Source organism: Streptomyces triticagri (assembly GCF_003429565.1).
GTDB classification, from domain to species: Bacteria; Actinomycetota; Actinomycetes; order Streptomycetales; family Streptomycetaceae; genus Streptomyces; species Streptomyces triticagri.
In genome coordinates this window covers 1-55,458 of sequence record NZ_QUAK01000079.1, presented here as the reverse complement: position 1 = coordinate 55,458, position 55,458 = coordinate 1, and the positions used below count along the sequence as shown (strand labels likewise).

Sequence of the window (55,458 nt, the reverse complement as noted above, 5' to 3'; positions counted from 1 at the left end):
CCCCGTAGATGCCTCTGCGGTCCTCGCCGTACGGGCCGTTGAAGTAGCCGCCCGGCAGCCGGAAGCCGAGGTCGGCAGTGGTCTGCCAGTGCAGGGCCTCCGCGGCGCCCGGATCCGGCAGCGGCACCGGCACCAGGGACTCGCCGGCCGCGGTGTCGACGTACCTGCGCCAGGTCCCGTCCGCGATGAAGCCCGGCACCTTCGCGCGGTCCACGGTGTGCAGCGGCCCCGGCACGATCGGGAGCAGCGCCGCCGCGACCGCGAGCAGACCCGCGACGGGGCCCGCCACCCCGCGACGTACGGGCCACTCCCCGCGCCCGTCCTCCCCACGCCCGTCCTCCTCGCGCCGCCGCCCCAGCTCCCGTACGAGCTCATGGACGCCGAGCGCCACCAGCATGCCGAGCACCGGGGCGCACACCATCGCCACCCGCGACTCGATCACCGACTCGAAGAGCGGCTGGTGCGCGAGCGCCCGCCACGGCCCGGTCAGCACCGTGTCCGTGCCCGGCACCCGGAACTTCGGGCCGAGCGACAGGAGCGCCGCCGCGAGCGCCGTCCACGCGAGCGCCTTGACCAGCGGCCGCCCCCACATCCGTACGACGATCGCGAAGGCGAGAAGCAGCAGCGGCCAGCCGAAGAACGCGTTCTGCTCGGTGATGTTCAGGGCGAGGCCGTCCGCGGTCGCCCGGTCGCCGGCGAGCGAGCGCTCCGCGAAGGAGAGCAGGGCGAGCGGGCTGTTGCCCGCGCCGTCGCCGTGCAGCACCGAGTGGTAGCTCCCCGGGCCGAAGAACTGCCACCACAGCGGGAACGCCACGATCGGCAGGAACACCGCAAGCGCGATCCCGGTCCCGCGGGCGAGGGGCGTCAGCGCCGCCCGCGCGACGTCCGGGCGCACCGCCGCGTAGCCGAGCGCGAAGAGCAGCAGTCCCATCGCCGCGAGCAGCAGCGGCTCCTCGCCGAGGAAGATCTGGTACGCCGTGAACAGGCCGAGCAGCACCCCGTCCCGCACCACCCGGGTGCCCTCGCAGAGCCGCAGCGCCCGGTCGACGATCAGCGGGAGCATGAACAGGACGACGAAGTTGGGATGCGCGTTGGCGTGGCTCACCATCGGGGGCGCGAAGGCGGCGAGCGCGGCGCCGGTGACCGCCGCGGCCCGGCCCACACCGAGCCGGCGCCGGATCAGCCAGTACCAGGCGTAGCCGGTGGCGGCCAGGCCGAGCGTCATCACCAGGGACAGGCTGACCGCGGGGCCGAGGAGTTCGGTGATCGGGGCGAACGGCACGGAGAGGCCGAGCATCACCGTGTTCGCCATCAGGTTCACGCCGTCGGGGAAGCCCTGCAGATCGGTGAAGAGCGGATTCCGCAGGTGCAGCACATTGTCCGCGGTGACCGCGAAGAACCACTCCCACTGGTTCTGGTCCTGCAGCGAGTCCGGCAGATAGCGGCCGCCCGGGTCGGCCCAGCGGCCCATCTGGAGGAGGAAGGCGGCGAGGAGGAAGAGCCCGGCCACGGCCAGGTCCCGGCGCCGCGCCTGCCTGCGGGGAGTCCGGTCGGCCCAGCGCGGCGTGCGGGCCGGCGTCCGGTCCGGCGTGCGGCCCGGTGTGCGGTCCCTGCCGCCCCGGCGGTCCCTGCCGCCCCGGCTCCGGACCCGCAGCGCGGCCAGCTCCGCGAGTACGCCCGCATAGTCCCGCGGCCGCACCTTCGACCCCTCCTGATGCGCCCACCGCACCGGGACCTCCGCGAGCGGCCAGCCCTGCCGGCGGAAGTACTGCAGCACCTCGACGTCGATCGCCCAGCCGTCCACCCGGGTCGCCGCGAACGCCTCCCGCGCACGGTCGCCGTCGAACAGCTTGAAACCGCACTGGGTGTCCTTGATCCCCGGCACCGCGACCGCGCGTATCAGGAAGTTCCCGCCCCGGCCGAGCAGTTCACGGGCCCGGTGCTGATGCGTCTCGATCGATGCCCCGGGCAGCGCCCGCGAGCCGATCGCGGCCGTCGCGCCCGTCCGGGTCAGCTCCTCGTCGAGCCGGTCCAGCTCCTCGATCGGCGTCGCCAGATCCGCGTCCGTGACGAGCACCCGGCGGCCGTACGAGGCGCACACCCCGAGCCGCAGCGCATGCCCCTTGCCGCGGTTGGTGTCGCCGGCGACGACATGCACGGACGGCTCCTCGGCGGCCGCGGCCTCGGCGACCGCGCGGGTGCCGTCCGTGGAGCCGTCGTCGACGACGATCAGCTCCCAGTTCTCGAACCGGCTCTTCTGCAGATGGTCGGCGATCGCCCGGAGCGTCGGGCCGAGCCGTTGCTCCTCGTTGTATGCCGGCACCACGACGGTCAGCTCCACCTCGGCCGTGGCCGCCCCCGTCCCCGCGTCCACGGCCGCGCCGGTCACTTGGCGAGGCGCTCGGCCTGGGCGAGCGCGTCCGCGTAGTACTCCCTGACCAGCGTCCGAGCCCGCGCCACATCGCGCTGCTCGACCGCCGCCACCAGCTCCAGATGCCCGCACCACAGCTGCTCGCGCCGGCCGTCGCGGCGCAGCAGCGGCACCAGGAACACCCAGGCCTGTACGCGCATCCGGTGCAGGAACTCCGACAGATACGGATTGCCGAAGAGGGTGCTCAGCTCGCGCCAGTAGCGCAGGTCGTAGCCGATCAGCACGTCCAGGTCGCCGGCGCCGGCCGCGCGCTGCGCCTCCTCCGCGCGGCGCCGCACCGACAGCACGGCGTCCGCGAGGTCGCCCGGGGGGCGTTCCGCGATGCCCTGGAAGAGCGCCTCGGCGACCAGACCGCGTGCCTCGACCATGCCCCGATAGTCCTCGATGGAGAACTCGTGCACCCGGAACCCCCGGTGCTGGACGGAGTCCAGGAGACCCTGCGCGGACAGATCGACGAGCGCTTCCCGCACGGGGGTGGCGGAGACCCCGTACTGCTCGGCGATCTCCTTCACGGTGAACTCGTGCCCCGGGTGCAGCCGCCCGGCCAGCACCTCGTCGCGCAGCGCATCGGCGATCTGCTGGCGCAGGGTGCTGCGGGTCACGCGCATGAGGGTGCGACTCCCCCCGGGGGTTGTGGTGGTGTGGGTGGCCCTGGCGGGCCTGGTCGGCAGCCACCCTATGTCCTCCCGGACAGGGGGTGGGGTTTTGGTCAGGGGGGGGTGGGCGGTCTGGGGCTCTGGCTCCGGTGGCGTCGGGGTGCGGTTTCCAGCCCCGGCGCTGGGGCGCCTTGTCCTCAATCGCCGGACAGGCTCTTCTTTCGCCCTGGCGGGCTCGTCCTCAAACGCCGGACGGGCTGAAAAATGTCCTCCAGCGCCGGACGGGCTGAAGATGCCCTCCAGCGCCGGACCGGATGGGTATTCGCCCTGGCTGGCCGCCGTCGTGGGTGTTACAGGTGGGCGTCCGCGACTGTGAGGGCCTCGTCGAGGAGGGTCAGGCCGTCCTTGGCTTCGGTCTCGGAGATGTTGCAGGCCGGGACGACGTGAGTGCGGTTCATGTTGATGAAAGGCCAGAGGCCGGACTTCTTGCAGGCGGTGGCGAAGGCGGTCATCGGGGCGTTCGCCTCGCCGGAGGCGTTGTACGGGACCAGGGGTTCGCGGGTGTCCGGGTCGCGGACCAGTTCCAGGGCCCAGAACGCGCCGAGCCCGCGCACCTCGCCCACCGACGGGTGGCGGTCCGCCAGGTCACGCAGGCCGGGGCCGAGGACGTCCCGGCCGATCCGGGCCGCGTGCTCGACGACGCCTTCCTCGGCCATCACGTCGATCGTCGCCACCGCCGCGGCGCAGGCCAGCGGGTGTCCCGAGTACGTGAGCCCGCCGGGGTACGGCCTGCGGGCGAAGGTGTCCGCGATCTCGCCGGAGATGGCGACACCGCCGAGCGGCACGTACCCCGAGTTGACGCCCTTGGCGAAGGTCAGCAGATCGGGGACGACGTCGAAGTGTTCGGCCGCGAACCACGTCCCCGTACGCCCGAAGCCGGCCATCACCTCGTCCAGGACGAGCACGATCCCGTACCGGTCGCAGATCTCCCGGACGCCGGGCAGATAGCCGGGCGGCGGGACCATGATGCCCGCGGTGCCGGGGATCGTCTCCAGGATGATCGCGGCGATCGACTGCGGGCCCTCGTAGGCGATCGTGTCCTCGAGGTGCCGCAGCGCCCGCGCGCACTCCTGCTCCTCGGTCTTGGCGTAGAACGGCGAGCGGTACAGGAACGGCGCCCAGAAGCGCACGACGCCCGCACTGCCGTTGTCCGAGGCCCAGCGCCGCGGGTCCCCGGTCAGGTTGATCGCCGCGGCGGTCGCTCCGTGGTACGAGCGGTAGGCGCTGAGGATCTTGGGGCGGCCGGTGTGCACCCGGGCCATGCGGGCGGCGTTCTCGACGGCCTCCGCGCCACCGTTGGTGAAGAAGATCTTGTCGAGGTCGCCCGGGGTGCGCTCGGCGATCAGGCGCGCGGCCTCGGACCGTACGTCGATCGCGAAGGCCGGCGCGAAGGTGGCGAGCCGGCCCGCCTGCTCCTGGACCGCGGTGACCACCTTGGGGTGCTGGTAGCCGATGTTGGTGTAGACGAGGCCGCTGGTGAAGTCGAGGTAGCGATTGCCCTCGTAGTCCCAGAAGTGGGCGCCCTCGGCGCCGGCGACGGCGAGCGGATCGATCAGCTCCTGCGCTGACCAGGAGTGGAAAACATGGGCGCGGTCCGCGGCCTTGACCGCGGCACCCTTGGCGGGATCGGCATGAGGGGTCATGCGGCCGAGGGTAGATGTCCGGCATGTGAGCTGTGCATCGGCGTCCTGTCTGGGCCTGGCGGGGGGCGCGCGACACAGTGTCCGGTCAGGTCGACAGCGGGGCGGGGACGACCGGCGCCCCGTCACGGCCCCACGATCGCCCGCAGCGCGGCCAGGTGTCCGCGGTACGCCGCCACACCCTCGGAGGTCATGCGGAGCCACACCCTCTGCCGGGTGGCGCGTACGGCCTTGCGCTGGGCGACGTATCCCGCGTCCATCAGGACCGTGACGTGCTTGCTCAACACCGAGGCCGATACGCCCAGTTGCTCCTGCACGGCACCGAACTCCGCCTCGCCCGCGGTGTCGAGGAGTGCACAGATCCGCAGGCGGTTCGGGGCGTGCACGATCCCGTCGAAGCCCGCCATCACGTCCTCGCCGCGGGACTTGGCCGTCACGCCGACTTCCGGTGCAGGCGGACGAAGGCCAGGTGGAAGCCGATCGAGGTGGCACCCGCGAGCAGCGCGGCGCCGACCAGCCAGCCCGGCCACCCGGTCGTACGGAAGGCGACGGCCGAGCCGATCAGGATCGCCGGGAGGCCGATGAAGAGCGGCACGGTGGCGCGCTTCGGCAGCACGTCCAGGCGCAGGGCGACTCCGGTCCGGTGGCGCCAGTTGCGCGCGGCGACCGCGAACAGGCCGGTGAACAGCAGGACCATCAGCAGCAGCACGCCGATCCACGCGGGCCGGGGCAACAGCCAGTCCTCGTCCGCCATCACGCCTCCGTAGGCGATCGGCAGGGCGGCGCTGTACAGCGTCAGACAGACCGCGAACCAGGCCGGCCACGGCGTGGCCGACAGGGCCGTCGTCGAGGTGCGGACCTCTTCGGCCTCGGCCAGTGCGGTGCGCGCCTGCTCGGGCGTGATGCCGCCCGGTGGCGTGGTGTCGGTCGGCATGGTCGGACCTCCCCGTCAGTTTCCGTTACGGAAAGAGTAGCGCTCTCTTTCCGACTTGGAAAGAGAGCGCCACAAAGCGAGAGCTTGACAGCATACTGCCTTTTTGACAGCATGCTGTCATAGTGCATCACGCAGTCCAGCGGATCACCCGGAGGACGTCATGAGCAGCAACAGCCCCGTCGCACCGACCAGGACCGTCTACGCAGCCGTCTACGAGGCGTACGCGGACTGGGAGACCGGCCACACGACCGCATACCTCGCGCGCGGCGGCCATCCGGTCCGCACCGTCGGGCTCACCCGTGACCCCGTCACCAGCATCGGCGGGCTGCGCATCACGCCCGACCTCGCGCTGGACGAGCTGCGCGCCGAGGACGCCGCGCTGCTGATCCTGGCCGGCAGCGATCTCTGGGACACGGGCGACGAGTTGGCCCCCTTCGCCCGCAAGGCCCGCGAGTTCGTCGACGCCGGGGTGCCCGTCGCCGCGATCTGCGGCGCGACCGCGGGCCTCGCCCGCGAGGGGCTGCTCGACGACCGGAAGCACACCAGCGCCATCTCGTACTACCTGGCGGCCACCGGGTACGACGGCGGGAAGCACTACGTCGAGGCGGACGCGGTCACCGACGGCGGGATCGTGACGGCCGGCCCGACCGAGCCGGTCGCCTTCGCCCGCGAGGTGCTCGGTCTGCTCGGGGTGTACGAGGGCGAGTTGCTCGACGCCTGGTACCGCCTCTTCCACGACTCGGACCCGAGCGCGTACGAAACCCTCGCCGCGGCCGAAGCGGAGGCAGAAGCGGACGCGGAGGTTGAGACTGGGACTGGGACCGGGACTGAGGCCGAGGCGGGCTCCGAGGCGGCCGCCCGGTGACGCGGGCGCAGCAGGATCTACTCAGCCGCACGGCACTCGACGTCTTCCGGCTCAACGGCCAATTCCTGCGCATCGCGGACGAGTTGGCGTCCCCGGCCGGGCTCAGCGCGGCCTGGTGGCAGGTACTCGGCGCAGTGCTCGACGCGCCCGATTCCGTCTCCGGTATCGCCCGCACCATGGGCATCACCCGGCAGAGCGTGCAGCGCATCGCCGACCGCCTGGTCGCCGACGGCCTCGCGGACTACGCGCCCAACCCTGCCCACCGCAGGGCCAAACTCGTCACCCCCACCGACCGGGGCCGCGCGGCGGTACGGCGGATCGACCCCGGGCACGCGCTCTTCGCGGCGCGGCTCGCCGCCGAGCTCGGCGAGGCGGAGTTCGCGGAGACCGCCCGGGTGCTCGACCGGCTCTCGGCGGCGATGAGCACGGTGCTCGGCGAGGACACGGCGGCGAAGTCCGGGGCGGGCAGCGCCCCCGGGCCCGACGCCGGGAACAGGTCCACGTCCGACGCCCGGCGCACCGCCACGACCGAGGCCGGATCCGCGCCCGGGTAACCATTGCGCCACGGCCGGTGAGGCGCCCGGATTTCCGGGACTATTCTCACTGCGTACAGCAGTACGGGGGACAGGTACGGGGGAAGGGCGCCGTCATGGACAAGCTCGGGCCGACGGATCCGCAGCGGATCGGGGCCTACCGCCTCATCGCACGGCTCGGCGCGGGAGGAATGGGCGAGGTCTATCTGGCCCGTTCGGCGCGCGGCCGCACGGTCGCGGTGAAGCTCGTCCGGCAGGAACTGGCCGAACAGCAGGAGTTCCGGGACCGGTTCCGGCAGGAGGTGCAGTCCGCGCGGCGGGTCGGCGGGCAGTGGACCGCACCGGTGCTCGACGCGGACACCGAGGCCGTCATCCCCTGGGTGGCGACCGGCTACGTGGCGGGGCCTTCGCTCGGCACGGTCGTCTCGCGCGACCACGGCCCGCTGCCCGAGCGCTCGACCCGCATCCTCGCCGCCGGACTCGCGCACGCGCTGCGCGACATCCACGCCGCCGGCCTGGTGCACCGCGACCTCAAGCCGTCCAACGTCCTCATCACCATCGACGGCCCCCGCGTCATCGACTTCGGCATCGCACGCGCCCTGGAGACCGTGACCGACGGCGGACTGACCCGGACCGGCGCGCTCGTCGGCTCGCCCGGATTCATGGCGCCCGAGCAGGTGCGCGGCGACCGGATCACGCCCGCCTGCGACGTCTTCTGCCTGGGTTCCGTACTGGCGTACGCGGCGAGCGGCATGCTGCCCTTCGGCACCGCCACGAGCGGGGTGCACGCACTGATGTTCCGGATCGCGCAGGAGGACCCCGACCTCTCCGAACTCCCGGAAGGCCTCCAGGAGTTGGTGTCCGACTGCCTGGCCAAGGACCCGGACGCGCGGCCGTCGCTCGAGGAGATCCTGGAGCGCACCGGCGCGGACACCACCGTCAACGACGGCCGGGCGAAGGACCCTTGGCTCCCCGGCGTCCTGGTCGCCCAACTCGGCCGCCACGCCGTCCAGTTGCTGGACTCGGAGGATCCCGACGAGACACCGGGGACGGGAGCGGCCGGAGGCGCGGGACCGGCCGGAGGCGCGGGAGCGGCCGGAGGCGCGGGAGCGGCATCCGCTCCAACCGGCGGCGAATCCTCGGGTGCCGAACAGGCAGGTGCCGAACCCGCGGGCACCGCGAACGCCGCCCCCGACACCCCGACTCCCGCCCCACCCCCACCGGGCNCGCCCCCGACACCCCGACTCCCGCCCCACCCCCACCGGGCACCCCCGGCACCCCCTCCGTCGACCACCTGCCGACCATGTCCGCCGGCAGCGCCCCGCCACCCGGCCCACCCCCGGGCGCCGCAGCACCCGCCCCCGGACAGGCACAGGGCACCGCCTACGGCTACCCGCACCCCCAGAGCGCCCACGGCCACCCGCACTACCAGGGCGGCGCCCCGTATCCCACCGACGGCTGGAGCGGCAGCACCTCCCCGTACGGATCGCCGTACGGCCACACCCCGCCGTACGGACCCCCGCAGCCGAGGCGAAGCGGACGCGGCACCGCCGTGCTGGTCGCCGTGGCGCTGGTCGTGGCGCTCGGCGCGGGCGGCGCCGTGTACGCCCTGATGAACGGCGACGACGGTACGAAGAGCGGCGCGAGCGGCACCGGCAGCAGCCAGGACGCCAAACAGCGCGGCGACGGCTCCCCGAGCCCCGACGGTGACGACGCAGGCCGGTCCTCGTCCTCCGACAGCCCGTCCCCCGGCGACGACTCGCCCCCGGCGAGCGGCGAGGTGCCCGAGCGCTATCTCGGCACCTGGCGCGCCGACTTCCCGGCGGACGGCGGCACCAACACCCGGGTCATGACCATCGTCCAGGGCGACACCGACGACGTCGTGATGACCCTCGACGGCAAGGGCCCCAGTCACGACTGCCGCTGGGAGGCCACCCTGCGCTCGGGCACCGGCGACGATCTGCAGCTCGGCCCGTCCTCCGTGATCAAGGGCGACCCGGCCTCCTGCAAACCCGGCCAGACCAGCGTGCTGCGGATGCACGGCCCCGACACCCTGGAGCGCGAACTCGTCGGCAGCGGCGGGGACCCCCTCACGTACACGAAGGACTGACCGCCCCGCCCTCGCTGCTGCCTCCCTCCAACCCGCCCCGCACACACAGAAGTTGAACAGCTGACGAACACCGGCCGAAGGCCTGCCCGACCGTCTCCCACCTCCGACGACTGCTTCGTACGGTGACCGGACCAACCATCCGGAACACCGTGCGAGGCACCCGTGGAGTGGCTGACCGCCGAGAACGTCATCGCCGTGTTCTCCCTGATCGTCGGCGTCATCGCACCCGTCGCGATCTTCTGGTACGAGCGCCGGGTGCCGCGCCGCCGGCGGATCGGCCACCGCGTGCAGATGGACGCACCGATCGGCAGCGCCCAGCTGGAGGAGGCGGACGAGGCGCGGCTCGGGGTCTTCGACGAGATAGCCGGCCTGCCGGACGCCACGCTCGTCCTGATCCGCATCGAGAACGACGGCTCGCAGGCCATCCTCGCCACCGACTACACCAGCCCGCGCCCGTACGGCCTGACCGTCGAGTTCACCGGCCGCACGGTCCGCGGAGTCGCGCTGACCGAGCGCAACATCGACGACCTGATGGAGCACTTCGGCCCCGAGTCCGGCTTCAGCAGCGACGACCACCTCGTACGGCTGCCCAAGGTGCCCGTGAACAGCGGCGGCTTCTACAAGATCCTCGTCATGCTCACCGGCGGCCCCGCCGACAGCGACATCCGGGTGACCGGCGGCCTCGCGAACGGCTCGGTGGAGCCCAACAGATCCACCACCCTGGACGAACGCCCCACCCGCTTCCACCGGATGGCCAAAGGACTGACCACGGTCCTGACCGTCTTCGTGCTGGTGCTCGCCTCGATGATCCTGCTGCGCGACAGCGACCGGCCCGCACCACCCATGGGCTGCGAGAAGGGCACGATCACGGTCACCGGATCCACCGCATTCGAGCCGGTCGCCGAGGAGTTGGCGAAGAAGTACATGCGGGACTGCCCCGGTTCGACCGTCGACATCGACGCGCGCGGCAGCACCGCGGGAATCCAGGCGCTCGACGCGGCCGGACGCGAGGCGGACGGCGGCTCGCCGGCGATCGTCACCCTGTCCGACGGACCGAAGCCGCCCGGCTTCGGCGATCTGCGCGAGAACAGCGTCGCCGTCTCCGCCTTCGCCCTCGTCGTCCACCAGGGCGTCAGCGGCGTCGACGACCTCACCCTCGACCAGGTCCGCCGGATCTACCGCGGCGAGATCCGCACCTGGCAGCCGCTCGGCGGCCCGAACCTGCCCATCGTCCTCATCAGCCGCGACGCCGGCTCCGGCACCCGCGAGGTCTTCCAGCGCCGCGTCCTCGGCCGCAACGAACCCGCCAACTCCTCCCGCGACTGCCGCACGAAGGACGACCCCCGCGCCCCCGTCATCCGCTGCGAACTCGACTCCACACCCCAGGTCCTGGACACCGTCGCCCGCACACCGGGCGCCATCGGCTACAGCGAACTGCGCTCCGGCAGCCGCCCCGAGGGCACCGAGGTACTGCGTCTCGACGGGCACACACCCACGGTCGGCGAGGAGGCGGACCCCTCGGGCGGCGGCAGCGGGGACGCGTACCCCTTCCGAGAGACCGAGTACGCGTACACCTACGGGCGGCCGCCCGCGAACTCCCTGGTCTCCAGCTTCCTCAACTACATGAGCCGGGGCAGCGGCCAGGACGTGATGCGCACCCACGGCCACGTGCCGTGCGCGGCACCGGACGGCATCGCACTGTGCGCAAAGCGCAACAAATAGAGCCTGTCCGGCACATCAAGCCCGTCCGGCGCTTGAGGACGAGGCCGCCAGGCCGATGCCTGGGTAACGAAACACAACGCCCGCGACACCGCCCACCGGATATACCAGACTGCCCCCATGGACCAGCTGACCTCCGAGGACCCGACCCACATCGGCCCCTACCGGCTCCTGAGCCGGCTCGGCGCAGGCGGCATGGGCCGCGTCTACCTCGCCCGCTCCGAGGGCGGCCGCACGGTCGCCGTGAAGGTCGTACAGCCGGAGCTGGCCGAACAGCCCGAATTCCGGACGAGGTTCGCCCAGGAGGTCGCGGCGGCCCGCCGCGTCGGCGGCGAATGGACCGCTCCCGTCCTGGACGCCGACACGGACGCCCCCACCCCCTGGGTCGCCACCGCCTACGTCCCCGGCCCGGACCTGCACACGGTCGTCCGCACCGACCACGGACCGCTCCCCGCCGACTCCGTACGCACCCTGGCCGGAGGCCTCACCCACGCACTGCAGGCCATCCACGGTGCCGGACTGATCCACCGCGACCTCAAACCGTCCAATGTGCTCCTGACGTTCGACGGCCCCCGCGTGATCGACTTCGGCATCGCACGCGCCGTGGACACCGTGGCCGACGGAGTGCACACCCGCACCGGCGCGATCGTCGGCTCCCCCGGCTTCATGTCGCCGGAGCAGGTCCGCGGCCGGCCCATCGGCGCGGCGAGCGACGTCTTCTGCCTGGGCTCCGTCCTGGCGTACGCGGCCACGGGGCTCGCCCCGTTCGGCACGTCGGAGATCGGCATGCACGCGCTGCTGTTCCGGGTCGCCGAGGAGGAGCCGGACCTAACCGGCCTGCCCGACTCGCTGCTCCCGCTGGTACGCGACTGCCTGGCGAAGGATCCGGCCGAACGCCCTTCCGTCGCCGACCTGTTGACCCGTACGGAGACCCCCTCCGAGGTCTCCGGCCCTTGGCTCCCCGCCACCCTCCTGCACAGCCTCGGCCGGCACGCGGCCCAACTCCTCGACGCGGACGCGTCGTCCGAGCACGCGGCCGCACCCACGCCGCCACCCGCGCCGACGCCCGCACCACCCCCGACACCGCCGGTGGCGCAGCACCAACCCCCCTCCCCCACACCGGGATTCGGCCCGCCGGCCGCCCCCGCCCGCTCCCGCCCCAAGTGGCTCACGCCGCTCGCCGCCGCCGTGGCGGTGGCGGTACTGGCCGGCGGCGGGCTGCTCGCCTTCAACCTCGCCGGCCAGGACAAGGACTCCGGCGACACCGCGGGCACCGGCGGTGCGGGCTCCACCCCCGACACCGGCAGCAAGTCCCCGTCCGGCTCGCCCTCCCCGTCCGACCAGGCCGGCCCCGTACCGCCCACGGCCGGCGCCACCGCGCCCACCGACAAGATGCCCACGGCCTCCGACATCCCGGAGAAGTACTTCGGATCCTGGTACGGACCGATCCGCGAGGGCGAGCGCGAGGGCGACATCCAGCGCGTGGAGATCATCAAGAACGAGGACGAAGACAAGGGCGAGAGCGAGCAGCCCGTACTCGCCCACCTCACCACGTACACCAAGGAGCACCGGCTCTGCGTGCAGACCGCGTATGTCACCTCTGTGGACGGGCAGTTGACGCTGGGCCTGCCCAAGGGCGAGTCCGCCGAGGACACGGCGGGCGCGACCCGCGACGCGTGCGGCACCGCGCCGGGCGCGGCACTGCAGGCCGTCGGCGACAGCACGATGCGCTGGGCGGCCGTCGACGGCGAGTCCGGCGCCCTGCGCAGCACCGAAGGCGGCGAGAAGGCCCTGCCCGACGGCTATGCGGGAAGCTGGCGGACCACCACGAAGCAGGACGGCAAGAAGGTCCCCGTCCTGCTCCAGCTCAAGCAGGGCCGCGCCGGCACCCCCGTCGCCCGCCTCTCCACGGACACCGAGGACCGCACCTGCGTCTCGGAGGCCCGGCTCTTCCTCATCGATCGCGGCGCCCTCATCCTCGGCCCGGCCGCCATCAAGCAGGCCACCCCGAAGAACGCCTGCAAACCCACCCCGTCCTTCGGCGTCAAACTCGCCCCGACCGATTCCAACAAACTCGGCCTGAAGAGCTCCACGGACGAGGACAACGAGGAGATCACGTTCAACAGGGTGCGGTAGCCCCGGCGAGAGCCGGGGCCACTGCCGGGCCGGGGATCCGACCCCGTCCTGCCCGGAAGAGCGGTCAGCCCTCGATCCGGACGGCCCGCACGCCGGTGCCGCGGTACCGCCCGGGCTCACGTGTCAGGATCGGGCGACCCCGCGGCCACTCGACCGACGGCAGCCCCAGGTGCAGCGCGTGTGCGCCGCCCCAGTCGTCCGCTCCGGCGCGGCCGGCCTCGATCCGGACGCGTTTACCCATGGCCGCGGCCGCGTCGAAGCCCATCTCCGTGATGTCGACGGAGGGCAACGATCCGACATGCTCGGCGACCCCGGCTCGCTCACGCTCGGCCACCGCGAGGCACATCACCGGGATGTAGACGTGCAGGGTCGGGTCCTTCTCGGCTTCGACCACGAACCGGGAGACCATGCGGTTGCCCCCGCCGAGCGCCAACGCCGCGGTGTCGTCCAGGACGATCGCACGGGGCCACGGGTACGTCGATTCGTCGCTCACTGGATCTCCCCCAGGCGCCCGGCCGCCACATCGGCCCAGGCCTTCTCGCCGGCCGCCTCGTCCTCCTCCGTGTACGGCCGGCCGAGGAAGTGCTCCTCGACGTACGCCTTGGTCGCCTCGTAGCGCGCCCGCAGCTCATCCTGCGTCGGCGTCGCCCCGGCCAGCTCCGCGACCAGGTCCCGCATCGTCATGCCGCGTTCCCGCGCCAGCTCGAGGAGGCGGTCACGCACCGCGCGGTCAACCTTGATCGTCGTGTCAGCCATGCGCTCAGTATACCGTGGGTATACCGCCGCTGGGCGTTCGAGTGTGACGGTCATGGCACGTCCCTTTCTGTGGATCTTTCCGGTGACCGGCCCGGAATCGGGCCGGAAGTCATGGATCAGCCGCGCCTCAGCCGGCCCCCACCAGCCCCCCGACCAGCGCCGCCCGCACCGCAACCGCACCGCGACGGGCCGCGGAGCGGAAGGCCTCGGCGCCGGGAGTGCGCACGGCGCCCTCCGGTGGCGCCGGCGCGGCGAGGGTCCGCCCGCGCGGTGTGGGCATCTTGCGGCGCAGCCGGTTCTCGAGCAGGGCGGCCGCGGAATGGACCCGGGGCGGCAGCCCCTGTGTCACCGCGCACCGCACCTCGGAGCTGCTCGCCCCGGCCGCCCACCACTCCTCGACGAGCGGCGCTAGCCGCAGCGCCTCGGCTGGGGCAAGGGAGAGACGGGGTTCGCTGCGGGCGAGAGAGGCGAGCAACCGGGCCGCCCTGCCGCGCAGTTCAGACACCGGCGCCCCAGCCGTCGAGGGCGCCTGATCCGCCCCGGAGGGCGGCTCGGTGTCGACGTCGCGCGTCGGACTCGGCGGGGCGGGAGGTTCTTTCCTCCCACTTCTTTCTCCCGAAGGGAGAGCGCCCGACACGCCGGGCGGCTCGTCGCCGGAGGCCAGGTTTTGAACTTTTTCACCGTCACCCGTTCGTGGCTCATCGTCGTACGGAGTGCCGAACACCTCGTAGACGGTGGAGAGTTGGCCGGACTCCCGGTCCTTGTGGACGTCGCGGCGCAGATACCGGCACTCCTCCAGCTCACGCAGGGCCGCGGCGATCCGCATCCGCCCTTCCTTGCGCTGCTCGGCCATCGACCGGATCGTGGCGCGCGCCCCGTCCGGGAGGCTCAGGAGGTACGTCAGTACGCCCACCGCACACCAGGAGAGGCGTCGGTCACGAAGAAGGGCGTTGGCGAAGATGGTGAAGTCGCGCACGGGCGACGTACGATGAATCCGCATCGGGAGGTGTTGCTCCTGGTGTCGAGCCCCCGGGTGTTGGCGCACCGCGGGGGCAATCTGTTGCGTGGAGTCGGGTTCGAGGGCCGAGGTCGAACTCGGCGCCGCATTCCACGCGATTCCACGCGTTGCAGTTCCTGCAACGTTTGTCAGGCGTGACTCTATGCCCCCGCAAAGGCGCCGACGCAAGCTCGAACTGAGCTTTTACAGACGCCAGTTGGCGATATTCACCCGTGCGAGTGATCCCCTCCGCGGCCGCCCGGGCCGCCGACCGGAACGGCGGGAGACCGTAACGGCTGGCGACCGCAACGGCGGGAGACCGCAACGGCTGGTGGCAGGATCGCCGTATGAGCGAGCACGCGGCGGCCTCAGAGGCGGCGGATCAGGGGTATCTGCTGGACAACCAGCAGACGGAGGCGGGGATTCGCTTCGGGGCACTGAGCGAACTCTTCGATCCCGTCACCTTCCGGCACATCGACGAGATCGGCATCGGCACCGGCATGCGGTGCTGGGAGGTCGGGGCCGGCGGGCCGTCCGTGCCGCGCGGGCTCGCCGAGCGGGTCGGGGACACGGGGCAGGTCGTCGCCACCGACATCGACGTGTCCTGGATGCGGGAGGCCGCGGCCGGCGGCACGATCGAGGTGCTGCGCCACGACGTCGCCGCGGACCCGCCACCGCCGGGAGGCTTCGACCTAGTGCACGCCCGGCTCGTACTCGTCCATGTCACCGACCGCGCCCGGGCGTTGCGGAACATGGTCCAGGCGCTGCGCCCCGGCGGCGCCCTGCTCCTGGAGGACGCCGACCCCGGCCTGCAGCCTCTCCTCTGCCCCGACGAGACCGGCCCCGAACAACGCCTCGCCAACCGACTGCGCTCCGGCTTCCGCGAGTTGATGGCAGGCCGCGGCGCAGACCTCGCGTACGGGCGGACCCTGCCGGGGCTGCTCCGCGCGGCCGGCCTGGACGGTGTGCGGGCCGACGCCTACTTCCCGATCACCTCGCCCGCGTGCGCCGTCCTGGAGGCCGCGACCGTACGGCACATCCGCGGACTCCTGGTGTCCGAAGGCCTCGCCACGGACCAGGAGATCGACCGCCACCTGGCGAACGTCGCCTCCGGCACCCTCGACCTGGCCACGGCACCGATGGTGTCGGCCTGGGGTCGCCGGACCGGCTCATAGGCCACCGGGCACGGGCCACCGGGCCGCGGCTCACTCGGTCTCGTACCGGCTCCAGTCGCGGGGGTTGCCCTCGGTGTCCAGGTCGTGGACGGTCTCGTAGCGGCGCTTGGCGAATCCGTGGCCCATCGTGGCGATGACGGCACCGGGGATCGCGAAGACCGTGGCGGCGTGCAGGGACACCCCGGGGAACGCCATCGCAGGACCGAACACGATCAAGTAGCCGGCCACGCCCATGAGCCGATGATTCGTCCTGTACCAGAGCGGAAGCTCCTGCTGACCAGCCATCTTCCCGTACCTCCCCCGTGACCCCGACGGCGCCGCGGACCGGCGGCCGGGTTGTGAAGACTCGACCGTACTAGGAAGCGCAATGTCGCGGGCGGCCGGCGAGCAGCACCGCCGAGCAGACAGTCGTACGCAGTGCAGGCGGCCGTACGCCAAGCACACGGCCGTACGCCGAGCAGGCAGTTGTACGCTGAACACATCCCGCGCGCGGAAGGAGGTACGACGCCCCGTGCCCACGCCCACCCGCCGCCGGAACCTCCTCGTCCTGGCCATCTGCTGCATGTCGTTGCTGATCGTCAGCCTCGACACCACCGCCCTGAACGTGGCCCTCCCCGACATCCGCCGCGACCTCGACGCGCCCGTCTCCGGCCTGCAGTGGGTCATCGACGCGTACACCCTCGTACTCGCCGCCCTGCTCATGCTCTCCGGCGCGACCGCCGACCGCATCGGCCGCCGCCGCGTCTTCCGCTGGGGCCTCGCCGTCTTCGTCACCGGCTCCCTGCTCTGCAGCCTCGCCCCAGGCCTCGGCTGGCTCGTCGCGGCCCGAGCCCTGCAGGCCGTCGGCGGTTCGATGCTCAATCCGGTCGCCATGTCGATCATCACCAACACCTTCACCGACCCCCGCGAACGCGCCCGCGCCATCGGCGTCTGGGGCGGCGTCGTCGGCCTCAGCATGGCCGCGGGACCCGTGCTCGGCGGCCTGCTCGTGGACCTCAGCAGCTGGCGCGCGATCTTCTGGGTCAACGTCCCCATCGGCCTCGCCGCCCTCCTCCTCACCACCCGCTACGTCCCCGAGTCCCGCGCCCCGCGCGCCCGCCGCCCCGACCCCGTCGGCCAGCTCCTGATGATCGTCCTGCTCGTGTCGTTGACGTACGGGATCATCGAGAGCCCGCGCCACGGCCTCGCCTCCCCGCTCGTCCTCTCCTGCGCCACCCTCGCCCTGCTCGCCCTGATCGGCTTCCTGCACCACGCGGCACGGCACCCCGAACCCCTCATCGACCTGCGGTTCTTCCGCAGCGCGCCGTTCGCCGGGGCCACCGGTATCGCGGTCTGCGCCTTCGCAGGACTCGGCGGCTTCCTCTTCCTGACCTCCCTCCACCTGCAGGACGTACGCGGCATGGACGCCCTCGACGCGGGCCTCCACCTCCTCCCGATGGCAGCCATGACCCTGATCTTCGCGCCGCTCTCCGGCCGCATCGTCGGCTCCCGCGGCCCGCGCATCCCGCTGCTCGCCGCGGGTACGGGCATGACGGCGGCCGGCGTCCTCTTCGCCCTCACCGCATCCCCCGACCTGCACCTCGGCGTGCTCTTCACCGGCTACGTCCTCTTCGGCATCGGCTTCGGCCTGGTCAACGCCCCCATCACCAACACCGCCGTCTCCGGCATGCCCCGCGCCCAGGCGGGTGTCGCGGCCGCGGTCGCCTCCACCAGCCGCCAGATCGGCTCCTCGCTCGGGGTCGCCGTGGTGGGCGCGGTAATGGCCTCGGCGGCGGCCGGCAGCGGTTCGTACGAGGGCTTCGCGGACGCCGAGGGCACGGCCTGGTGGATCCTCGCGGGGTGCGGCGTCGCAGTGCTGCTACTCGGCGCGGTCACCTCGGGGCGGTGGGCACGGGGGACGGCGGAACGAACCGCACGACGCCTCATCGCCGAGGACGACGGCTCTCCGGGACCGCCTCAGTCTCAGCGGGCGAACAACGCGCTGCGCAAGAGCTGAGTGTGCACGAGGTCGCCGCCGCGTGGACGGTGTCGCCAACTCAGCGGCCACGTACAGCCGTTGAGAGCCGGCACGGGGATGTACGCGATACGGCCGGGGCCCGAGGTGAGGCGGGTGACGTCGGGTGGCCAGGGGCGGTAGGCCGTACTCGCCGGGGGCACGAGGAAATACACCGAACGCCGCCCGTTCGCCTCCTCGACGACCGGCCCCGGATCACCGGCAGTGAGCCTCGCAAGCCCGTCCGCGAGCGCGCGCCCGTCGTCCCCGTCCACCCGCACGGCATCGAACTGCACGCCGGCCTTACGGAGTTGAAACCCGCGCGCCGGCACCCAAGCGGGATACGGTCTGTCACTTTCCGTGTTCATGGGGTCAGTTTCCGCAGGTCGAGCTAGCGTTTTCCAGGGCTGCGGATCAACTGCGTCGGGTGGTTGAGGTGGACTGCGGCCTGGTTGTGACCGGTTGATTTCGGTTGAGTCAGAGTCGAGACCCGTCGAGCCCGGGGGTGACCGCAATGGCGCGGGCGCAGAACAAGCACACGGCAGGCGCCGGCACGCGTTACGTCGCGGGCATGGCCCGCAGACTCCGCACCGAACAGGGCCTGTCCCAACGCGAGTTGGGCGACCGCATCGGCTTCACGGCCGCCGCCGTAAGCGCGATGGAGACCTGCGCCCAACCGGCGAGCGACCAGATGCTTGTCGCCTTGGAGGAGGCGATCGGCGGGGGTCTCGGCATCTTCGAGTCTGCGCGGGAGTTCGTACGGCTGGACAGGTATCCGGCGCAGTTCAAGGACTACGCGTTGCTGGAGCAGAAGGCGGTCACGTTGTCGTCCTATGTCCCACTCGTAGTCGACGGCCTGTTCCAGACGGATGACTACGCTCAAGCTCTGATCGGCGGCGGATTTCCACCCCTCCCGGAGACACGAATCCGCGAACTCGTGGATGCTCGCATGGCACGCAAGGCTCTCTTCTCACGAACTCCGGTCGCACTCATCGAGCTCGTCCTTGAAGAGTCCGTACTTCGCCGCACCATCGGCGACAGCACGGTGATGCGCAATCAGCTCCACCAACTCATCGAATACGCCCAGCAGCGCAACGTCACCATCCAGGTGTTGCCCATCGACCGTGGCCGCCACGGCGAACACGCAGGCGTACGCGGGGAAATGAAGCTGGTCGAAACGCCGGGGCACGATCACCTGGTCTACCTGGAGCCCCAGGACGAAAGCTTGCTGATCAGCGACCCGGTAAAGGTCAGTACATACGCGCAGCGGTATGCAAAGATCCGCTCACAGGCACTGGACCCGTACGAATCCGTCCGGCTCATCGAGCAGTTGGCAGGAGAGCAGGCATGACGAGCACTCTGCGGTGGTTCAAGTCGAGCTACAGCGACAGCGGCGGAGCCGACTGCGTAGAGATCGCCTACGACTGGCGCAAGTCGAGTTACAGCAGCGACGCCGGAGGCGACTGCGTAGAGGTCGCAACCCACCCCACCACCATCCACATCCGCGACTCCAAGGCAGCCCCCACCGCACCCCACCTCTCGATCACCCCCACCACCTGGACCACGTTCCTCGAGAACCTCTAGGCGGACGGCCGACATGGAATCACTCGCCACGCTCCTGCGCTGGGCATTCCTGGGCACAGGACTCGCTCTCATGGCCGCCTTCGCCGTGACGGCTGTACGGAGGCGCCGCCGGACCGGCGAACCCTTCGGTGAACTCGTCGAGTTCATGGAACGTGAGTGGTTCAGCGCCGGCGCCGTGTTCTTCGCCATGGTCGTCGGGCTCGCGGGCTCATGGGCCGCCGCCCACACGGGCGGCACACGCACCTCCGTGGACGAATCCGCCGCGATCCTCTTCCCCTTGGGCATCGTCGCCGCGTTCACCGTATGCCGCATGACCCGCCACGACGGCACCCACAGCCTGTGGACGAAACTCGTGGCCCTGGTCGCCGCACCACTGGCACTCGGCACGGTCATGACCGGCTGGTAGAGGCCTCGGCTCCGGGAACAACCTCTGGTCTAGAGTCGCCCACGTGCCGGAGCCCTCCTTTCTGAACGCCGTACGCGAGTCGTACGACACGGTCGCCGCCGACTACCTCGAACGCGTCCCGGCGCCGGACGCGATGGATCCACTGTCACGGGCGATGCTCGCGGCGTTCGCCGAGCTCGTACGGACGGCCGGGGTGCGGCCGGTCGCGGACCTGGGATGCGGCCCCGGCCGGGTGACGGCTCACCTGGCCGGCCTTGGCGTGTCCGCCTTCGGCGTCGATCTGTCACCGAAGATGATCGCGCTGGCCCGGCGCGCATATCCGGATCTGCGGTTCACCGAGGGCTCGATGACCGCACTGCCGACGGGGGACGACGAGCTCGGCGGCATCCTGGCCTGGTACTCCACCCACCACACACCCCCACAGTGGCTGCCGGACGTGTTCGCCGAGTTCCACCGCACTCTCGCACCCGGCGGCCACCTGCTCTGGGGCGACTACGTCGGCGACGAACACCTGCAGCCCACCCACGGCTACGGCCGTCCGGTGACCTACGAGTCGTACCTCCTGCCCCTGGACCGCACGGTCCGTCTGCTGGAAGAGGCCGGCCTCGCAGTCACCGCAAGGCTGGAACTGGAGCCCGGTGGCCGGGCCGACAGACCCCGGGCCTGCCTCCTGGCCCGCAGGCCCGCAAACTAACCCGCCACCCGCCGCCCCTGCGCATCCGGCCGGCGGACACACGGAGTCGTGGTGGTCAGGAGTGTGAAACCGAGGCGCTGCAGGATGGGGCGGCTGTCGTCCGACGCGTCCACCTGGAGGTAGCGGTGGCCGAGGTCCGCCGCGAGGCGGGCGCGGTGGGCGACCAGGGCACGGTAGAGGCCCCGCCCTCGCCACGCGGCGACCGTGCCGCCACCCCACAGGCCCGCGAACTCCGTCCCCTCGTTCACCTCCATCCGCGCCGACGACACCGGCACATCACCGTCCATCGCCACGACCATGCTGAACGTCCCGGTGTCCGCGGCGAGTTGCTCGAGCAGCCGTCGCCGCAGCAGCGCACTGCTCGTACCGAAGGCCTGCTCATGGACCTCCGTCACGAGATCCACCCCGGCGGCGTCGGTCACCGGACGAAGGTGAATGCCCTCGGGCAGCGCGACCTCGGCGGCCTGGTCCGCCACCTCGGCCACCATCACCGCCTCCTCCGGTTCCGCCTCGAACCCGGCCGCCGCCAACCGCTTCCCCAGGTCCGCGGGCCGATCGTGCGCATACACCTTCCACTCGAACTCCCGGCCCAGCGCACCGAAGTACCGCACCTGCTCCGCGATCACCCGATCCGCAGAGGCTTCGTCGACGTCCGACCAGAGCACCCCGTTCCAATCGTGCGGCTCCCCGACCTGCCGTACGACCGCACCGTCCCGCTCCACCCGCGCACTGACGCTGTCCGCCCGCACATCCCGCCGCAGCTGCCGATCGAACAGCGCGAGCACATCGTCGTGATCCATCCCCCGACTCCAGCACGGTGCCGGCACCCGCACCATCGAGTTTCCCGCCCCCGCCGGCCCGCTCAGCCCCTGTGCCGTACGAAGTAGCCGTACAGGAAGGGCCCTCTTCGCGCTACGACGAGGAGTGTGCCGCGGGCCCGATCCCGGAGTCCTCGTCGCCGTACGATGCAGGTATGAGGAGTCCGCACTTTCAGGACGTGTGAGCGCGAAGGGTCGAGGGCGGTGCCGGGTGGCGTCGCCCTCCTCGGTGTGCCTGTTGAGCGTCGGTGAATCGTCGGGCGTGCAGGCACGGTCCCCTTCCCTCACCGTGGCCAGGAGTGCCTCATGTGTGCTGCATCGCCGTCGCTTTCCCCTGCCCTCGCGTCCTTCCTGGACGCACTGCACTGCCCCGTGTGCCGCGCCCGATTGCGCCCCGTCCGCGGCGCGCTGCGCTGCCCGGCGGGGCATACGTACGACATCGCGCGGCAGGGGTACGTGAGTCTCCTGACGGGCGCACGCGCGACGAGCGGTGACGACGCGGCGATGGTGGCGGCACGGGCGAGAGTGCTGGCCACCGGCAGGTACGAGCCCGTACGGCGGGAGTCGGTGCGGCTCGCGGCCGATGCGCCGGCCGGTGACGGCGGCGCGGTCGTGGAGGTCGGTTGCGGTACGGGCCACTACCTGCGCGGGGTACTCGAACAGCTGCCCGGCGCCCGCGGTCTGGGCCTGGACACCTCCGTGCGGGCGCTGCGTTCGGCGGCGCGGGCGCATGAGCGGGCGGCCGCGGCGAGTTGGGACGTGTACCGTCCGTTCCCGCTGGACGACCGGTCCGTGGACGTCGTCCTCGATGTGTTCGCACCGCGCAACCCGGCCGAGTTCCATCGCATCCTGCGCGCGTCCGGCCGGCTGATCGTCGTACGCCCCACCGACCGGCACCTGGCCGAACTACGCGCCCACGTACCCGAGATGGTGTCCGTCGAACCCGGCAAGGAACAGCGTCTCGCCCGGAGCCTGGGCCCCTACTTCACTCCCGTCGACACCCGGCACATCGAGTACACCACTCCCCTCACCCCTCAGCAGGCGGCCGACCTGATCGCCATGACCCCCAGCGCACACCACCTGAACCCGTCCACCCTGACCGGCCACCCCCACCTCCCCGACGAAACCACCATCTCCGCCCTGGCCACGTCCTACCTGCCCCGGTGAAGGGCGGGTGCAGGCAGCGGGGCGGCCGAGCCCGGACTCAGGGTGCCGTCGTCCCGACCCCGACCCCGCCCCCGACCGCCTCGTCGTACCTCGCCCGGGCCTCCGTGATCGCAGCGCGGTGGCGTTCCGCCCAGCCGACCAGGCCCGAGAGGGTCGCGTGCAGTTCATGGGCCATCGGCGTAAGGCTGTACTCGACCTTGGGCGGGACCGTGGGATACACGGTGCGGACCAGCAGGCCGTCGCGCTCGAGCCGGCGCAGGTTGAGAGTCAGCATGCGGCGGCTGATGCCCGCGATCGTGCGTTCCAGCTCCGTGAAGCGGATCGGCCCCTGCGCGGCCGCGACGATGATCCCGATGCTCCACTTCCCCGCGACGCGGTCGAGCACCTCGGTGAGCGGACACGCCTCGTGCGCGAACCGGTCGGACACCCGATCCATGACCTCGTCGGACGCCTGGCCGCTGACCTGGCCGGACGTCCGACCGCTGACCCGGCCGCTGACCTGGTCGGACACATCCGTGTGACTGCGTGACATGAAAGTGCCTCCTTCCGCTGCCGTCGATGGTTACAGAGCATGGCGCCTGTAACAAGTCGTGCCCCATGGCGAGAAGGAAGCCCCTCATGCCCAACCCTGCGACCGGTCGACCGCTCACCCCCTCCCCACCCGCGCACGGATCCCGTGGATTCGCCCTGGCCGTGCTCTGCTCCGGACAGCTGATGGTCATCCTCGACGGGACGATCGTCAGCGTGGCCCTGCCGTCCATCCAGGCCGACCTGGGGTTCTCGGCATCCGACCTGGCCTGGGTCGTCAACGCCTACCTCGTCCCCTTCGGCGGGCTGCTGCTGCTCGCCGGACGCTTCGGCGACCTGATCGGACGCAAGCGCGTCTTCGTCGCCGGGCTCACCCTCTTCACCGTCGCCTCGCTGCTCTGCGGGCTCGCCCAGGACCCGGCGACGCTGCTCGCCGCACGGTTCGTCCAGGGCGCCGGCGGCGCGGTGACCTCCGCCGTCACCCTCGGCATGGTGGTGACCCTCTTCCCGCAGCCGCGGGAACAGGCGAAGGCCATCGGCGTCTACAGCTTCGTCCAGTCCGCAGGAGGCTCGCTCGGGCTGCTCGCGGGCGGCGCGCTGACCCAGGCCGCCGGCTGGCACTGGATCTTCTTCGTCAACGTCCCGATCGGCGTCCTGGCGGTCCTCCTCGCCGCCCGCGTCCTGACCTCCGAGACCGGTGTCGGTCTGTCGAAGGGGACGGACGCCCCGGGCGCTCTGCTCGTCACGTCCGCGCTGATGCTCGGGGTCTACGCGATCGTCGAGACCGCGAGCCACGGCTGGGGCTCCGCCCACACCCTCGGCTTCGGCGGCGTCGCGCTCGCCCTGCTCCTCGCGTTCGTCGTACGACAGGCCACCGCGGCCCGGCCGCTGGTGCCGCTGCGGGTGTTCCGGGCGCGCAATGTGACGGGGGCGCTCGGTGTGCAGGTGCTGCTGGTGGCGGCGATGTTCAGCTTCCAGTTCCTGTGCGTGCTGTATCTGCAGCGGGTGCTGGGCTTCGACGAACTGCGCACCGGGCTCGGCGTCTTCCCGGTCTCCCTCGCGATCGGTGCGCTCTCGCTCGGCGGCGCGCCCCGGCTCATCGCCCGCTTCGGGCCACGGGCCGTACTGCTTCCGGGGCTCGCCCTGATCTCCGCGGGGCTCGCCGCGCTCGGCCGGGTGCCGGCCGGCGGGAGCTACCCGGTGGACGTACTGCCCGCACTGGTGTCGCTCGGTGTCGGCTTCGGCCTGGCGATGCCGGCCCTGGCCACGCTCGCGATGTCCACGGCGACTCCCGAGGACTCGGGGCTCGCCTCCGGGATGTTCAACACCACGCAGCAGGTCGGCGGCGCCTTCGGCCTCGCGGTGCTCAGCACCCTCGCGGTCGCCCGTACGGACGCGCTGCTCGCGGGCGGTACGGGTGAGGCCGCCGCGCTCACCGGTGGCTATCAGCTGGCGTTCCGGTGCGCGGCGGGACTGGTCGCGGCCGGGATCCTGCTCGCGGCGGCCGTGCTGCGGTCTCCCGGCGCAGGGCGGTCTCCCGGCGCAGGGCGGTCTCCCGGCGCAGGGCGGTCGCCGGGCGTACGGCGGTCCCGCGGCACTGTCGTACCCCGGGGATAGAGTGCCCGCACCGGACCATGATCGGAGCAGGGGCGGGCCGGGACGGCACCACGAAAGGGCAGGCCGATGGCGCAGTCGGTGATCGCGGGACTCGACGAACTGCGGGACGAGCTGGGCGAGTTCTACCGCGATCTGCACCGGCACCCCGAGCTGTCGCTGCAGGAGACGCGGACCGCGGGCCTGCTCGCCGGGCGGCTGCGCGACGCCGGGTGCGACGAGGTCGCGGAGGGCGTCGGCGGGACGGGCGTGGTCGGCGTGCTGCGCAACGGCACCGGTCCGGTCGTGATGCTCCGCGCCGATTTCGACGCGCTGCCGGTGGAGGAGAAGACGGGGCTGCCGTACGCGAGCACGGCGCGGGCCACGGACCAGGACGGCCGCGAGGTGCCCGTGATGCATGCGTGCGGGCACGACATGCACGCGGCCTGTCTGGTCGGGGCGGCGACGCTGTTCGCGCGGGCGCGGGAGGCCTGGGCGGGGACGCTGCTCCTGGTGTTCCAGCCGGCGGAGGAGCTCGGCGTGGGGGCGCGGGGCATGATCGACGACGGGCTCTTCGAGCGCTTCGAGAAGCCGGAGATCGTGCTCGGCCAGCATGTGGGGCCGCTGCCCGCGGGCTTCGTCGCATACGGCAAGGGCCCGGTGATGGCGGCCGCGGACTCGCTCGAGGTCACCCTGTACGGCCGCGGCGGCCACGGGTCACGGCCCGAGTCGACCGTCGACCCCGTACTGATGGCGGCGAATGTCGTCACCCGGTTGCAGGGCGTCGTCGCCCGCGAGGTCCCGCCGTCCGAGGCCGCCGTGGTGACGGTGGGCCGGCTGCAGGCGGGCACGAAGGACAACATCATCCCGGACACGGCGGAGCTCGGGATCAACATCCGTTCGTACACACCGCGGACGCGCGATCTGGTGCGCGCCGCGATCGAGCGGATCGTGCGCGCGGAGGCGGCGGCCAGCGGGGCCGAGCGGGAGCCGGACGTCCGGTGGCACGGGGCCACACCCGCGCTGGTGAGCGAGCCCGAGGCCACCGGGTCCGTGATCGCCGCGCTGACCGAGCACTTCGGCGAGACCCGTATCCAACCGCTCCCGCCGGTCAACGCCAGTGAGGACGTGGGGGTGTTCGGCGACGAGCTGCAGGTGCCGACCGTCTTCTGGTTCTGGGGCGGGCTCGAGGCGGAGCCCACCATCACCGCTTTTCTGGAGGGGCGCGCGGACCAACTGCCCGGCAATCACTCGCCGTTCTTCGCCCCGGTCGTCGAGCCGACGCTCAGTACGGGGGTGGAGGCGCTGGTGATCGCGGCGACGCACTGCCTCGCGGGTCTCCGACCCTGATGCCGGGCACGGATTCAGATGCAGATACGCGTACGGATTCGGACACGGTCAGGGGCATGGCGGACCGCTATCTCTACGTCGTCCGGCACGGCGAGGCCGAGCCGGACGGGAACGGGCTGACCGCGCTCGGCCGCCGCCAGGCCGAACTCCTCGGGGAGCGGCTGCGGGACGTGCCGCTCACGGCCGTCCATCACGGACCACTGCCCCGGGCCCGCCAGACCGCCGCCCGGGCGGTGGCGGCCCGGACCGCCACCGTGCCCGTACACGAATCGGAGGCGGCCGGCGACTACGTCCCGCACCTCCCCGAGCGGTCCGAACTGCCCCCGCAGTCCGCCGACTTGTTCCTCCGCTTCATCGCCGGCACCACGGAGGAGGAAAGGGAACGGGGCCCCGGCCTCGCCCGCAGCGCTCTCGACCTGTTCACCGGTCCGGTGGCGGGCGACACCGACCGCCACGAGCTGCTCGTCACCCACAACTTCCTCGCCGCCTGGCTCGTACGGGACGCCATGTGCGCGCCCGACTGGCGCTGGCTCGGCCTGAATCTCTGCAACGCCGCGCTCACGGTGATCCGTTACGCACCCGACCGCCCGGCCGGCGTCCTCACCCTCAACGACATGGCGCACCTGCCCGCCGAGCTCCGCTGGACCGGCTTTCCGCCCGAGCTGCGGGCCCCCGGCATCTAGGACACCGGCCTACGGCAGCAGGCGGTGGCGGGCCGCTGCCGCCACCGCGCCCGAGCGGGTGTGCACGCCCAACTTGGCGTAGACGCGGCCGAGATGGGTCTTGACCGTGCCCTCGCTGAGGAACAGGGCGCGGGCGATCTCGCGGTTGCCGAGCCCCTCGGCGAGACGGGCGAGGATCTCGCGCTCGCGCGGAGTGAGCGCGGGTCCGGGGGCGCGCAGCCGCGAGACCACGCGATCGGCCACCGATCCGGACAGCGCGGTACGGCCCGAGGCCGCGTCCCGTACGGCCGCGAAGAGGCGCTCCGGCGGCTCGGCCTTGAGGAGGTAGCCGGTGGCGCCCGCGGCGACGGCGCGCTCGATGTCGGCGTCGGTGTCGAACATGGTGAGGACGAGGACCTGCGGCGGCGGATCGCCGGCGGGCGACGCGTCGGACGAGGTCAGCCGGCGGGTGGCGGTGACACCGTCCATGCCGGTGCCCAGCTGCAGATCCATGAGCACCACGTCCGGCCGCAGCGCCGCGGCCATGTCGAGGGCCTCCTCGCCGCTGCCGGCCTCGCCGACGACCTCGATGCCCTCGGTGCTGGCGAGCAGCGCGCGCAGCCCGGCCCGTACGACGGCGTGGTCGTCACAGAGCAGTACGCGTACGGCGGTCACTTCAGTCCTCCCCCGACGACGCCTGCGGCGGATCCGGCGGACCCGGCGCCGTACGGCACCGACATCGACACCACCGTCCCCTCGCCCGGCGCCGAGTCGACCGTGAGGGTGCCGCCCGCCTGCCGGGCCCGGGTCCGCATGCCGCGCAGTCCGTGCCCGCGGCCCGCCGCGCGGCCGCGGCGGACCGGCCTGGCGAGGTCGAATCCGCGTCCGTCGTCGGCGATGTCCACGGTGGTCCGGTCCTCCAGGCAGGTCAGGGTGACGACGGCGCGGGCCGCCCCGGCATGCTCCCGCGCATTGGCCAGCGCCTGCTGGGTGACCCGCAGCAGCGCCGTCTCGACCGGTCCCGGCAGCGTACCCACGACGCCGGGCTCGGCGTCCAGACGGAACTCGACGGCCGGGCCGGGGCCCGCGTCGTCCCGTTCGGCGAGCGCGCGCAGGGCCTGGACGAGGGAGTCGTCGGCGAGGTCGAGCGGGGTGAGGTCGCGGACGAACCTGCGGACCTCGGCGAGCCCGCGGTCCGCGGTCGCGGCGGCGTCCCTGACGTGCGCGTGCGCGGTGTCCGGGTCGGTCTGCCAGTGCCGTTCCGCGGCCTGCAGCAGCATCTGCTGGCTGGACAGGCTCTGCGCAAGGATGTCGTGGACCTCCGCGGAGAGGCGCTGGCGCTCGGCGAGGATGCCGGCATGGCGTTCGGTGGCGGCCAGTTCGCCGCGGGCGCGCACCAGGTCGTCGATGAGTCCGCGCTGGCGGCCGGTCAGGCGCCGCAGATGGACGAGTACGGCCGTGGCGACCGCGGCGAGGGCCACCGGGGCGATCACCAGATTCGGGTTGAACTCACCCGTGGAGATCCGTATCTCGGACACGACGACGAGCAGGACCAGGCCGGCCGCGAGGGACATCGCCATCCGCACCGGCAGCCGGTGCAGCCCGGTGAAGAGGACGGGCATGGTGCACCAGGTGGCGCTCGGTTCCAGCGCAAGGAGCAGGAGCCAGAGGCCGAGCACCGCGGCGAGCCAGCAGAGGTGGCGGGTGGTCGGGCGTTCACCGACCCGTGGCGCGGGGGCGGTGAGGCGGCCGAGCAGGTGGACGGCGCCGAAGAGGAGGAAGAGGGCGAGGACCCAGCCGGTGTGCGCGCCGTCCGCGGGGCCGTGGGTCAGGAGCCGGGCGACGGCGCCGCCGAGGAGCAGGACGAAGGCGGCGTCGAGGGCCGCGGTGAGCCAGCGCGCGTCGGGGTCGAATGCGGTGCGGTCCCGTACTGCGGCTCTGTCCCCTACCACCACGTCGCCCTCGCCACCTCGCTCATCGCCGGCCGGCGGCCGCGTACCGGCAGCGTCTCCCGCTCCAGTACCCGTACCCGCTCCCGCTCCGTCACGTATACAAGCGCGCTCCATGCCGTACATCATCCGATCGGCCTGGATCGGCATGACCCGGCGGGGCCGTCCGGAGAGGCCGGCCACCGGACGTGCGGGGCCGTCCGCGCCATGAGACTTCTGGACACACGGCCCCTGAGACACGGCCCCTACGGAGATCGAGCCCGCCATGACCGAGAAGCTCACCGCCAACCGCGCCTCGTTCGCGCACCGCGTGACGTACGCCCTGCGCAACCCCGGCCGGGTGCCGCGGCATCTGCGCCGCACCGCCCGCGACGCCTGGCTGCGGCACCGCTCGCCGGACCACGTCTCGTACTACCGGGCGGTGATGCGCTCGGACACCCGGCGTGACCCCGACCTGGCCGTGGGCGGCCGCAGCCGGGAGCGCTGGCTGGCGCTCGGCGAGATGCAGTTCGACTACCTGGTCGGCCACGGGCTCCGGCCCGAGCACCGGCTCCTGGAGATCGGCTGCGGCAATCTGCGGGCGGGCTGGCGGTTCATCGAGTACCTGGATCCGGGGCACTACTACGGGGTCGACATCTCCCCCGACATCCTCTTCGCAGCGCAGGACACGCTCCGTGACCAGGGCCTGCAGGAGCGGCTGCCGACGCTGACGCCGGTGCGGGATCTGCGGCTGCAGTTCCTGCCGGACGGTGCGTTCGACGTCGTCCACGCGCACAGTGTCTTCTCGCACTCGCCGCTGTCGGTGATCGAGGAGTGCTTCGCGCACATAGGCCGCGTCCTTGCGCCCGGCGGCTGGTTCGACTTCACCTTCGACCGCACCGAGGGCGAGGAACACCACGTACTGCACGAGGACTTCTACTACCGCACCGAGACCCTCACCGCACTCGCCGACCGGCACGGCCTGACGGCCCGCTTCATGGACGACTGGGAGGCGCTCCCGCACGGCCAGTCCAAGATCCGCATCACGCACGGGGGCGGGGACGGCGCGACGGCGTAACGGCTCAACGGCTCAACGGCGCCTGATTCAGGTTCAGTTCGCGGCCGCCTGCCGCGTGCGCTCGTAGTGGCGGCGGGCGCGGTCCCGATTGCCGCAGTCGCCCGAACTGCACCAGCGCCGGGCGCCGTTGCGACTGCGGTCCAGGAAGAACCAGCCGCAGCCCGGCCCCGCACAGCGGCGCACCCGGCCGAGCGCCGCCGCGTCCGCGAGCAACTCCTCGGCCTTCAGGGTCAGTTCGTCACACACGTTCGCAGCGACCGGGTGCAGCGGGAAATCGTGGCTGAGCGCCGACCGCTCGCGGGCGGTGAGGGCGGTGGCCCGCCACCTCTCCCGTACGGGAGGTGCGGGCGCGGTGGCGTCGACGTATGCGTCCAGGAGCGCCGCGAGCAGCTCGCGCAGGGCGCGCAGTGACGCGCCGTCGGGGAGGGCCGTGGCGCCGAGCCCGGCATCGGCGGCCCAGCGGGTCCAGGCCGCTTCGTCCGGTACGCGGTCGGCCCGGCGGCCGTCGTCGGTGCGCCAGGCGACGGTGTTCACGAAGTCGAGGACGGGGTGGCCCGCGATGTGCGAGGGCTCGATGTGGGTCACGGATCCAGCGTAACGCCGCGATACTGTTTCTAACAATCTAAATAGCTTTAGCTTGTTAGAATGAAGTGATGGACACCGTCACACAGCCACCCGGGCCCGGACGACCACGCGGACCCGGACAACCACGCGGGCGTACCCGGCCTCACGGACGAGGCGACGCCGCGCACGACGGCTTCCGGTCCGGGCTCAGGACGGGTGCCGGGCTCGCGGCCGCCGCGTTCCTGCTCGCCGTCAGCTTCGGCGCGCTCACCCAGGCGCAGGGCTGGGGTCCGATCGCGCCCGTGGTCTGTTCACTGGTGGTCTTCTCGGGCTCCGCCCAGTTCGCGATGGTGGCCACGCTCGGCGCGGGCGGCGGCGCGCTCGCCGCCGTCGTCGCGGCCGCCCTGGTGAACGTCCGCTACGTCCCCATGGGCATAGCCGTCGCCCGCGACCTGCGCGGCGGACGGCTGCGCCGGGCGCTGGAGGGGCAGGCGGTGGTGGACGGCTCATGGGCGGCGGCCCATCTCGGCGGCGGCCGTTTCGACCGGCGGCTGCTCTTCGGGGCCTCGCTCGTGCAGTGGCCGTCCTGGGTCGTGGGCACGGCCGTCGGCACCGCGGCCGCCCCCGATCCGGACCTGCTGCACACCCTCGGCCTCGATGCGCTCACGCCCGCACTGTTCGCCGTACTGCTGCTCGACGAGCTGACCCGCGGCCGGCAGGCATGGCTGTCCGCCGGTGTCGGTGCGGGGGTCGCGGGCGCCCTGATCGCCGTCGTACCGGCAGGACCGGCGCTGGTGGCGGGTGCGGGAGCGGCCGCCCTGGTGGCTCTCGTACGCGACAGGCGGGGCGAGGGCCGCGCAGACAAGGACCGGAACGGCGACCGCAGAGACCACGGCGACCACGGCGACCACGGCGACCACAAGGAGGCGACCCTACGATGAGCGCACTGCAGATATGGGGCGCCGTCGCAGCCGTGGCGCTGCTCGGCTTCGCCCTCAAGGGCATCGGCCCGCTGGCCTTCGGCGGCCGCGAACTCCCGCCCCGTGCCCGCCTGGTGCTCGCCATGCTGGCGCCGGCCCTGCTCGCCGGATTCGTGGCGATCGAGCTGGCCGGCCCGGGGTGGTCAAAGGCCGATGCGACCGTGGGCGCGGGCGTCGCGGCCGGGGTCGGCCTGCGACTGCTCAGGGCGCCCCTGCCGCTGGTGATGCTGGGGGCGGCGGTGGCAACGGGCCTGCTGAGGTGGGGACTTGCCTGAGCGGCGGCCACGCACCGGTCATGTCAGGGACGCCGCTCGCCGGCGCCCGGCCCCAGCTCCTTCACCATCACACGCTCCCGCGTCACACCGTCGGGCAGCAGATCCCCGACCTCGTCCGTGACGGCGAAACCGTGCCGCCGGTACAGCGCCGCCGCCGCGTCGTTGTCCGGCAGTACGGCAAGCCGCAGCGTCGCGGCGCCGGATGCGCGGGCCCAGTCCTCGACGGAGGCGATCAGGCGGTCGCCGACACCGCGGCCCCGGGCGCGCGGATCGACCCAGAGCGAACGGAGTTCGCGGACGCCGCCACTGCCGGGCATACCGGCGGCCATTCCGGCGAGCCGGCCGTCCACCAGGGCGACGACATTGTGCGCATCGGGCATCGCAAGGCGCTCACGCCAGCGGTCCTCGCCGCCGTGCGGCCAGTCCTGGAGACGGGCCTTGAAGGCGTGCGGCGCCTCGGCGAGCGCCGTCAGGCGGGCCTCCCGCCACAACGGCCAGTCGGCCTCGCCGAGTACGCGAAGGCGTACCGGAGCGGTGGGGCTCGGGGCCGTGGGACCCGAAGCCGTGGGCCCCGGACCCGCACCCGCACCCGCACCCGCACCCGCACCCGGAGCACGATGCGCATCCGACATCGGCGTCACGCCCCCTTCGTACCGTCGGCCAGCTCGCGCAGGATGTCCAAGTGGCCGTTGTGCCGGGCGGTTTCCTCGATCAGATGGTGCAGGATCCAGCCGAGCGTCACATGTGCGCCGGCACGGATCGGCCGTTGCGCGGTCGCGCTCAGATCCGTGCCGGCGACGAGCCTGTCATGGCGCGCGGACTCGGTCTCGTACGCGGCGATCACCTTCCCGAGCGGCGTCCGCGCACCGAGGCGCATCTCGCGGTCGGGGTCGTCCTCGGTCCAGGGGCCCTGATCCGCACCGCCGAGGAAGATCACGTCGAACCACCAGTACTCGACCCAGCGCAGGTGGTTGACGATCCCGCCCACCGTCATCAGGGGCGAGGAGGGCAGCGGGGCGGCGGCCGCGTCCTCGGCGGAGATGCCCTCGCACTTGGCGACCGCGGTGGCCCGCGCATAGCCGAGCATCGTGGTCAGCAGGGAGCGCTCGTCGAAGGCGGCGGGCAGATCGGTACGCGGATCGGGCATCCGGCGATGATGGCACCACCCTCCCGGCCGGGGACAACGAATATCCCGTCGACCCGGTGTACGGAATCACTCCTCCAGGAGCCGGAAGTCCTCGAACGAGAAGCCCGGCGACACGATGCAGCTGACGAGCACCTCCTCGTCCCGGGCCGGCTCCGCCCGCTGCCAGACACCCGGCGGCACGACGGCCTGCACCACCTGCCCCCGTACGAGATCCGGCCCGAGCACCACCCTGCTCGGCCCGTCGCCCGGCGCCTCGCCGGAACCGCCCAACTCCAGGTGCAGCGGCCCTCCGCTGTGCCACAGCCAGAGCTCCGCGGAGCGCACCGTGTGCCATCGCGACTGCTCGCCGGGCGCGAGCAGGAAGTGGATGGCCGTGGCACTCGGCCGAGTGCCCGGATAACCCTCGGGCCGCACGACGACATCACTGCGCCAGGTCTCCCGGTACCAGCCGCCCTCGGGATGCGGTTCAAGCCCCAGGAGCCGTGCCGTCTCCGGCCGTTCAGCGCTCATCGGGTCCCCTCCGTCCGCCGGTCGAAGGCGCGCAGTGCGTGGTCGACAGGAACTACTTCTACACCTCGCCGAAGCGCCCCTGGCATCACGCAGGCCAAGGTGTCGCAGATCGAACTCTCGGGCGCCACACCGACCGCCCCGCTCCTGGAGAAGCTCTCGATCGGGCTCAGCGCGGAGATCACGGTCACCTTCCACCCCGAGCACGAGTACAAGATCAGTCTGGCTCCTTACACCGCCGGCGCCGCCTGACACTCATACCGCCTTGGGGTGACCACGGACCCGCGGTCACCCCAAGGACGCCGTCAGGCGCCGCGGCTCACAGGAACGAGTTGACCTCGATCGTCTCGTCCCGGCCCGGGCCCACACCGATCGCCGAGATCGGCGCACCGGACATCTCCTCGAGCGCCTTCACGTACGCCTGCGCGTTCTTCGGCAGGTCACCGAAGGTCTTCGCCTTGGTGATGTCCTCGGTCCAGCCCGGCAGGTACTCGTACACCGGCTTCGCGTGGTGGAAGTCGGTCTGGCTGTACGGGAGTTCCTCGACGCGCTTGCCGTCGATCTCGTACGCCACACAGACCGGGATCTGCTCCCAGCCGGTGAGCACGTCGAGCTTGGTGAGGAAGAAGTCGGTCAGGCCGTTGACCCGGGTCGCATAGCGGGCGATGACCGCGTCGAACCAGCCGCAGCGCCGGTCGCGCCCGGTGGTCACACCGCGCTCGCCGCCGATGCTGCGCAGCGCCTCGCCGTCCTCGTCGAACAGCTCGGTCGGGAACGGGCCGGCGCCGACACGGGTCGTGTACGCCTTGAGGATGCCGATGACCCGGCTGATCTTCGTCGGGCCCACGCCCGCGCCCGTGCAGGCGCCGCCCGCGGTCGGGTTCGACGAGGTGACGAAGGGGTACGTGCCGTGGTCCACGTCGAGCAGCGTGCCCTGGCCGCCCTCGAAGAGGACGACCTTGCCCTCGTCGACGGCGTTGTTCAGGATCAGCGTGGTGTCCGCGACGTACGGGCGGAGCTCCTCGGCGTACTGGAGCATGTCCTCGACGATCTGCGGCGTCTCGATCGCACGCCGGTTGAAGACCTTGGTGAGGAGCTGGTTCTTGGTCTCGAGCGCGGCCTCGACCTTCTGCTCCAGGATCGACTCGTCGTAGAGGTCCTGGACGCGGATGCCCACCCGGTTGATCTTGTCGGCGTACGTCGGGCCGATACCGCGGCCGGTGGTGCCGATGCGGCGCTTGCCGAGGAACCGTTCCGTCACCTTGTCGACGGTGACGTTGTACGGGGTGATCAAGTGGGCGTTACCGCTGATCAGGAGCTTGGACGTGTCGACGCCGCGGTCGTTGAGCCCACTCAGCTCGGAGAGCAGGACGGCCGGGTCGACGACGACTCCGTTCCCGATCACCGGGGTGCACCCCGGCGAGAGGATTCCGGAAGGGAGGAGATGCAGTGCGTACTTCTGGTCGCCGACGACGACCGTGTGGCCGGCGTTGTTGCCGCCCTGGTAGCGCACCACGTAGTCCACGGATCCACCGAGCAGGTCGGTGGCCTTTCCCTTGCCCTCGTCACCCCACTGAGCACCGAGCAGCACAAGTGCGGGCACAGGCGTACACCCCTTCCGGGTGGGGCATGTCCAAGGTCAGAGGCGTGTTCCTGTACGCCTCGGCGACCGCCGTTGGCCGCAGTACCCGTCGGACCGGTGCCCCGGAATAGACGAAGCCCCTGGCGCAATAGCGCAAGGGGCTCTTGCACAAAGATGCTACCCGAGGAAGGACCGAGGTGTCGGCTCCAGAGCCCGCCGCTCAGCGCGCACAGAGTGCACAGCCGGGTGAAAGGGGTGCACAGCCGGGCCGACGGTCCGGTGCCCGGCCCCTGCTCGTCGTCGTCGACCCGAGCGCCCGCAGCAAGGATGGGGAGTCCGTACGGATCGCCAAGGACGTACTGTCCGCGGGCAGCGCGTCGGTGAAACTCTGCCTGCCGGACGGGCCGGAGGAGTTCGCCCGCGCCTTGGCCCGCCGGGGCGCCCGGCGCCCGGTCGTGGTCGGCGACGACCGGGCCCTGCTGCGTGCGGTGACCCAACTGCACCGCGAGCGGGACCTGGACGGTGCTGCGCTCTCGGTGGTGCCGGTGGGCTCCTCGACGGAGCTCGTACGGGCCTTCGGGGTGCCGGCCGGAGCGGTCGAGGCGGCCCGCACGGTGCTCGACGGGGTGCCGCGGCGGCTCGACCTGCTGGTCGACGACAGCGACGGCGTGGTCCTCGGTGACCTGCGGCTTCCGGTGCATCCGGCGGGCGAGCGGGACGGCGGTACGGGCGACGGGCCCGGCGGCGAAGGTGCCGGGCCGGACGGGGCCCGCTGGTGGGCGCCGCCGCTGCGGACCTGCCAGTCGCTGCTGCAGTCGCTCGCCGCCCGGGCCCCGGTGCGCGGCGGGTCCGACGGGGTGCGGCCCGCGCGGCTGCGGGTGGAGGCGGACGGGGAGACGCTGGTCGATCTGGACCGTCCGGTGGGCCTGGTGTCGGTCACCGCGGGCGGTGCGCGGCGCGGCTTCGCGCGTGTGGAGGTGCGGGCGGCGGGCCCGGGCTCGCAGGATCCGGTGGCGCATGCCGTGGCCCGTTCGCTGACCGTCTCGGGCGCCGACTTCCGCTACCGCGCGGACATGGTGACCGCGGGCCCGGTCCGCCGGCGCACCTGGACGGTCCGCCCGGACGCGTGGATGCTGACGCTGCCGCGGGGGTGAGAGGGCCCGGGGGCCGGGGGGCCGGGGGGCCGAGGTTCTCGCCCGGTGACCCTGTGGTTTCCGGCCCGGCGACAGGGGACGGTCGCGCAGACTGCTGCGTATGACGACATCCGGGACGACACCCGCAGAGCAGCTCCGCTCCCTCGCCCGCACCCGGGCCTCACTCGACGGCGAGGAGGTCACCTACTGGTGGTCGGGAGACGTGTACTCCTGGTCCCCGTCCCCCGACGAGCCCTACCGGCGCGTCTTCGGATTCGAGGGAGTCAACGTCGCCCGCCTCGCCCAGGACACCGAGGCCGGCCCGGACGCGTACCGGCTGCTCACCCGGGAGGCCGCCTTCTATCTGGACCCGACCACCCGGGACATCCTCGAGACCTGGCAGGACCTGCCGGTGGTGCACGTCTGGAACGACCCGGCGAACCAGCAGTGGCGCCCCTTCCCGGTCCCGACGACCGAGCTCGGCGACCAGGTCTGCTTCAGCTTGGAGATCCCGCTCGCCTACCCCTCGCCGCTGCCGGTGGCCGAGTATCCGGAGCATTCGTCCGGCGACACGTACAAGGCACTCGAGCTCTTCCAGTTCTTCGCGGACTGTGCGGATCTCGCCGGGGATGCGCCGAGTGTGCCGGCCACCATGTCGTGGACGCGGATGTCGCCCTGGCTGCCGTGGATGGCGCGCGGACAGCGGCCCGGCGGCCTCACCTACCACTGCCGTGGCCGCAAACTCTCCTCGTACGCCGAGGTCCCCGAGCGCATCCGCGGCCATATCGCCGACCACCACCCCGAGTTCGCGCACGCCCCCGAGCACTGGAGCGAGCCGAACGAGACCAGCTGGACGTACTGGCGCAAGCTGCACCCGCCGAAGTAGCCGGGGCCGGGCGCGAGTTCAGCCTCGTGGACCCTCGCCGAAGAGTTCCTCGCGGCGGATGCGCCAGCGGGAGAGGAGGCCGGGCATCTCGGTCTCGACGAACTCGAAGAAGGCGAGCGTCTCGGCGAGGCGGATGCCGGCCGGGGTGGTCGCGCCGAGGCTGTGGACGCCGTCGCGCAGGGCCGCCTCCCAGTGCTTCATCACCGTGTCGCGGTTGGCGAGCGCCTCGTACCACTGGTCGCTGTGCACGCGGTAGCGCTCGCGCCGGGATCCCGGATCCCGTTCGCGGGAGACCATGTGCTGCTGGGAGAGATAGCGCACGGCGCCGGACACGGCGGCGGGGCTGATCCTGAGCTGCTCGCCGAGCTCGGCCGAGGTCAGGCTGCCGGAGTCGGAGGCGAGCAGGGCCGCGAAGATACGGGACGGCATCCGCGGCAGCCCGGCCTCTACGAGCCGCGCGGCGAACCGCTCGACGAACTGCCCGACGGCTTCGGCGTCCCGGCCGGCCGGCGGCTGCCGCTCGGCCCCCTCCAGCTGCCCGGACCCCTCCAGCTGCTCGGACTCCGCCGTACGGGCCGTGTCCTCGGCCATTCCCGGATCATCTCCCCTGCTGCTCGCGGTGCGAGGTCGAGTTTATACGCTTCCTTAACTTCACAAATTTGTGAATGCCGCGTACTTTCAAAACATGACCAAGGCCATCACCGTCGCCGGACTCCACAAGACGTTCGGCCGCACCCGCGCACTGGACGGCCTGGATCTCGACGTCGATACCGGCGAGGTCCACGGCTTCCTCGGCCCGAACGGCGCCGGCAAGTCCACCACCATCCGCGTGCTGCTCGGCCTGCTCCGCGCGGACTCCGGCGCAGCCCAGTTGCTCGGCAAGGACCCATGGCACCAGGCCGTCGAACTCCACCGCCGCCTCGCCTACGTGCCCGGCGACGTCGAACTGTGGCCCACCCTCACCGGCGGCGAGGCGATCGACCTGCTGTCCCGGCTGCGCGGCGGCGTCGACACCCGACGCCGCGACGAACTCGTCGAACGCTTCGACCTCGACCCCACGAAGAAGGGCCGCGCCTACTCCAAGGGCAACCGGCAGAAGGTCGCGATCGTCGCCGCGCTCGCCTCCGACGCCGAACTGCTGCTTCTCGACGAGCCCACGGCCGGACTCGACCCGCTGATGGAGGTCGTCTTCCAGGACGTGATCCTGGAGGCCAAGGCGGCGGGCCGGACCGTGCTGCTCTCCAGCCACATCCTGGCCCAGGTCGAGAAGCTCTGTGACCGCGTCAGCATCGTCCGGCTCGGCCGCACCGTGCAGTCGGGCACGCTGAGCGAGATGCGGCATCTGACCCGCACCACCGTCGAGGCCGAGACCGAGCGGCCGGCTGACGGCCTTGCCGATCTGCCCGGCGTGCACGGGCTGCGGGTGGACAACGGCCGGGCCCACTTCGCCGTCGACGGCGCCCACCTCGACGCGGCGGTCCGCGCCCTGTCCGGCCTCGGCATCCGGGGCCTGGTCAGCCACCCGCCGACCCTCGAGGAACTGATGCTCCGCCACTACGGCGACGAACTCTCGGCGAACGGCCACGAATCCACCGGCACGGGCGTCACCCCAGGCGACCGCTCTGGCGACCGCACCGGCGAGCAGCCATCCGAGGCCGCCCGATGACCGCCGCCACCGCCACCCGGACCCCGGCCCCCGCCGGCCCCGTACGCGGCGGGAACGCCCTGGCCGGCACCCGCACCCTGATCCGGTTCAACCTGCGCCGCGACCGCGTGCGGGGGCCCATCTGGATCCTCGCCCTCTTCCTCGGCACCCTCGCTGCGACCAACGAGTACACGACCCTCTACGCCGACCCCGAGGACCGCGCATCCGTCGTCGCCACCCTCGACAGCCCGGCCGGACTCGCCATGACCGGACCGCGCCACTATCTCGACGACTACACCTTCGGCGCGATGCTCGGCCACCAGACGCTCGGCTTCATGGCCGTACTCGTCGGCCTGATGAGCGTGCTGACCGTCACCCGGCACACCCGCGGCGAGGAGGAGACCGACCGCGCCGAACTGGTCCGCTCCACCGTCGTCGGACGGCACGCCCACCTCGCCGCCGCCCTCTGCGTCGCGGTCCTCGCCAACCTCCTCCTCGCCGCCCTGCTCACCGCCGGACTGCCCGCGCTCGGCCTCGACGGCATCGACGCCGGCGGCTCACTGCTCTACGGCTGCGCCTACGCCGCGATCGGTGTCGCCTTCGCCGGGGTCGCCGCCGTGACCGCGCAGATCGCCTCGGGGACCCGTGCCGCCGGCGGCACGGCCCTCGCCGTCATCGGCGTCGCCTACGTCCTGCGGGCCGCCGGGGACGCCGGCAGCAACGACGCCCTGTCCTGGCTCTCGCCCATCGGCTGGATCCAGCGCACCTACCCCTACGTCGACAACCGCTGGTGGCCGCTCGGCCCGTGTCTGCTCCTCGCCGTACTCGCCGGCGCCGCCGGCTTCGTGCTCTCCACCCGCCGCGACGTCGGCGCCGGACTCAAGGCCTCGAAGCCCGGGTCGCCGACCGCATCGGCCGCGCTGACCCGGCCGTTCGGCTTCGCGCTGCGGCTGCATCGCGGCATGCTGACCGGCTTCGGCGCCGGGCTCCTCCTGATGGGCGCCATGTACGGGTCGATCCTGGGCGACGCAGAGGACATGCTGCAGAACATCGACCAGCTCCAGGAGGCGCTGGACAAGATCGGCGGCGCCGACGTCGCCGAGTCCTTCGCCTCGATGGTGATGGTGGTCATCGCGGTGGTCGCCGCCGTGTATGTGGTGATGGCCGCGCTCCGCCCGCGCACGGAGGAGCTCGCGGGCCGGGCCGAACCGCTGCTCGCCACCGGCCTGTCCCGCACCCGCTGGGTCGCGAGCCATCTCGCGGTGACCGTGCTCGGCGGCACGGTGCTGCTCGCGCTCGCCGGTCTCGGCTTCGGTCTGGCCGGTGCCGCGGCGGCCTCGGACGCGATGCTGATCCCCGAGCTGGTCGGTGCGGCCCTGGCATACGCGCCGGCCCTGTGGGTGACGGCCGGTGTCGCGGTCGCGCTGTTCGGCCGGCTGCCGCGGGCGAGTGCGGCGGCCTGGGCGGTGCCGGTGTACGCCTTCCTCGTCGGCTATCTCGGCGAACTCCTGCAGTTCCCCTCCTGGATGAGCAACATCTCGCCGTTCGGCCACGTCCCGCAGCTGCCCGCCGCGGACCTGGACTGGACCCCCTTGCTCGTGCTGACACTGATCGCCGCGGCGCTGTTCCACCTCGGTCTTACCGGCTTCCGCCGCCGTGACCTGGAGACGAAGTAGTCCGCGCGTCACGGTGAGGGTGCGTCCCCCGGGAGGTCAGCAGTCGGACCTGATGGAGATCCGGGCCGGGCTGCTCTGGGTGTCCGTGCCGTCCGAGGCCACCAGCTCGATGTCGTACTCGCCGGCCGGGGTCGGCCCGATGGCCACGTGGACGAAGCCGTTGAACTCGCCGTTGTCGTTCAGTTCGTCCGGGTGTATCGCGCCGCCCTTGCTGGTCACGTTGGGCGGGAGATTGTGCAGTTCGAGCTCGATGATCTCGGTGGTGGATCCGGTGACCGGTGCGAGGAAGTAGAAGTTGTGCGGGCCGGTGTCCGGGCGGCTGCACACCTCCTGGTCCGACGGCTCCAGCGTCCAGGTGGCCGCCGTGGTCGACGCGGCGATCGACGACGAAGCGGACGAGGAGGACGAGGGGGACGACGGCGACGACGAGGCCGGGGGTGCTGCCGAGGCCGATGTGACGCCGGTCAGTGCCAGCGCACCTGCCGCGGTCAGCGTGAGGAGGGTGCCGGCACGGCGGTGGGAGCTTGTCATGTGATGTCTCCTGGTGGGGGTACGGAGGAGGGGGCGTCACACCTCCACGGGCAGCTCGGCGAAGCCGCGTATGACGAATCCGGGCTTGCGTGGCGGGGAATCCGTGGTCAGGTGCAGGTCCGGGGCCTGGGTCAGCAACTCTCGGAAGACCGCGGCCAGTTCGATACGGGCCAGGGGAGCGCCCAGGCAGTAGTGGATGCCGCCGCCCAGTGACACGTGGGGGCCGGCCGGGCGGTTCACGTCGAAGGTCGCCGGGTCGTCGAAGACGTCCGGGTCATGATTGGCCGAGCCGAAGAGGAGGGCGACCTCCGAGCCGCGCGGGATCACCGTGCCGGCGATCTCCATGTCCTCCAGGACCCAGCGCTCGAAGAGGTGCAGCGGGGTGTCGTACCGCAGGATCTCTTCCACAGCTGTGGACAGCATCGACGAGTCGGACGGGGCGGCGCGCAGCAGCGCCAGCTGGTCGGGGTGGCGCTGGAGTGCCAGCCAGCCGTTCCCCGTGGTGTTCACCGTGGCCTCGTGGCCCGCATTGAGCAGGAGGACGCAGGTCGAGATCATTTCCTGCTCGGAGAGGCGGTCGCCCTCGTCGTGCGCGGCGATCAGGGCCGAGATCAGGTCCTCGCCCGGCTGCTTGCGCCGCTCGGCGATCAACTCGCGCAGATACGCGGTGAATTCGAGCGAGGCACGGACCGCTCGGGCCGCCGTCTCCTCGGAGGGATTCAGCTCGTACATCCCACAGATGTCCGCCGACCAGGGCCGCAGCGGCGCCCGGTCGCCCTCCGGGATGCCCAGCATCTCGGCGATCACCGCGACCGGGAGCGGCTCGGCGACCCGGGCCACCAGGTCACCGCCGCCGTCCGCCACGAGGTCCGCGACGAGGCGGGCGGCGAGCGCGTCCACATATCCCCGCAGGCCCTCGACCGTGCGCGGGGTGAAGGCCTTGGAGACCAGGCGCCGGATACGGGTGTGGCGGGGGGCCTCCAGATCGAGCAGGCCGTTGTCGTTCAGCACATGGAACGGCTCGTGGCTCGGTGGGGGTGGGGTGCGGCCGAACTCGTCGTGCGTGTACCGGTGGAGATAGGTGCGGCCCAGGCGCCGGTCCCGCAGCAGGGCCGTCACATCCGCATGCCGCGGGACGAGCCACTGCCGGGTCGGCTCGAACCAGTGCAGCCGGCCGGCCGCCCGCAGCTCGGCATACGCCGGATACGGGTCGGCAGCGAACTCCGGTGCCGCGGGCCGGAAGTGGGCCCCGACGTCGAACCCCTCGGCCGTACTCTCCGCCATGACGGTCATGGTGCCCTCCTTCCCTGGTGGACACCAGCTTGTGCGCAGCTCGCACGCGGAAGCGAGGCCTCCGTCACAACCTCACCCCAAAGAGTGACGGAGAGTGACATTCCGTCTCGTGCGAGCCGCGCTGCCACCCGCCGTCACCCCGGCGTGACCAGCCGCGCCTCGTACGCGAACACCGCCGCCTGCGTCCGGTCCCGCAGCCCCAACTTGACCAGGATGCGCGAGACATGGGTCTTCACCGTGGACTCGGCGACGACCAGATGCTCGGCGATCTCCCCGTTCGACAACCCCTGCGCGACCAGCACGAGCACCTCCGTCTCACGCTCCGTGAGCTCCCCGATCCGGGCCTGCACCGGCTGCTTCACACTCGTCGCCGCCAGCTTGGAGAACTCGGCGATCAGCCGCTTGGTGACCGTCGGTGCGAGCAGCGCCTCACCGGCGGCGACGAGCCGCACACCGTCCGCCAGCTGCTGCGCAGAGGCGTCCTTGAGCAGAAAGCCGGAGGCCCCCGCGCGCAGCGCCTCGTACACGTACTCGTCCAGATCGAAGGTGGTCAGGACGAGCACCCTGGTCTCCGCGTCCGAGGCGACGACGGCGCGGGTGGCCTCGATGCCGTTCATCTCCGGCATCCGGATGTCCATCAGGACCACGTCCGGGCGGAGTTCGGCGACCCGGTCGACCGCCTCGCGGCCGTTCAGCGCCTCGCCGACCACCTCGATGTCCGGCATCGCGTTCAGCAGCACGGAGAAGCCCTCGCGGACCATCATCTGGTCGTCCGCGACCAGTACCCGGATCGTCATGCCCTGCCACCCTCGTCCTCGTCGCGACGCGCCTCCGGCTCCCGGTCCCCGCGCCCGCCGACCTCCGGCATCGTCACGGGCAGGAACACCGCCACCTCGAAACCCCCGTCGTCCGCGGCCCCCGCCGTCATCTCCCCGCTCAGCATCGACACCCGCTCCCGCATCCCGGTCAGCCCGTGCCCAGCCCCCGGCGACGGCGGCACCTCGCCGGCCGCCGGGCCGTTCACCACCCGCAGGCCGATCCCGCCGAGCACATACGCCACCTCGACCTGCGCCGTCGCACCGGGCGCATGCCGCATCGCATTGCTCAGCGCCTCCTGCACGATCCGGTACGCCGACAGCTCGACGCCCTGCGGGAGTTCACGCACCGCGCCGGTGACGGTCTTGTGCACGGTCAGACCGGTGTCACGGACGTTCGCAAGCAGCGCGTCCAGGTCGGCGAGCGTGGGCTGCGGCGCGTCCGGTGCCTCGTAGTCCTCCGCGCGTACGACACCGAGGACGCGGCGCAGCTCGGTGAGCGCGGCGACCGCGTTCTCCCGGATCGTGGCGAAGGCCTGGGTCAGCTCCGGCGGCGGATCCGCCACCCGGTACGGCGCCGCCTCGGCCTGGATCGCTACCACGGACATGTGGTGCGCGACCACGTCGTGCAGCTCACGGGCGATCGTGGTGCGCTCCTCCAGCAGGAAGCGCCTCGACCGCTCGGCCCGGGTGACCTCCTCCTTCGCGACGACCTCCCGCTCCTTGGCCGCCACCTCCTGCTCCTTGGCGACCACCTCCCGGCGGGCCGACGTCCAGCCGCTGAGCAGCACCGCGGCCGCCAGGATCAGACCCGACGCCACGGCCATTCCGAGGATCTCGTCCCCCGAGTCCTGGCCCGCGACGAAGTCGAGGACGAGGCCGAACACCACCGTCACCAGCCACGCCTCGGCCGCCACCCGCGGCCGGGAGCGCAGCGCCAGACATCCCATGATCCCCAGGTGCGCGACGAAGCCGGCGACCGACCACGGATAGGTCGGCTCCCAGCCGTCCACCACGGTGATCGCGAGCAGCACCGTCGACGCGAGCGAGGCCCAGAAGGCCGCCACCGGACGCAGCAGACCGAGCAGCACGGGCAGCGCGGTGAACAGTCCGATGAACAACCGCTCCCCGGGATCGGTCCCCCACGACGACGCGGTCATCCCGATGATGAAGACCAAGGCGGCCAGCGCCACCACCAGCCCATGCAGCAACCAGCGCCCGGAGCGCCGGAACGGCCCGGGTATCCAGCGCAGCACCCTGGACTCGCCCTCCACCAGCGGCGGCAGCGGCCGGAAGGCGAAGGCGCCGGTCAGCAGATCCGCCCGCAGTGCGCCCAGCGCGCTGCGCAGCATGCGGCCCTCGGTACGCAGGCCCTTGGCGTCGGCGCCCTCGGCCTCGACGGGGCCGTCGCCGGGGCCGGTCGGCAGCGGGCCTGAGGCTTTCGCAGTCTCGTTCACACCCAGAACGGTAGGCGGCCCCGCGGCACCGGTCGTCACCTGCGAGGAGGGTCCTGCCGCCTCCGTCCCAAGTACTACGGCCACACCTCGCACGGGATGCCCGCACCCCCGTACGGGACGCCCGCACCCCCGTACGGACATCGCGTCGCGGAATCACTCCGCCCGGAAGGCCTCCGCATGCGCCGCGGCCCACTCCGCGAACGTACGGGCCGGCCGCCCCGTGACCCGCGGCACCACATCGGTGACCGTGCGGCCCTCCGGCGGGGTGTTGCCGTAGACGTCGACAAGGAAGGCGACGGTGTCCTCGGGCATGCCGGACGCACGCCACTGGGCCTGAGCCTCCTCGGGAGTCAGCTCGACCAGCGCGACCGCGCGGCCGCGCGCCTGAGCGATGGCCTTCGTCTTGTCGGTGAGGGAGAGCACCTCGGGTCCGGTGACCAGGTACTCGCGCCCCGCGTGCCCCTCCTCGGTGAGCGCGACCGCGGCCACCGCGCCGATGTCGCCCTCGTGGACCATGGCGCTGAGGCGGTCCGCGTACGGCTCGCGGACCTCGTCGTGCTCCTTGATGCCGGGCGCCCACTCGAGGGCGTTCGACATGAACTCGACCGGCATCACGACAGTCCAGTCGAGCCCGCTCGCGCGCACCGCGCTCTCCAGCGGGGTCGCTCCCCCGCCGTGCAGCACGGTGAGCCGGCGTACGCCCGCCCGCTCGGCCAGGTCGATGATCTGCGGGCCCGTGGTCAGCGGCGCGAACAACTCGCCCCCGAAGGTGATCAGATGGGCCGCCGACACCCCGTCGAAGACGCCCCGCAGAGAGTCCGGGTCGGTCAGATCTCCGCCGACCACGTCCACACCCGGTGGGAACGACGCGCTCTCCGGGTGCCGGGTCAGTGCCCTGACCCGCTCGCCCCACTCGAGCAGCTCACGCACGATCTCGCGTCCGACACTGCCGGTGGCTCCGGTGACAAGAACAGTCATGGCGGTGTACTCCCTCTTCCGCGGCCGACCCCGGAGACGGGGCGTCCTCGACGGCTTGTGGGACCACCGTAGGAAGCCTTGCGGACAGCTACGGTCCGCAAAGCCGAAGCGCCGGAGCGTCCGTCAGAACGCCAGCTGCGCGATCTCCTCCGCCACCACCGCGCAGGCGTCCGCCGCCGGGTCGATCAGCGGAAAGTGCCCCGTCTCCTCGAGCAGCGTCACCCCCACGACCTCGCCCTCCTTCGCCGCCGCGTCGGCATACGCCTCGGCCACGGCGGCCGGCACCACCAGGTCGGAGCGGCCCTGCACGATCGTCGTCGCGATGCCGGTGGGCAGCAGCGACGCCGGGTCGGCGAGCGCCAGACGCTCCTCGAACGAGGCCTCGCCGCCGAGCAGTTGGACCGGCGCACCGGAGCAGACATCCAGCTCGCGGGCGGCCGTGAAGTCGGCGATCGGCGCGAGCGCCACCACTCCGCGCAGCGGCATCGGACGCGGCAGGAACCACGGCGCGTCCGCGGGCAGCACATGCCGCGCCGCCGCCCACAGCGCCAGCTGCCCACCCGCCGAATGCCCGGTCAGGACGGTCCGCCGCGGATCCGCCACCGGCAGCTGCTCCCGTACGAGGGAGGGCAGGGCGTCGAGCGCGGCCGCCACGTCGTCGAACGTCTCGGGCCACCGGCCGGCCACCGGCTCCGCGCCGCGCACCGGCTCGACGCCCGGCCCCGCACCCTGCCGCGGGATCCCCGCGCCCGGCTCCGGACGCCCGCGCCGGTACTCGACACTGGCGACCGCGAACCCCCACCGGGCCAGGAAGTCCGCGAACGGCGACACATGCGCACGGTCGTACGGGTCCCGCCACGCGCCGCCGTGCAGCACGACGACGAGCGGCGCGGAGCCGGCCGGCTCACTCCGGGGCGCGTAGAAGTCGACCACCTGGTCCGGGTGTTCGCCGTACGCGGCGGTCGCATCGGGGGCGACGGGTGGGTGCGAGAAGGCCGACGCCTCCTCGGCCGCGTCCCGTGCCCTCGCCTCTTCCGCGCCGTCCATGTCCAGCCTCTCTGGTGTGTCGGTGACGCCCGTGCCGGTGACGTCCATGCCGGTGGCGCCCCCCTGGGCGGGCCGGCCGGCTCCTCGTCCGCACGGGAGCCGGCCGGCCCCGGGAACTACCCCCGCAGGACCTCCGCCAGCACCCGCGCCGCCCGCTCCACCTCGGCGAACCCCACATACAGCGGGGTGAAGCCGAAGCGCAGCACGTCGGGAGCACGGTAGTCGCCGACCACGCCGCGCGCGATCAGCTCCCCCATCACCCGCTCCGCGTCCGCACATTCGAGCGCGACCTGGCTGCCCCGCTCCGCGTGCGCGACCGGCGTCACCGAGACGACCCGGCCTTCCGGAACGTACGCCTCCACGCACCTCAGGAAGAAGTCCGTCAACGCGAGCGACTTGGCGCGCACCGCATCCACCGACACCCCTTCCCAGACCCCGAGCGCCGCCTCGAGCGCCGCCATGGACAGGATGTCCGGCGTCCCGACCCGGCCCCGGACCGCGCCCTTGGCCGGCTCGAACTCCGGGCGCATCCCGAAGGGTTCGGCATGCGAGTTCCAGCCGGGCAGCGGCGAGTCGAAGGCCGCCTGGTGACGGTGTGCCACATACAGGTACGCGGGCGAACCCGGGCCCCCGTTCAGGTACTTGTACGTACAGCCGACCGCCAGGTCCACGCCGTGCTCGTCGAGCCCGACCGGCAGCGCGCCCGCCGTGTGGCACAGGTCCCACACCGTGACCGCACCCGCCGCACGGGCCGCGGCGGTCAGGCCCGGCAGGTCGTGCAGCCGGCCGGTGCGGTAGTCGGCGTGATTGGCGAGCACCGCCGCGGTGGCCGGGCCGACCGAGGCCGCCATCTCGCCGACCGGCAGGGCGCGCACCCGGCAACCGGTCAGCCGGGCCGCCGACTCGGCGATGTACCCGTCGGTGGGGAACGTCGCCGAGTCCACCAGGATCTCGTCGCGCCCCGCCGCCGGACCGTCCGACAGACGTACCGCGGCGACCACCGCCTTGAAGACGTTCACACTCGTCGAGTCGCCGACCACGACCTGGCCCGGGGCGGCGCCGACCAGCGGGGCGATCAGCTCGCCGATCCGCTCCGGAGCGGTCCACCAGCCGGACTGGGTCCAGGAGCGGATGCGCAGCTCGCCCCACTCGCGGGCCACGGTGTCCGCGACCTTCGCGGGTACCGCCGCGGGCAGCGCGCCCAGCGAGTTCCCGTCCAGGTAGACCGTGTCGTCGAGGACGAACTCGGCGCGCTTGCCGCGCAGTTCGTCCTTCGCGTCGTACTCGGCGGCGAGCTCGGCCAGGCGCTCCTGCGACTGCGACACGGAATGCCCTCCTTCCCGGTGTCCGTACGACGGCTCAGACATGGCTGCGCGCCGTCCACAGCTCGGGGAAGACGTTTTTGACGGCACGTTTCTCCAGCCAGGCCACGCCCGCGGAGCCGCCCGTGCCCGCCTTGGAGCCCATCGCCCGCCTGGTCGCCACCAGATGGTCGTTGCGCCAGCGCCACACCAGCTCCCCGACATCCGTCAACGCCTCGCCGAGCCGGGCCAGTTCGTCGCTCTCGTCACCGGAGTAGATCTCCGCCCACACCGCCTCCACCTCGGGCGAGGGCTCGTAGCGCTGCGAGACGTCCCGCTCGGTGACCGACTCGGGGACCGCGTGGCCGCGGCGGGCGAGCAGCCGCAGCGTCTCGTCGTACAGGCTCGGCTCGTGCAGCGCCTTCTCCAGCTCGGCATGCACACGCGGGGCGCCCCGGTGCGGTACGAGCATCGAGGCGGACTTCTCGGCGAGCAGGAACTCCATCCGCCGGTACATCGCCGACTGGAATCCGGAGCCCTCGCCGAGCGCGCTGCGATACGAGTTGAACTGGGCCGGGGTCAGCTGGCCGAGCGGCTTCCAGGAGGCGTTCAGGGCCTCCAGCTCGCGGACGCTGCGCTTCAGCGCGGCGACCGCGGTGGGTATGTCGTCCGAGGCGAGCGCGCGGGCCGCGGTCTCCCACTCGTGGACGATGACGGTGAACCACAGCTCCATGACCTGGGTGGTGACCAGGAAGACCATCTCTCCGGGATCGTCCGAAAGAGGGTGCTGGAGGTGGGTGAGGACGTCCGCCTGGACGTAGTCCTCGTAAGGGGTGGTACCCGCGAAGTCGAGATGCGGAGTTTCCGCGTCGTGGGACATCGCTGTCTCCTTGATACGTGCCGGGTAGCGGTCCGCCCCTGCCGAAGCCGGCACGGGGGCCCCGGTCCCCACCGGCATCTTCGGCAACGTAACCGGAAAAGGGCAAGGCCCGCCTGGTCAGCCCGCGGCCACGGGGGCCTCCCGGCGGTCGCGGTCGCCCCGCCGGGCAGTGGCAGACTTGCGGCATGACGACTCACAAGAACCTGCTCGGCGGCCCCGAACCGACCCTCCTGCCGGAGAACGAGGAGGCGTACCGGCTGCTCGGCGAGGAGTCCGCGCCGCCCGAGAAGGTCGCCGCCGACTTCCCCACCTTCTCGCTCGCCTGGGCGATGCTCGCCGACGACGCGTTCGCCGCGGAGCGCGTCGTGGAGTCGTACGCGTACGCCCGCACCGGGTACCACCGCGGGCTCGACGCGCTGCGGCGGGCCGGCTGGAAGGGGCACGGGCCGGTGCCGTGGAGCCACCGGCCGAACCGGGGATTCCTGCGGTGCCTCGCCGCGCTGGCGCGGGCCGCTTCGGCGATCGGTGAGACGGATGAGGCGGAGCGGTGCCGGGTCTTTTTGGCAGACAGCAGCGAAGAGGCTTACGCCGAGCTCAAGCTCTAAAGATTGTCCTCAAACGCCGGACGGGCTGGATTTTCCAGCCCGTCCGGCGTTTGAGGACGATCTTTTCAACCGGCCCGCACACCGCGGATGAGCGCTTGGACGCCGGCGTCCACCTTCGACCGTGGGCACCCCACATTCAGCCGCACATGCCCGGCGCAGCCGTACGTCGTACCTGGCATGATCGCGACCTTTTCCTCCGCGATCAGCCTGCGCTGCAAGCGCTCGTCGTCGCCCCCGAGTGACCGCAGGTCGATCCACGCGAGGTACCCCGCCTCCGGCGGCCGCCAGCCGAGCTGGGGGAACGCCGCGTCGAGCCGCTCGCGGACCAGCTCCAGATTGCCCCGCAGATACGACCCGAGCGCGTCCAGCCAGGGACCGCCCTCCCGGTACGCCGCGATGTGCCCGACGATCGACAGGACCGCCGGCGACGACAGACCGTCCGCGTCCTTCAGCGCCCGGAGATAGCCCTCCCGCGACTCCGCATCGCCGATGATCCCGTAACTCCCCGTCAGCGCAGGGATGTTGAACGACTTCGAGGCCGAGGTGACGACCGCCCAGCGTCCCGTACCGAAGCGGGCCCACGGCAGGTGCCGGTGCGGCGGGTGGACCAGATCCGCATGGATCTCGTCCGAGATCACCGCCACCCCGTGCCGCGCACACAGTTCCGCCATGGTCCGCAGCTCGTCCGCGGTCCACACGTGCCCCGTCGGGTTGTGCGGCGAGCACAGCAGCAGGACCGAGGTGTCCGGCAGCGCGAGGAGCCGCTCCAGCTCGGCGAGGTCACCGACCGGGCAGCCCCGCAGCCGCAGCCCGTTCGCCTCGACCGTCTTCGGGAACGCGTCGTACGCCGGCGTATGCGTGACGACCCCGTCGCCCGGCCGCGCCCAGAGCTTGAGCAACTGCGCGACCTGGTAGATCACCGACGGCCCGTAGACCACGGACTCCGGGTCGACGTCCGTGTCGTGCCGGGTCGCGTACCAGTGCCGCACCGCGCCGAGGAAGTCCTCGTGCCGCCACCGCGAATAGCCGAGGACCCCGTGCTCGAGGCGGCTGCGCAGGGCGGCCAGGACCTCGGGAGCCGTCTCGAAGTCCATGTCGGAGATCGTGAACGGCAGCAGATCCGGTACGCCGAAACGGTCCTCGACGTAGTCCCACTGCGTGCACCAGGTGCCGTGCCGGTCGACGGGGGTGTCGAAGTCGTACGCGGGGCTTGGGGACGGGCGGCCGGACACGGGATCAGCCCACCGGGAGCAGCTTGGCGATGGCGTCCTTCACGGACTGCACCTGCGGCCCGATGATGACCTGCACGGTCTGCTGGTCGAGCTTGATCACACCGACCGCGCCGAGCTTCTTCAGACGGGCCTCGTCGAGGCGGTCCGCGTCCTCGACGGTCATCCGCAGGCGGGTGATGCAGTTGTCCAGGGACGTGATGTTGTCCGCGCCGCCGATCGCCGCCAGGATCGCGGCCGGGTCGTACTGGCCGGCCACCAGCTCGGGAGCCTTGCCGTCCTCCGCGGAAGCGTCCTCGTCCGCGGCAGCTTCCTCCGTGTCATCCGCTTCATCCGCGGGGTCGTCGTCCTCGCGCCCCGGCGTCTTGAGGTCGAAGCGCTTGATCGCCCAGCGGAAGAGGAAGTAGTACACCGCGAACCACACGCCCGCGATCACCGGCACCAGGTACCACTTCGTGGTCGTGCCCTGCAGGACGCCGAAGACCAGCCAGTCAATGACATTGCCGTCGGTGTTGCCGATGAACACCCCGAGCACCGCCGCCGTCAGGAAGCCCAGACCGACCAGGACGGCGTGGATCAGATACAGCCAGGGCGCGATGAACAGGAACAGGAACTCGAGCGGCTCGGTGATGCCGCCGACCACACAGGCCACCACACCGGAGATGAGCAGCGCCTTGATCTCCGGGCGCATCGCGCGCTTCGCGCAGTGGTACATGGCGAGCGCGGCGCCGGGCAGACCGCCGAGATAGGCCGCCATCTTGCCCTGGGACAGGAAGTGGGTGGCGGAGGTGACGTCGGCGTTCGGCGCGGAGGAGCAGTTCAGCTGGGCGTAGAACATGTTGAGCGCGCCGCTGACCTGGTCCCCGCAGACCGCGCCGGAGCCGCCGACATCGGTGAAGCGGAACATCGCCACCAGGATGTGGTGCAGACCGACCGGGCGAAGGAGCACCTCGCCCATGCCGAAGAAGAACGGCCCGAAGACCCCGGTGTGCCCGATGCCGCGGCCGACCGCGGTGATCCAGGAGTTGAAGACCGGCCAGACGATCGGGATCAGCAGGCCGGCGATGCTCAGCACCAGTGCCGAGACGATCGGGACGAAGCGCAGACCGCCGAAGAACGCGAGCGCGTCCGGCATCCGCTGGGCCCGGAAGCGGCGGTGCAGTACGGCCACGATGATGCCGACCGCGACGGCGCCGAGCAGGCCCGTGTCGATGGACTGCACGCCGAGCACGTCGGCGATGCCGTAGTGCGCGATCTCCTTCTCGTCCTCGAGATCCACGCCACGGGCGGTGAGGAAGAAGTTGACCGCGAGGTTCATCGCGGCGAAGCCGACGAAGCCGGAGAACGCGGCGACGCCCTTGTCCTCGCGCGCGAGGCCGAGCGGGATGGCCATCGCGAAGAGGACCGGCAGGAAGTTGAAGGCGACCAGGCCCGTGTTCGCCATCCAGGTGAACACGATGTGGAAGCCCTGGCCCTGCAGGAAGGTCAGATTGTCGGTGACGGCCTCGCTGGAGAGCGAGGAGCCGATGCCGAGCATGATGCCGCAGAACGCGAGCAGCGCGACCGGGAGCATGAACGTCTTGCCGAGGCCCTGGAGAAACTCCCAGAGCGCGGCCTTGGTCTTCTTCACGTGGGGGCGCTTTCGTGAGGGGTTGTTCCGGCGCCTGCGCGGCGGCGCCCGACATCGTTGTCACCCTCCGCGTTCCCATGTCTGCGACGCAAGCGTCGCCCACAAAGTGAGACCGCTCCGATATCTCGGGGCCGCCCGGCACCAACCAGCCCGTCCGGCGTTTGAGGACATCTTTTATTCAGCCCCTCCGGCGTTCGAGGAGCGGGGTCCGGGGCGGTGCCCCGTGGCGGCTCCAGGCCGATCGGCCTGGCGGCCTCGTCCTCAAACGCCGGACAGGCTGAAACTGGCGCCCGACGGGCTGACCGTCAGCAGCGAGGTGAAGGGCCGAGGCCCTTCGACTACTTGATCCGCGTCCCCGTGGAGCGCAGCGCTCCACACGCCTCCGCGACCCTGGCCGCCATGCCCGCCTCGGCCAGCTTCCCCCACGTCCGGGGGTCGTAGACCTTCTTGTTGCCGACCTCGCCGTCGACCTTCAGGACGCCGTCGTAGTTCTTGAACATGTGGTCCGCCACGGGCCGCGTGAACGCGTACTGCGTGTCCGTGTCCAGGTTCATCTTCACGACGCCGTTCTCCAGCGCCGTCGCGATCTCCTCGGCCGTGGAGCCGGAGCCGCCGTGGAAGACGAAGTCGAACGGCGAAGACTTGCCGTACTTCTCACCGACGCCCTGCTGCAGGTCCTTGAGGAGCTCGGGACGAAGGACGACATTGCCCGGCTTGTAGACGCCGTGCACATTGCCGAAGGACGCGGCGAGCAGGTACCGGCCCTTGTCGCCGAGGCCGAGCGCCTCCGCCGTGCGGAGCGCGTCGTCGACCGTCGTGTACAGCTCGTCGTTGATCTCGTGGGTGACGCCGTCCTCCTCGCCGCCGGTCGGGGTGATCTCGACCTCGAGGATGATCTTCGCGGCGACGGCCTTGGCGAGCAGCTCCTGGCCGATGGCCAGGTTGTCCGCGAGGGTCTCCGCGGAGCCGTCCCACATGTGGGACTGGAACAGCGGGTTCTCGCCCTTGGCGACCCGCTCCGCGGAGATGTCGAGCAGCGGCCGGACGTACCCGTCGAGCTTGTCCTTCGGGCAGTGGTCGGTGTGCAGGGCGACCGTGACGGGGTACTTCTTCGCGACGATGTGCGCGTACTCGGCGAGCGCGACCGCGCCCGTCACCATGTCCTTGCTGTACTGGCCGCCCAGGAACTCCGCGCCGCCCGTGGAGATCTGGATGATGCCGTCGCTCTCCGCCTCCGCGAAGCCGCGCAGGGCGGCGTGCAGCGTCTGCGAAGAGGTCACATTGATGGCCGGGTAGGCGAATTTGCCCGCCTTTGCCCGGTCGAGCATCTCGTTGTAGACCTCGGGAGTTGCGATGGGCATCTGACCGCTCCTTGTGATGTGCGTGTGAGTGCCGGGTGGCCCGGACCGGGCCCCGCACCGGATGGGGGCGACGTCATCGTCGTCCCCATCCTTCCAGACTCGGCGGATTGCTCCAGTCCCGGTGCGGCGGGGAATGCGGGCGCGGGGCCGGGGTGGGCATCCTCAGTCCAGGCCGAGCTCGTCCTTGCCGTACGCGAAGAGATACGGGACGCCCGCGCCCTCGGAGATCTTCTCGGCGGCGCCGGTCGCCCGGTCCACGATCGTCGCGACGCCCACGACCTCGGCGCCGGCCTCGCGGACCGCCTCGACCGCGGTCAGCGGGGAGCCGCCCGTCGTCGAGGTGTCCTCGACGACCAGGACGCGGCGGCCCGCGATGTCCGGGCCCTCGACGCGGCGCTGCAGACCGTGCGCCTTCGCGGACTTGCGGACCACGAAGGCGTCGAGGCGGCGGCCGCGGGCGGCGGCGGCGTGCAGCATCGATGCGGCGACCGGGTCGGCGCCCATCGTCAGACCGCCGACCGCGTCGAACTCCAGGTCCGCCGTCAGGTCGAGCAGCACCTGCCCGACCAGCGGGGCGGCCTCGCCGTCCAGGGTGATCCGGCGCAGGTCGACGTAGTAGTCGGCCTCGAGGCCCGACGACAGGGTCACCTTGCCGTGCACCACGGCCTTGTCCTTGATCTGCTGCCGCAGATCGTCCCGTGTGCCCGTCGGCACGCTTGCGTTGACGTCGCTCATGGCTGCCAGCTTAAGCGCGTACGGCGACCGGCCTGCCCAGCCTGTGGACAACCGCGCGACCGGGCCTGTGGACAACTCCGTCCGGACCGGAGGTCAGAGCCGCCGCCAGGTCCAGGTCGTGGTCGTCTCGAGCGGCTCGATGGGGGTGACCAGGCGCGGCAGGGTGTTGAGCCCGTTGGGCGGCCCGGTCTGGGGCTCGACGCAGACGGCCTCGGGCTGCTCGTCGTAGACGACCGCCCACTGCGCGGACGAGGTGACCTGGATCGCGAGTTGTCCCGGCCAGGTCAGGGTGACGTCCACGCCGTCCGGCATGCCGAAGCAGTCGTCCCAGGGGCCCGGCCGGGGGTCGATGCGGCGGCCGGTCGGCAGATGGTCGGCGCCGCGCTCCTCCTGCCAGGCGGCGTCGAAGTCGAGCGTCACGTCCGGCCCGTCCTCGGTCAGCCGGCGCAGGAACCACGGGTGCCAGCCGGCCTGCGCGGGGAAGGAGTCGTCGTACGTCTCGATGCCGAGCCGGATCGTCAGGGCGTCCTCCGCCAGCTCGAAGACCTGCGTGACCCGTCCCTTGTACGGCCAGGGGTCCACCAGGTCGTATGTGAACGAGGCCTCGGACGCGGTGCGGTGCGCGGTGCGCCAGGCGCTGTCGCGGACGGTGCCGTGGATGGCGTGCGGCGGGTCGTTCACGGGGAGTTGGTGCAGCTGCGCGCCGTTCTTGAAGCGGCCGTTCTCGGTCCTGCCGCACCACGGCACCATCGGGAAGCTGCCGTAGTGGTCGCCGGGGCGGAGCACCTCGGTCCCGCCGATACGGAGGCTGCCGGCCCGGCAGCCGTTGCCCGCCTGCACGGTCAGCTCGACGTCGCCCGCGGTCAGCAGGATGTCATCTCGTGTGGTCACCCTCCCGACCCTAGAGCGTGCACCGGGTCCGTGACGGTCCGGGCCTCAGCGGCGGCGGCGCAGGATGCGGCCCGCGGCGACGGCGGAGACCACGAGGATCGCCGCGACGGGGGCCGCCCAGCGCAGGGTGTCGGTGGCGGTGCCGCCCTCGGGCGCGGGCACGGGTGCGTACCGGCCGTGCGGGGGCGCGTGGTCGACCTCCTCGGCGCTGCGGCCGATCATGGTGCGGCGGGCGTGCGCGGCCTCCGCCGGGGGCTCGCCGTAGGGGTTGTCGGTGGCGAAGTCGTCGTCGGCCGACGGGTCGAGGGACGGCGGCGGCACCTCGGCGTCGAAGACGGAACCGGACCCCAGGTGCGGGTCGACGCCCGGGAAGTTCTCGGGCTCGGGTACGTCATCGGAGGCGGACCCGGACTCGGCCTCGGACGCGGCCCCGGATACGTCGTCGGCCGCAGGCGCGGGCTCGATCCCGGCGGCAGCCTCGGGCTCCACGGCTGGGCCGGCCGCGGCCGCCGTCTCGGCCCCGGCGCCGCTGCCGTCCGCCACCCCCTCCGCGAGCC

At 72.0% G+C, this 55,458-nt stretch carries 56 protein-coding genes and 2 pseudogenes (1 of these 58 only partly in view); 24 read left to right on the top strand and 34 right to left on the bottom strand.

All coding sequences use genetic code 11. The annotated features are described in order from the left end of the window. The 5 genes from DY218_RS14780 to DY218_RS14760 form a co-directional block, all read right to left on the bottom strand. Positions 1-2,389, bottom strand: partial view of a dolichyl-phosphate beta-glucosyltransferase gene (locus DY218_RS14780; RefSeq protein WP_233521600.1) — the 5' portion only. The gene continues 242 nt to the left of window position 1, outside the view; the window shows 2,389 of its 2,631 coding nt (coding positions 1-2,389); its start codon is at positions 2,387-2,389; its stop codon lies beyond the left edge, outside the window. Further along, positions 2,386-3,039, bottom strand: a complete 654-nt coding sequence (locus tag DY218_RS14775) for a GntR family transcriptional regulator (RefSeq protein WP_128556475.1) — start codon at positions 3,037-3,039, stop codon at positions 2,386-2,388. The genes DY218_RS14780 and DY218_RS14775 overlap by 4 nt, the downstream gene beginning before the upstream one ends. Positions 3,040-3,377: 338 nt before the next feature. Then, positions 3,378-4,730, bottom strand: a complete 1,353-nt coding sequence (locus DY218_RS14770) for an aspartate aminotransferase family protein (RefSeq protein WP_128556474.1) — start codon at positions 4,728-4,730, stop codon at positions 3,378-3,380. A gap of 122 nt (positions 4,731-4,852) precedes the next feature. Continuing rightward, positions 4,853-5,164: a transcriptional regulator gene (locus DY218_RS14765; protein WP_325052001.1), complete on the bottom strand. Its 312-nt coding sequence runs from the start codon at positions 5,162-5,164 to the stop codon at positions 4,853-4,855. Next, the gene (locus DY218_RS14760; RefSeq protein WP_128556473.1) at positions 5,161-5,661 is read right to left on the bottom strand and encodes a hypothetical protein; all 501 of its coding nucleotides are present in this window, start codon (positions 5,659-5,661) and stop codon (positions 5,161-5,163) included. Before DY218_RS14760 ends, DY218_RS14765 begins: the two co-directional genes overlap by 4 nt. 160 nt (positions 5,662-5,821) lie before the next feature. Here DY218_RS14760 and DY218_RS14755 point away from each other — a divergent pair, with 160 nt between their 5' ends. The 5 genes and pseudogenes from DY218_RS14755 (at position 5,822) to DY218_RS35720 (ending at position 13,024) form a co-directional block, all read left to right on the top strand. Beyond that, a complete protein-coding gene (locus DY218_RS14755; protein WP_128556472.1) occupies positions 5,822-6,526 on the top strand; it encodes a type 1 glutamine amidotransferase family protein in 705 nt (234 codons plus the stop codon). Continuing rightward, positions 6,523-7,080 carry a MarR family winged helix-turn-helix transcriptional regulator gene (locus DY218_RS14750; protein ID WP_128556471.1) on the top strand — a complete coding sequence of 186 codons (558 nt, stop codon included), beginning with the start codon at positions 6,523-6,525 and terminating at the stop codon, positions 7,078-7,080. Before DY218_RS14755 ends, DY218_RS14750 begins: the two co-directional genes overlap by 4 nt. Positions 7,081-7,175: 95 nt before the next feature. After that, a pseudogene (locus tag DY218_RS35125) lies at positions 7,176-8,285 on the top strand (serine/threonine-protein kinase); the annotation flags it as partial. 1,046 nt (positions 8,286-9,331) lie between these two features. Continuing rightward, entirely contained in the window at positions 9,332-10,891 is a 1,560-nt protein-coding gene (locus tag DY218_RS14740) for a substrate-binding domain-containing protein (protein WP_128556470.1), read from the top strand. A 117-nt stretch (positions 10,892-11,008) separates the two neighbouring features. Then, complete coding sequence (locus tag DY218_RS35720) at positions 11,009-13,024, top strand: serine/threonine-protein kinase (RefSeq protein ID WP_325052000.1); 2,016 nt, start codon at positions 11,009-11,011, stop codon at positions 13,022-13,024. 64 nt (positions 13,025-13,088) lie between these two features. Here the strand turns inward: DY218_RS35720 and DY218_RS14730 are convergent, their stop codons facing one another. From DY218_RS14730 to DY218_RS14720, 3 genes are all read right to left on the bottom strand, one after another. After that, positions 13,089-13,517, bottom strand: a complete 429-nt coding sequence (locus DY218_RS14730) for a PIN domain-containing protein (RefSeq protein ID WP_128556469.1) — start codon at positions 13,515-13,517, stop codon at positions 13,089-13,091. Continuing rightward, complete coding sequence (locus DY218_RS14725; RefSeq protein ID WP_233521599.1) at positions 13,514-13,780, bottom strand: hypothetical protein; 267 nt, start codon at positions 13,778-13,780, stop codon at positions 13,514-13,516. The genes DY218_RS14730 and DY218_RS14725 overlap by 4 nt, the downstream gene beginning before the upstream one ends. Before the next feature lie 127 nt (positions 13,781-13,907). After that, positions 13,908-14,780: a hypothetical protein gene (locus DY218_RS14720; protein WP_128556467.1), complete on the bottom strand. Its 873-nt coding sequence runs from the start codon at positions 14,778-14,780 to the stop codon at positions 13,908-13,910. A 344-nt stretch (positions 14,781-15,124) separates the two neighbouring features. Between DY218_RS14720 and DY218_RS14715 the strand changes: the two genes are divergently transcribed. Beyond that, the gene (locus tag DY218_RS14715) at positions 15,125-15,952 is read left to right on the top strand and encodes a class I SAM-dependent methyltransferase (RefSeq protein ID WP_128556466.1); all 828 of its coding nucleotides are present in this window, start codon (positions 15,125-15,127) and stop codon (positions 15,950-15,952) included. 30 nt (positions 15,953-15,982) lie between these two features. Here DY218_RS14715 and DY218_RS14710 read toward each other — a convergent pair whose 3' ends face one another. Then, entirely contained in the window at positions 15,983-16,237 is a 255-nt protein-coding gene (locus DY218_RS14710) for a hypothetical protein (RefSeq protein WP_128556465.1), read from the bottom strand. Between the two features lie 226 nt (positions 16,238-16,463). On the opposite strand from DY218_RS14710, the gene DY218_RS14705 reads away from it, so the two are divergent. Beyond that, positions 16,464-17,948, top strand: coding sequence for an MFS transporter (locus tag DY218_RS14705; RefSeq protein ID WP_199566732.1), 1,485 nt, complete (start codon positions 16,464-16,466; stop codon positions 17,946-17,948). Here the strand turns inward: DY218_RS14705 and DY218_RS14700 are convergent. Further along, positions 17,915-18,313, bottom strand: a complete 399-nt coding sequence (locus DY218_RS14700; protein ID WP_128556463.1) for a hypothetical protein — start codon at positions 18,311-18,313, stop codon at positions 17,915-17,917. The genes DY218_RS14705 and DY218_RS14700 overlap by 34 nt on opposite strands. 146 nt (positions 18,314-18,459) lie before the next feature. Here DY218_RS14700 and DY218_RS14695 point away from each other — a divergent pair, with 146 nt between their 5' ends. The 4 genes from DY218_RS14695 to DY218_RS14680 are packed head-to-tail and all read left to right on the top strand — an operon-like array spanning position 18,460 to position 20,629. Then, positions 18,460-19,296, top strand: coding sequence for a helix-turn-helix domain-containing protein (locus tag DY218_RS14695; RefSeq protein WP_128556462.1), 837 nt, complete (start codon positions 18,460-18,462; stop codon positions 19,294-19,296). Then, positions 19,293-19,529, top strand: a complete 237-nt coding sequence (locus DY218_RS14690) for a DUF397 domain-containing protein (protein WP_128556461.1) — start codon at positions 19,293-19,295, stop codon at positions 19,527-19,529. Before DY218_RS14695 ends, DY218_RS14690 begins: the two co-directional genes overlap by 4 nt. A gap of 13 nt (positions 19,530-19,542) precedes the next feature. Then, positions 19,543-19,935 (top strand): hypothetical protein, encoded by a 393-nt coding sequence (locus tag DY218_RS14685; RefSeq protein ID WP_128556460.1) that lies wholly within the window; start codon positions 19,543-19,545, stop codon positions 19,933-19,935. A gap of 43 nt (positions 19,936-19,978) precedes the next feature. Continuing rightward, positions 19,979-20,629: a class I SAM-dependent methyltransferase gene (locus tag DY218_RS14680; RefSeq protein ID WP_128556459.1), complete on the top strand. Its 651-nt coding sequence runs from the start codon at positions 19,979-19,981 to the stop codon at positions 20,627-20,629. Here DY218_RS14680 and DY218_RS14675 read toward each other — a convergent pair. Beyond that, positions 20,626-21,429, bottom strand: coding sequence for a GNAT family N-acetyltransferase (locus DY218_RS14675; RefSeq protein ID WP_128556458.1), 804 nt, complete (start codon positions 21,427-21,429; stop codon positions 20,626-20,628). The genes DY218_RS14680 and DY218_RS14675 overlap by 4 nt on opposite strands. A 324-nt stretch (positions 21,430-21,753) precedes the next feature. Here DY218_RS14675 and DY218_RS14670 point away from each other — a divergent pair, with 324 nt between their 5' ends. After that, positions 21,754-22,614: a putative RNA methyltransferase gene (locus DY218_RS14670; protein WP_128556457.1), complete on the top strand. Its 861-nt coding sequence runs from the start codon at positions 21,754-21,756 to the stop codon at positions 22,612-22,614. Between the two features lie 37 nt (positions 22,615-22,651). Here the strand turns inward: DY218_RS14670 and DY218_RS14665 are convergent, their stop codons facing one another. Beyond that, positions 22,652-23,146: a winged helix-turn-helix transcriptional regulator gene (locus DY218_RS14665; RefSeq protein ID WP_407703624.1), complete on the bottom strand. Its 495-nt coding sequence runs from the start codon at positions 23,144-23,146 to the stop codon at positions 22,652-22,654. 182 nt (positions 23,147-23,328) lie between these two features. Here DY218_RS14665 and DY218_RS14660 point away from each other — a divergent pair, with 182 nt between their 5' ends. The 3 genes from DY218_RS14660 (at position 23,329) to DY218_RS14650 (ending at position 26,768) form a co-directional block, all read left to right on the top strand. Then, on the top strand, positions 23,329-24,759 hold the full coding sequence (locus DY218_RS14660; protein ID WP_233521604.1) for an MFS transporter: 1,431 nt from the start codon (positions 23,329-23,331) through the stop codon (positions 24,757-24,759). 66 nt (positions 24,760-24,825) lie between these two features. Further along, positions 24,826-26,085, top strand: a complete 1,260-nt coding sequence (locus tag DY218_RS14655; protein ID WP_128556455.1) for an amidohydrolase — start codon at positions 24,826-24,828, stop codon at positions 26,083-26,085. 56 nt (positions 26,086-26,141) lie between these two features. After that, a complete protein-coding gene (locus DY218_RS14650) occupies positions 26,142-26,768 on the top strand; it encodes a histidine phosphatase family protein (protein ID WP_233521598.1) in 627 nt (208 codons plus the stop codon). A gap of 9 nt (positions 26,769-26,777) precedes the next feature. On the opposite strand, the gene DY218_RS14645 is transcribed toward DY218_RS14650, so the two are convergent. Beyond that, positions 26,778-27,422 carry a response regulator gene (locus DY218_RS14645; protein ID WP_128556453.1) on the bottom strand — a complete coding sequence of 215 codons (645 nt, stop codon included), beginning with the start codon at positions 27,420-27,422 and terminating at the stop codon, positions 26,778-26,780. After that, positions 27,419-28,702: a sensor histidine kinase gene (locus DY218_RS14640; RefSeq protein ID WP_233521597.1), complete on the bottom strand. Its 1,284-nt coding sequence runs from the start codon at positions 28,700-28,702 to the stop codon at positions 27,419-27,421. The genes DY218_RS14645 and DY218_RS14640 overlap by 4 nt, the downstream gene beginning before the upstream one ends. Positions 28,703-28,961: 259 nt before the next feature. Here DY218_RS14640 and DY218_RS14635 point away from each other — a divergent pair, with 259 nt between their 5' ends. Further along, on the top strand, positions 28,962-29,753 hold the full coding sequence (locus tag DY218_RS14635) for a class I SAM-dependent methyltransferase (protein ID WP_128556451.1): 792 nt from the start codon (positions 28,962-28,964) through the stop codon (positions 29,751-29,753). 33 nt (positions 29,754-29,786) lie between these two features. Here DY218_RS14635 and DY218_RS35115 read toward each other — a convergent pair whose 3' ends face one another. Beyond that, on the bottom strand, positions 29,787-30,338 hold the full coding sequence (locus DY218_RS35115; RefSeq protein WP_233521596.1) for a CGNR zinc finger domain-containing protein: 552 nt from the start codon (positions 30,336-30,338) through the stop codon (positions 29,787-29,789). Positions 30,339-30,406: 68 nt separating this feature from the next. On the opposite strand from DY218_RS35115, the gene DY218_RS14625 reads away from it, so the two are divergent. Beyond that, positions 30,407-31,258, top strand: coding sequence for an AzlC family ABC transporter permease (locus tag DY218_RS14625; RefSeq protein ID WP_128556450.1), 852 nt, complete (start codon positions 30,407-30,409; stop codon positions 31,256-31,258). Next, positions 31,255-31,572: an AzlD domain-containing protein gene (locus DY218_RS34230; protein ID WP_158574036.1), complete on the top strand. Its 318-nt coding sequence runs from the start codon at positions 31,255-31,257 to the stop codon at positions 31,570-31,572. The genes DY218_RS14625 and DY218_RS34230 overlap by 4 nt, the downstream gene beginning before the upstream one ends. Positions 31,573-31,595: 23 nt before the next feature. Here the strand turns inward: DY218_RS34230 and DY218_RS14615 are convergent, their stop codons facing one another. The 3 genes from DY218_RS14615 to DY218_RS14605 all read right to left on the bottom strand — a co-directional run bounded on the left by DY218_RS14615 (position 31,596) and on the right by DY218_RS14605 (position 33,229). Then, positions 31,596-32,204, bottom strand: coding sequence for a GNAT family N-acetyltransferase (locus DY218_RS14615; RefSeq protein ID WP_128556448.1), 609 nt, complete (start codon positions 32,202-32,204; stop codon positions 31,596-31,598). Positions 32,205-32,209: 5 nt separating this feature from the next. Then, the gene (locus DY218_RS14610) at positions 32,210-32,719 is read right to left on the bottom strand and encodes a DinB family protein (RefSeq protein WP_128556447.1); all 510 of its coding nucleotides are present in this window, start codon (positions 32,717-32,719) and stop codon (positions 32,210-32,212) included. Positions 32,720-32,785: 66 nt separating this feature from the next. Beyond that, entirely contained in the window at positions 32,786-33,229 is a 444-nt protein-coding gene (locus DY218_RS14605) for a cupin domain-containing protein (protein WP_128556446.1), read from the bottom strand. Positions 33,230-33,328: 99 nt separating this feature from the next. Between DY218_RS14605 and DY218_RS34225 the strand changes: the two genes are divergently transcribed. Then, on the top strand, positions 33,329-33,478 hold the full coding sequence (locus DY218_RS34225; RefSeq protein ID WP_158574035.1) for a hypothetical protein: 150 nt from the start codon (positions 33,329-33,331) through the stop codon (positions 33,476-33,478). A 67-nt stretch (positions 33,479-33,545) separates the two neighbouring features. Here the strand turns inward: DY218_RS34225 and DY218_RS14600 are convergent, their stop codons facing one another. Beyond that, positions 33,546-34,829, bottom strand: a complete 1,284-nt coding sequence (locus DY218_RS14600; protein ID WP_128556445.1) for an adenylosuccinate synthase — start codon at positions 34,827-34,829, stop codon at positions 33,546-33,548. A 176-nt stretch (positions 34,830-35,005) separates the two neighbouring features. Here DY218_RS14600 and DY218_RS14595 point away from each other — a divergent pair, with 176 nt between their 5' ends. Beyond that, positions 35,006-35,962 (top strand): diacylglycerol kinase family protein, encoded by a 957-nt coding sequence (locus tag DY218_RS14595; protein WP_407703623.1) that lies wholly within the window; start codon positions 35,006-35,008, stop codon positions 35,960-35,962. 100 nt (positions 35,963-36,062) lie between these two features. Further along, the gene (locus DY218_RS14590) at positions 36,063-36,827 is read left to right on the top strand and encodes a DUF1838 family protein (RefSeq protein WP_128556443.1); all 765 of its coding nucleotides are present in this window, start codon (positions 36,063-36,065) and stop codon (positions 36,825-36,827) included. Between the two features lie 18 nt (positions 36,828-36,845). Here DY218_RS14590 and DY218_RS14585 read toward each other — a convergent pair whose 3' ends face one another. Next, positions 36,846-37,418, bottom strand: coding sequence for a GbsR/MarR family transcriptional regulator (locus DY218_RS14585; protein WP_128556442.1), 573 nt, complete (start codon positions 37,416-37,418; stop codon positions 36,846-36,848). Positions 37,419-37,512: 94 nt separating this feature from the next. Here DY218_RS14585 and DY218_RS14580 point away from each other — a divergent pair, with 94 nt between their 5' ends. Continuing rightward, on the top strand, positions 37,513-38,493 hold the full coding sequence (locus tag DY218_RS14580; RefSeq protein WP_128556441.1) for an ABC transporter ATP-binding protein: 981 nt from the start codon (positions 37,513-37,515) through the stop codon (positions 38,491-38,493). After that, positions 38,490-40,148 carry an ABC transporter permease gene (locus tag DY218_RS14575; RefSeq protein ID WP_128556440.1) on the top strand — a complete coding sequence of 553 codons (1,659 nt, stop codon included), beginning with the start codon at positions 38,490-38,492 and terminating at the stop codon, positions 40,146-40,148. Before DY218_RS14580 ends, DY218_RS14575 begins: the two co-directional genes overlap by 4 nt. Before the next feature lie 36 nt (positions 40,149-40,184). Here DY218_RS14575 and DY218_RS14570 read toward each other — a convergent pair whose 3' ends face one another. The 8 genes from DY218_RS14570 to DY218_RS14535 all read right to left on the bottom strand — a co-directional run bounded on the left by DY218_RS14570 (position 40,185) and on the right by DY218_RS14535 (position 48,450). After that, entirely contained in the window at positions 40,185-40,679 is a 495-nt protein-coding gene (locus DY218_RS14570; RefSeq protein ID WP_128556439.1) for a DUF5980 family protein, read from the bottom strand. Between the two features lie 36 nt (positions 40,680-40,715). After that, positions 40,716-41,972, bottom strand: a complete 1,257-nt coding sequence (locus DY218_RS14565) for a cytochrome P450 (protein WP_407703622.1) — start codon at positions 41,970-41,972, stop codon at positions 40,716-40,718. A gap of 134 nt (positions 41,973-42,106) precedes the next feature. Further along, positions 42,107-42,769, bottom strand: a complete 663-nt coding sequence (locus DY218_RS14560) for a response regulator (RefSeq protein ID WP_128556438.1) — start codon at positions 42,767-42,769, stop codon at positions 42,107-42,109. Continuing rightward, positions 42,766-44,244, bottom strand: coding sequence for a sensor histidine kinase (locus DY218_RS14555; protein WP_407703621.1), 1,479 nt, complete (start codon positions 44,242-44,244; stop codon positions 42,766-42,768). The genes DY218_RS14560 and DY218_RS14555 overlap by 4 nt, the downstream gene beginning before the upstream one ends. A gap of 153 nt (positions 44,245-44,397) precedes the next feature. Further along, a complete protein-coding gene (locus DY218_RS14550) occupies positions 44,398-45,222 on the bottom strand; it encodes an NAD(P)H-binding protein (RefSeq protein WP_128556437.1) in 825 nt (274 codons plus the stop codon). Between the two features lie 123 nt (positions 45,223-45,345). Then, positions 45,346-46,269: an alpha/beta hydrolase family protein gene (locus DY218_RS14545; protein ID WP_128556488.1), complete on the bottom strand. Its 924-nt coding sequence runs from the start codon at positions 46,267-46,269 to the stop codon at positions 45,346-45,348. Positions 46,270-46,385: 116 nt separating this feature from the next. Then, the gene (gene kynU / locus DY218_RS14540; protein ID WP_128556436.1) at positions 46,386-47,636 is read right to left on the bottom strand and encodes a kynureninase; all 1,251 of its coding nucleotides are present in this window, start codon (positions 47,634-47,636) and stop codon (positions 46,386-46,388) included. Further along, a complete protein-coding gene (locus DY218_RS14535) occupies positions 47,629-48,450 on the bottom strand; it encodes a tryptophan 2,3-dioxygenase family protein (protein WP_128556435.1) in 822 nt (273 codons plus the stop codon). Before DY218_RS14535 ends, kynU begins: the two co-directional genes overlap by 8 nt. Positions 48,451-48,635: 185 nt before the next feature. Here DY218_RS14535 and DY218_RS14530 point away from each other — a divergent pair, with 185 nt between their 5' ends. Next, a complete protein-coding gene (locus tag DY218_RS14530) occupies positions 48,636-49,055 on the top strand; it encodes a DUF3151 domain-containing protein (protein ID WP_128556434.1) in 420 nt (139 codons plus the stop codon). Between the two features lie 65 nt (positions 49,056-49,120). On the opposite strand, the gene DY218_RS14525 is transcribed toward DY218_RS14530, so the two are convergent. The 6 genes and pseudogenes from DY218_RS14525 to DY218_RS35110 form a co-directional block, all read right to left on the bottom strand. After that, entirely contained in the window at positions 49,121-50,287 is a 1,167-nt protein-coding gene (locus tag DY218_RS14525) for a MalY/PatB family protein (RefSeq protein WP_128556433.1), read from the bottom strand. Positions 50,288-50,291: 4 nt separating this feature from the next. After that, on the bottom strand, positions 50,292-51,914 hold the full coding sequence (gene malX / locus DY218_RS14520) for a maltose/glucose-specific PTS transporter subunit IIBC (protein ID WP_128556432.1): 1,623 nt from the start codon (positions 51,912-51,914) through the stop codon (positions 50,292-50,294). A 338-nt stretch (positions 51,915-52,252) separates the two neighbouring features. Then, positions 52,253-53,293 (bottom strand): class II fructose-bisphosphate aldolase, encoded by a 1,041-nt coding sequence (gene fbaA / locus DY218_RS14515; RefSeq protein ID WP_267899375.1) that lies wholly within the window; start codon positions 53,291-53,293, stop codon positions 52,253-52,255. A gap of 144 nt (positions 53,294-53,437) precedes the next feature. Then, positions 53,438-54,010, bottom strand: a complete 573-nt coding sequence (gene pyrE, locus DY218_RS14510) for an orotate phosphoribosyltransferase (protein WP_128556430.1) — start codon at positions 54,008-54,010, stop codon at positions 53,438-53,440. A gap of 93 nt (positions 54,011-54,103) precedes the next feature. Continuing rightward, positions 54,104-54,901 (bottom strand): aldose epimerase family protein, encoded by a 798-nt coding sequence (locus DY218_RS14505; RefSeq protein ID WP_128556429.1) that lies wholly within the window; start codon positions 54,899-54,901, stop codon positions 54,104-54,106. 45 nt (positions 54,902-54,946) lie between these two features. Next, positions 54,947-55,458: pseudogene (locus DY218_RS35110) on the bottom strand (hypothetical protein); the annotation flags it as partial.

Excerpts from the sequence above, each read along its gene's own strand:
- DY218_RS14775 (WP_128556475.1), bottom strand. The coding sequence starts at position 3,039 with ATGCGCGTGACCCGCAGCACCCTGCGCCAGCAGATCGCCGATGCGCTG.
- DY218_RS14770 (WP_128556474.1), bottom strand. The coding sequence starts at position 4,730 with ATGACCCCTCATGCCGATCCCGCCAAGGGTGCCGCGGTCAAGGCCGCG.
- DY218_RS14760 (WP_128556473.1), bottom strand. The coding sequence starts at position 5,661 with ATGCCGACCGACACCACGCCACCGGGCGGCATCACGCCCGAGCAGGCG.
- DY218_RS14755 (WP_128556472.1), top strand. The coding sequence starts at position 5,822 with ATGAGCAGCAACAGCCCCGTCGCACCGACCAGGACCGTCTACGCAGCC.
- DY218_RS35720 (WP_325052000.1), top strand. The coding sequence starts at position 11,009 with ATGGACCAGCTGACCTCCGAGGACCCGACCCACATCGGCCCCTACCGG.
- DY218_RS14725 (WP_233521599.1), bottom strand. The coding sequence starts at position 13,780 with ATGGCTGACACGACGATCAAGGTTGACCGCGCGGTGCGTGACCGCCTC.
- DY218_RS14720 (WP_128556467.1), bottom strand. The coding sequence starts at position 14,780 with ATGCGGATTCATCGTACGTCGCCCGTGCGCGACTTCACCATCTTCGCC.
- DY218_RS14715 (WP_128556466.1), top strand. The coding sequence starts at position 15,125 with ATGAGCGAGCACGCGGCGGCCTCAGAGGCGGCGGATCAGGGGTATCTG.
- DY218_RS14710 (WP_128556465.1), bottom strand. The coding sequence starts at position 16,237 with ATGGCTGGTCAGCAGGAGCTTCCGCTCTGGTACAGGACGAATCATCGG.
- DY218_RS14700 (WP_128556463.1), bottom strand. The coding sequence starts at position 18,313 with ATGAACACGGAAAGTGACAGACCGTATCCCGCTTGGGTGCCGGCGCGC.
- DY218_RS14695 (WP_128556462.1), top strand. The coding sequence starts at position 18,460 with ATGGCGCGGGCGCAGAACAAGCACACGGCAGGCGCCGGCACGCGTTAC.
- DY218_RS14690 (WP_128556461.1), top strand. The coding sequence starts at position 19,293 with ATGACGAGCACTCTGCGGTGGTTCAAGTCGAGCTACAGCGACAGCGGC.
- DY218_RS14685 (WP_128556460.1), top strand. The coding sequence starts at position 19,543 with ATGGAATCACTCGCCACGCTCCTGCGCTGGGCATTCCTGGGCACAGGA.
- DY218_RS14675 (WP_128556458.1), bottom strand. The coding sequence starts at position 21,429 with ATGGATCACGACGATGTGCTCGCGCTGTTCGATCGGCAGCTGCGGCGG.
- DY218_RS14670 (WP_128556457.1), top strand. The coding sequence starts at position 21,754 with ATGTGTGCTGCATCGCCGTCGCTTTCCCCTGCCCTCGCGTCCTTCCTG.
- DY218_RS14665 (WP_407703624.1), bottom strand. The coding sequence starts at position 23,146 with ATGTCACGCAGTCACACGGATGTGTCCGACCAGGTCAGCGGCCGGGTC.
- DY218_RS14660 (WP_233521604.1), top strand. The coding sequence starts at position 23,329 with ATGGTCATCCTCGACGGGACGATCGTCAGCGTGGCCCTGCCGTCCATC.
- DY218_RS14655 (WP_128556455.1), top strand. The coding sequence starts at position 24,826 with ATGGCGCAGTCGGTGATCGCGGGACTCGACGAACTGCGGGACGAGCTG.
- DY218_RS14650 (WP_233521598.1), top strand. The coding sequence starts at position 26,142 with ATGGCGGACCGCTATCTCTACGTCGTCCGGCACGGCGAGGCCGAGCCG.
- DY218_RS14635 (WP_128556451.1), top strand. The coding sequence starts at position 28,962 with ATGACCGAGAAGCTCACCGCCAACCGCGCCTCGTTCGCGCACCGCGTG.
- DY218_RS14625 (WP_128556450.1), top strand. The coding sequence starts at position 30,407 with ATGGACACCGTCACACAGCCACCCGGGCCCGGACGACCACGCGGACCC.
- DY218_RS34230 (WP_158574036.1), top strand. The coding sequence starts at position 31,255 with ATGAGCGCACTGCAGATATGGGGCGCCGTCGCAGCCGTGGCGCTGCTC.
- DY218_RS14615 (WP_128556448.1), bottom strand. The coding sequence starts at position 32,204 with ATGTCGGATGCGCATCGTGCTCCGGGTGCGGGTGCGGGTGCGGGTGCG.
- DY218_RS14610 (WP_128556447.1), bottom strand. The coding sequence starts at position 32,719 with ATGCCCGATCCGCGTACCGATCTGCCCGCCGCCTTCGACGAGCGCTCC.
- DY218_RS14605 (WP_128556446.1), bottom strand. The coding sequence starts at position 33,229 with ATGAGCGCTGAACGGCCGGAGACGGCACGGCTCCTGGGGCTTGAACCG.
- DY218_RS14590 (WP_128556443.1), top strand. The coding sequence starts at position 36,063 with ATGACGACATCCGGGACGACACCCGCAGAGCAGCTCCGCTCCCTCGCC.
- DY218_RS14585 (WP_128556442.1), bottom strand. The coding sequence starts at position 37,418 with ATGGCCGAGGACACGGCCCGTACGGCGGAGTCCGAGCAGCTGGAGGGG.
- DY218_RS14580 (WP_128556441.1), top strand. The coding sequence starts at position 37,513 with ATGACCAAGGCCATCACCGTCGCCGGACTCCACAAGACGTTCGGCCGC.
- DY218_RS14575 (WP_128556440.1), top strand. The coding sequence starts at position 38,490 with ATGACCGCCGCCACCGCCACCCGGACCCCGGCCCCCGCCGGCCCCGTA.
- DY218_RS14570 (WP_128556439.1), bottom strand. The coding sequence starts at position 40,679 with ATGACAAGCTCCCACCGCCGTGCCGGCACCCTCCTCACGCTGACCGCG.
- DY218_RS14565 (WP_407703622.1), bottom strand. The coding sequence starts at position 41,972 with ATGACCGTCATGGCGGAGAGTACGGCCGAGGGGTTCGACGTCGGGGCC.
- DY218_RS14560 (WP_128556438.1), bottom strand. The coding sequence starts at position 42,769 with ATGACGATCCGGGTACTGGTCGCGGACGACCAGATGATGGTCCGCGAG.
- DY218_RS14550 (WP_128556437.1), bottom strand. The coding sequence starts at position 45,222 with ATGACTGTTCTTGTCACCGGAGCCACCGGCAGTGTCGGACGCGAGATC.
- DY218_RS14545 (WP_128556488.1), bottom strand. The coding sequence starts at position 46,269 with ATGGACGGCGCGGAAGAGGCGAGGGCACGGGACGCGGCCGAGGAGGCG.
- kynU (WP_128556436.1), bottom strand. The coding sequence starts at position 47,636 with ATGTCTGAGCCGTCGTACGGACACCGGGAAGGAGGGCATTCCGTGTCG.
- DY218_RS14535 (WP_128556435.1), bottom strand. The coding sequence starts at position 48,450 with ATGTCCCACGACGCGGAAACTCCGCATCTCGACTTCGCGGGTACCACC.
- DY218_RS14530 (WP_128556434.1), top strand. The coding sequence starts at position 48,636 with ATGACGACTCACAAGAACCTGCTCGGCGGCCCCGAACCGACCCTCCTG.
- pyrE (WP_128556430.1), bottom strand. The coding sequence starts at position 54,010 with ATGAGCGACGTCAACGCAAGCGTGCCGACGGGCACACGGGACGATCTG.